This window comes from Thalassoglobus neptunius (assembly GCF_007859735.1).
Taxonomy (GTDB): Bacteria; Planctomycetota; Planctomycetia; order Planctomycetales; family Planctomycetaceae; genus Thalassoglobus; species Thalassoglobus neptunius.
In genome coordinates this window covers 1-57,671 of sequence record NZ_SIHI01000005.1, presented here as the reverse complement: position 1 = coordinate 57,671, position 57,671 = coordinate 1, and the positions used below count along the sequence as shown (strand labels likewise).

The following is a 57,671-nucleotide window of genomic DNA, read 5'->3' as shown; positions in this document are numbered from 1 at the left end:
TCGAATGGATCGAAAAGAATCTCGAAAGCCCGCTGAAGCCAGTCACCGATGCTCGGAACTCGTCCGAGTTGTCACACTCTGATCGAAAGTCAGAAGCGGTCCCAAGCTGACCTCGCCACGATCAAGAAATCCGCAATCAATATCAAAGCAGCCTGCCGATTCAATTCGACAGGCTGCTTTCGTTTGTCGTCTTATTTCTTTGCTGCGAACGAGAGCATTGCTCTCAATGAACTCGCACTGCTGACTATTTTCCGGACGCTTCGCTGTCAAACAGCGGAAAGGTCGCGGAAGGGACGTGTGCGTCCTTCAGGATGGCGGACATCTCCTTGACAACATCGGGCTCTTGTGAGGAAAGGTCGATCTCCTCGCCGAGGTCTTCGCTCAAATTGTAGAGTTCAATGTGAGCATCAGGATTGGCTTTCAGGTTGTTGCGAACAGCTTTCCAGTCACCCTTTCGTGCTGCCTGACTTCGACCGCGTTCACTGAACTCCCAATAAAGGTACTCGTGCGGTTGTTGCTTGTCCGGGTTCCCCATCAATTCTTCTTTGAGAGAGATTCCGTCAACGTCTGAGGGAACATCGACTCCGGCAAGGTCGCAGAACGTTGGAAGCATGTCCCAGTGAGCTGAGATCTGACTGGAAACTTTCCCAGCTGGAATCTTGCCTTTCCAAGATGCCAGAAGCGGCGCGCGAATTCCCCCTTCGTAGAGGTCACGTTTATGGCCTCGGAGCGGCCCGTTGGAATCGAAGAAGTCCGGCTTATGTCCACCTTCTTTGTGCGGCCCGTTGTCCGAACTCAGCATGATCAAAGTCTCTTCTTCCAGTCCGAGTTCACGAACCAGTTCCAACAGATCTCCCACTTGATCATCGAGCCGAGTCATCATTCCCGCAAATGCTGCAACGGGATTGGTCACTGTGGTCCCAGCATACTCTCCTTCGACTTCTTCAAACTCAGGGAAGACTTTTCGGAATGGATCGTGAGACTCAGCAGGGACATGCATCGCAGCATGTGGAATGGTCACGGGCACATACAGAAAGAAAGGTTCATCACGATGATCGCGGATGAACTTCAAGGTTTGCTCGACGATTAGATCGTGAGCGTAAGTCTTTCCGTCGAGCTCAACCATTTCGTTGTTCGACCAGAGATGTTCCGGATAGTAAGTGTGTGCTTCACGCTGGCAGTTGTAGCCATAGAACACATCAAAATGTTCTGTCGGATCAGACGTTGACCCCGGAGCCCCAAGCCCCCATTTCCCGAACATCCCGGTGACATAGCCTGCCTTTTTGAGGAGACGAGGGATTGTCACCGTATCGGCCGGCATGGGTGCCTGTCCTTCGGGCTTCACTTCGCGATTTCCACGAACAACACAATGGCCGGTGTGCTTTCCGGTCATCAGGCTGCAGCGGGTCGGCGCACAGACGGTGCTTCCGGAATAATGCTGGAGAAACTTCATCCCCGTCTCGGCGAGCGAATCCATATTCGGTGTTTGAAAATGCTCCTGCCCATAGCAGCTCAGGTCTCCGTAACCGGCATCATCGAGAAGAATGTAGATGATATTGGGCGGGTTCGATTCTTCTGCACCGGACGCAGAGGTTCGAAGTCCTCCGCAAAGAATAGCCAGGAACAAAATGAGAAAACGACAAGAGTCCATACTTCTCCCTTAAATGGTTTGGGTGAGGATTGAAAAGGAAACACCACAGGATACCACGATCGCTTCGTGTTTCTCTACTGTGCATTTGCTGCTTCTGAACGATCCCGCTTGGGAAACACGCGTGAGTTTCGCGTGAAATTGAACGAAAGAAGGTCACCACAACGCATCAAACATGACATATGTCGTGTTTTCTCGGTGAGAAGTCGATTGAAACCTCTCGACCGATCAAAACAATATGGCGTCTTGAAAGTTGACTTTGCGTTCCTGCGTCGCGAGTCTCAGCAAAACAAGCGTTTTCCCCTTCTGGCGTGTCCATCGGACTGAGCAAATCGCTCAACTGCATCAATCTGTGTGTTCGCCAACTCTCGAGAGTTTCTGAGAAAGCCCATGAGTCATCAACGTTTTGATATCGTCGTCATCGGGAGTGGCCCCGGAGGTGAGGGCGCAGCGATGCAAGCTTCCAAGTTGGGGAAGTCTGTCGCGGTCGTGGAACGCGATCCTCCCATCGGCGGAGGTTGTACTCATAAAGGGACGATCCCCAGCAAAGCACTTCGAAACGCAATTTTCCAAGCGACAACGGTTTTCAACAACAAACTGTTTCGAGATGCCGGGATCTCAACGATTCCGGACTTCCCGGATCTTCGGAGGACAGCCTCTTCCGTGATTGAGAAACAGGTTGATATGAGAACGTCGTTCTACGAACGCAACGACGTCGAAGTCATCCGCGGACATGCCAGTTTCTCAGACGCGAACACCGTCATCGTCACGGATGAACTCGGAGGAAAGAGGACTGTTTCCGCAGCGAACTTCGTGATCGCTTCTGGCTCGCGGCCGTATCGACCGCACGATATCGATTTCAATCACGGTCGCGTTTTTGACAGCGACACCATTCTGGGACTGACTCATACCCCAAAATCGATCACGATTTACGGAGCCGGGGTGATCGGATGCGAGTATGCCACGATGTTCCGAAACATCGGCTGCAAAGTGAATCTCGTGAACACTCGTGAGCAACTACTGGAGTTTCTCGATGACGAAATCTGCGACGCGCTCAGCTATCACCTGAGAGATCGGGGAGTCTTGATTCGCAATCGCGAAGACTATGAAAGCGTCGAAGCAGTCGACGATGGAGTCATCCTCCACTTGAAGTCGGGGAAGCAAATCAAGACAGATATACTTTTCTGGGCGGCCGGGCGGACGGGCAACTCGGATCATATGGGACTGGAAGAACTTGGCATTGAGGTCAATCGTCGCGGACAGGTTGGAATCAATGAACACTTTCAGACAAACGTCCCGAGCATCTATGCGGTCGGTGATGTGATCGGCCCTCCCTCTCTGGCAAGTGCCGCATACGTTCAAGGTCGATACGCCGCCCATCACATGATTCTTGGAACATGTGAAACCGCTTTGATTCAGGAAATCCCGACCGGAATTTATACCAGTCCGGAGATCAGTTCCTTAGGGAAGACGGAACGCGAACTCACCGAAACGGGTGTCCCCTACGAAGTGGGACATTCGATGTTCAAAAGCCTGGCCCGCGCTCAAATCACCGGGCAAACCGTCGGAATGCTCAAGATTCTGTTCCATCGTGAAACACTGGAGTTGCTCGGCATTCATTGTTTCGGTGCGAACGCTTCCGAGATCATTCACATTGGCCAAGCGATTATGTCGCAACCCGGAGAGCACAACACGCTGATGTATTTCGTGAATTCGACGTTCAATTATCCGACCATGGCCGAAGCTTACCGCGTGGCTGCCTTGAACGGTCTCAACAGACTCTTCTGATTGAGAGCAAGTTACTCTCCCCTGTGCACTCGCTTGAACTTCTTCATCAGGAAGAAGGCTGAGTTTGCTCGTGCGAGTGAGCGAAAACCAAAACAGAAAATGCTCCAAAAGTGATTAAGTCAGGATTTCAGAGATCACGTGGCCGTGGACATCGGTGATGCGTCGATCGAGGCCGTTGTAATACCACGTCAGTTGTTCGTGATCAAAACCGAGCAGATGCAGAACCGTGGCGTAAAAGTCCCAAACGGTTGTCGGATTGACTTCTGCTCGTCGACCGAATGGGTCCGTCGCTCCATAGCTCACGCCTCCTTGGACGCCTGCCCCCATCATCCAGCACGTGAATCCGTCGGGATTATGATCTCGACCGGCTGTCCCCTGTTGATGGGTTGGCATGCGGCCAAACTCGGTTGTCCATAGAATCAGCGTGTCGTCCAGCATCCCTCTCGTTTTGAGATCCGACAAAAGCGCCGCGGTCGGTTGATCGAAAACGGGACAGTGCCGCTCGTAGTCGGACTTGAGAGTTTTGTGAGCATCCCAGTTGAGCAGTCCGTCAACTCCAGAAGCCCGCGAAGCACAGTAGAGACTGACGTATCGCACTCCACGTTCGAGAAGCCGTCGCGTGAACAAACAGTTTTTAGCGTAGGCAGCTTTCAAGGAATTGCTGTCGCGAGTTCCGTAGAAGTCGTGTGTCGATTCTGACTCTTGTGAAAGCTCAGAAACTTCCGGGGCAGACATCTGCATCCGACCAGCCAGTTCGTACGCTGCGATTCGAGCTTGCAGTGCGGACTCGCCCGGACGGGACTCGGCGTAACTCTGATTGAGACGATCGAGCAAACTTCTGGATGCCGTTTCAGTCTGTTCGGAGACAAAATCGGGCCGCTCAAGATTTCGAATCGGCTGTTGATTGCTCATCACGATGGCTTGATGACGGGCCGGTAAAAACCCGTTCGACCAGTTCGCTTTCCCATTGGGAGGCTCGCCGCGGATATCCGGAATCGCGACATATGCTGGCAAATTTTCGTTCTCGCTACCGAGGGCATAACTCGTCCAGGCACCCGCTGCCGGAAACCCCTCAGTGGGATGTCCCGTATTCATAAAGATGCAACCGGGGCCGTGCGTGTTGCTCTTGCTGGTCATCGAATGGATAAACGCAATGTCATCGACATGTTGACTCATGTTTGGGAGAAGTGACGAAATTTCCTTTCCGGATTCACCTCCCGGAACAAACGGCCAGGGGCTCTGCATCAGGTTGCCATTCTTCCCCTGAAACGAGACATAGTTCTCTTCACCGGGGAGCGGCTTGCCGTGATACCGCGCCAACTCAGGTTTGTGTTCCCACAAATCCATATGCGACGCAGCACCGGGGCAAAAGATCTGTACGACTCGCTTCGCTTTGGGTTCGAAGTGAGTTTGCCCCTGACCAGCTTTCCAGTCTTGAGCACCGCAGATCGATGCATCTCTCAGAAGTTGCATCACTCCGATGCCCGCCAGTCCCGCAGAGACATTTCCGAGAAATGACCGGCGAGCGATCTCAATTTCGTTTTTGTTCTGTGATTCCATCGCCGACTTCTTCCTGTCCCACTTCACTTGATTACTTTGACAACTCGCCGATGACCAATTCCGTCGCTGCCTCTATTCGACATAAATCAGCGCTGACGTATTGAGCAAAACACGGCACAGCGCTTCCACCCCATGCTGTTGAGCGAAAAGTTCGCACTCTTCGAATTCGTCGGAAGAGGGGTCTCTTGCATAACAAAGCTGCCAGGCATGTCTGATCTGATCGTGAGGAACTTCGCCTGCCTCGCGTCTCAAGCGGTCAGCGAGTTCGTTCGCAATATCGAATGTAAAGCTGTGATTCAGCATCGTCAGTGCTTGCAGCGGAGTTGTGGTTTCCGATCGGCGAGGTGTTGAAAACGCACAATCGGGCTGATCGAATTCGGTCATTAGATCGACGACCGACGCACGTGCGTTTTGATGGTAAACCGCCCGCCGATAAGTCTCCGGACCGTGGACATCAAGCGGTTCGTAAGTGCAGACGTTGTCTTGCATGAAGTGATACAAGCGGAAACCGGGTCCGCCCATTTGCAGATTGAGAACGCCCGCAACGGAGAGCATGGTGTCGCGAATTTCTTCAGCGGAAAGCCGCCTTGGAGGAAATCGCCACAGCAGGCGAGCGTCTGCATCAACTCGCGCAGCTTCCGGATGATTGTCGCTGCTCTGTTGATAGGTCTTGGACAACATGATCATGCGATGCAGAGACTTGATCCGCCACTCTGATTCCAACAAGTGCGCCGCCAAAAAATCGAGAAGCTGCGGATGCGACGGCTCCGCTCCCATGTATCCGAAATCGCTCGGAGTCTCGACGATCCCCGTTCCGAAGTGATAATGCCAGATACGATTCACGAGAACTCGCTGCGGCAGTGCATTTTCGGGATGAACGATCCAGTCAGCCAATGCGGCTCGACGTTGATGTTCGGGACTTTCCGTTTCGAGTTCGTAATTCGGGACGAACTGATCGAGGACGTTCAAGCTCGCAGGCGTGACCAAATCTCCGGGGCGTTGCGGACTTCCTCCGAGGAACAGATGGAACGGCCCTTCCGCTAAATTTGCGTCTCTCACTCCGATAAAAATTGATGGCAACGGGGGAATCTCTCTGAGCTTCCGATTCACTTCCGCGAGTTCGCGATTCAACTTGGCAAGTTGCTGTTGATCCTCGGGCGTTGTTGACAGGCGACTCAATCGAGCGTTCCGAGCCGCTTCGTTCACAGGCTTTCTTTGGGATGAGTCAATCAGTTCTTCCCAATGTTCTCCATCAGTTGAGATCTCGATGACATAATCTGACAGGAAGACAAATTTGGGCTGTCCCGGTTCTGATTCATTGCGGGCACTTGAGAAGGTGATTTTCTGAATTCGCTCGGGTTTCGGAAACTCGATCGTGAGAGTTCCGGATGTTGCAAGAAAGCGTTCTCCAAGTTCCCCGTCAATTGCGAGATGCGGACCGTAAGCGCCGGGAAAATCTTCGATGTGTCGACTCGCTCCGGTCGCGACAGATCCGTTCGAAGCGAGAGCCACGTTTCGGGGAACGTCCGCCGTGTCCCAAACTTCGAATTCATCGATCGCAAACGAGTTTCTGTTTCCGGGATTGTTGTCCTGACCAAGAGATCTCAGTCGCAGAAACTTCGCTTCGACTGGAGGAAATTCATCGGTCGTCAGTCGGCGATCAATCGGCTCGCGATCCCACTCCTGTTCGTACTCTTCAAGCCGGGCGAGTCCGCGTTCTAAGACTTCGCGATTGATTGCATCTCGCTTACTGGTGAGTTCCTGCCGCTTCGCCTCGAGCGGTTGAACTTTGGCGTCATGTTCTGCCTTTGTCTGTTTGTGAACAACGACTTGACTGCCGTGTTTGATGCCCGACAACGTCGCATACAGCGAGTAATAATCCCGCTGGAGAATCGGGTCGAATTTGTGATCGTGGCAGCGAGCACAACCAATCGTCAGACCGAGAAACGCTTCGCTTGTCGCTCGGATCATTTCGTCGATTGTGTTCGCCCGAATCTGTGCAGCCTGGACAGCATCCTGATTCCCCACGTCATCATAAGGCCCAGCCACGAGGAACGCCGTTCCCACTGCCTGATCGGGACGGTCTTCTTCCAGCACATCACCGGCAAGATGTTCTCGAATCAGTTGATCAAACGGCTTGTCAGCATTGATCGACTCAATCACGTAATCGCGAAACGGCCAGAGGTTGTTGATCAGAACATTCCGCTCGAATCCGTTGCTTTCCCCAAACCGAACGACGTCTAACCAGTGGCGTCCCCAATGTTCTCCGTATCGCGGCGATGCCAGAAGTCGATCGACAACTTTTTCAAACGCATTCTCAGACGGATCATTCACGAACGCTTCGACTTCTTCCGGAGTCGGAGGCAAGCCAGTGAGATCGTAAGTCGCGCGACCAATGAGAACCCGACGATCTGCGATTGGATTGCGATGAAGCCCAGCCTCTTCGAGACGCTGTTCAATGAATGCGTCGATGACGTCACTCGCGGAAGAATTCGGTGACTGAACCGCCGGGAGTTCGAAGTCGGTTCGAAGCGGTTGAAATGCCCACCATGTGCCATCCGCTTTCGAACGTTCACGAACGATGATCTCTTCGGGCCACTCAGCTCCGTGCTCAATCCAAGTTTTCAGAACTGCGACTTGATCGGAATTGAGAACTGTCCCTTCCTTCGGCATCGATGGACGTTCCCCATCTTCTGAGGTGACGAGATCGAGAAGGTAGCTCGCTTGTGCATCTCCCGGAGTGACGTATCCATTCTCGAGAAGATCATCGATTGTCTCCAGTGAAACCTCGCCTTTTCGGTTTCCGGGAGAATGACAACGGACACAATGTTCCTCCAGGATTGGTTGAACTGTCGCTGCAAAATCGAATTGGGGCTCTTCGTCAGCTTCTTCGGCGAAACATGGCACACCGAGGACGAAAGCAATCACGGTAAGGAGAGACCACGCATACTGGCGCGGAAGAATGGGCAGGGGCTCTTCGAACATCTCGATCCTGGGGAGATCTGGGAGGGCAGGTCATCTTCGCAGGCCACCCGGTCGGGCGACTCACTCATCAACAGCTGTCGATTAGACCAAATTTCCGCTCGCTGTGCATCCGGAAGTTCGAAAAGAGAGATGGAACCGCTTTCTCACACCTCCTCATTCACCAGCAGGCGAGTCTCCGGCGGGAGTGTCTCCGACCTGTTCACAAAATTCCTGGAGAGCCTTCTTCTGGTCATCGTCGAGAAAATGCTGCATCGTTTCCTGCAGCCCGACAATCACATCGGGTCCGTAAAGATCGTTCCCGACAGCAATGATTTTCCCATTCTGACAGATCATCTGGAGCCCGTGCTCCATATCCCAGTCGACATCCCATCCCATGCAGATTGTGGCCATTCCCCCCACAGATTCATGGCTGAGATCCATTCCGTCAAACCGGACACAATCTGAGAGATCATCAATGGTTTCGGCGGACTCGGGGCAATCCGTTTCCCCTTCAAACCAGTTGGGAGCCCATTGCCTCAGAAAGTTGTAATACCGTACCAGCGTTTCGAAGACTTCTTTGCAGATGGCCTCTTCGTTTTCGACGAAGTGTTCGTACGCCGCGACCTGTTCGGCACTCGGCACAGAGTCGTCAGACTTTTCAGGCTCATCAGATTCTTCGCTCTGACCGATCCCAAGTTCGTAAACGCCCAATGACTGAAGGGCAGCATGAACGTCAAAGTTTCGACAGACCTGCGGAAGCGCCCCCGGTTGCGATTCCCACTTTTTGACCAGATCACGATCCTTGAGTTCGAGATCTTCCAGCTGCTTCTTACTGTCCGGGTGCCAGAGTGGCTGCATGAATTCGAACTTCCGAAACTTCATCAGTCGATCCCCGTATTGATCGGGAATCAGTTGCCCCAGAACCGGATGTTCAAGTTTCGATGCCATCATTCTTTCCCATTGAATTGACAGGAGGCTCACTCGCGGTCTCGTCAGAGTCCTGACGCTCGGACTTGCGTAGCTGAAGCTTTTGTTCTTCTCCTCGCAAGAGACGCAGAATATTCGAGCGGTGCTGAAAGATAATCAACGCCGGCACCACAACGCTAAAAACTCCCAGACTCCATGTGTTCGCTTTCCAAAGCGAATTCTGTCCGATCAAAAGTTGAGCAACTGCAAACACAGCGGCAGCGACAATCGAACTCAGCGACACAATTCGCGTCGCGAGAAACGCCAAGATAAAACCAACGAGGGCAATCAACATTCCCTGCGGTGCCAGCACTGTCACCGCTCCCAGTGCGGTCGCCACTCCCTTTCCGCCTCGGAATCGTATCCAGCAGGAATACATATGCCCGACGACAGCCATGACCGCGGCAAGAACTTTTTGATGAATCACATCCTCGGGAGCCATGACCATCAACACGGGAATCAACCCGACCGCCGTCATTCCTTTCCCGGCATCCAACAGAAGTGCGAAGGCTCCCCATTTCGCGCTCATTGTTCGAGCAACATTTGTCGCCCCGACGTTTCCGCTTCCGTGAGATCGCAAATCGATCTTTCCGAAGATCCGGGCAATCAACAAGCTGAACGGAATGGAACCGATGAGGTAAGCCAATCCTGCAGTGATGACAAATGCCTGTGACGGAGCCATATCGATCCCTTCCTACTTCGACAAAGCCGTCAAGCACTGAGTCACAGCCGCCACGTCCGAGAAGTCCGTAAACAGAAAATCCGGACCGGCTTCTTCGAGAACCTCATAGGAATAGATTCCCGTCGAGACCGCCACGACTCTTGCACCAATCGCACGACCGCACTTGATATCCGACGGAGTATCACCAATCACCCAAATCGATTCCCCCGGAACCGTTTGATTCAGATGTGCACACGCTGCCTCCATCGCCAGGCGAGCAACATCATCTCGATCGAAGTGATGGTCTCCGAATCCTCCGAATGCAAAGTGATGGTCAAGCTGATAGTGACGAAGCTTTAATTGCGCCCCAATCTGAAAATTTCCGGTCAGCAGACCGAGCGTCACATTTGGATTTGCCGCCAGTCCATCGAGCAGGCCCACAATTCCCGGAAGGACAACTCCATCCAGTTTGCCCAACGATTGCAGTAAGTGTCGAAAATAAGCTTCCTGAAAAGTCGACCAGTTCGTCTCCGACGATTCAATCTTATGGTGCGCGAATAAGTCCGTCGTAATCGCGCGATCGGTCCTTCCCGCAGCGAGGATGTTTTCATAAGGACCAGTGACACCAAACACCTCCAGCAGTGCCTGCTCCATCGCATGCTGACCCGCATCCCCGGAATTCAACAACGTTCCATCAATATCAAACAGGAGCACGTTCGACATGTTTTCAAATATCCTTCGCCCGAACCGGGGAATCTGGGAAACACTGAGAAAGTCTCAGAAAGAAAAGCTTTGGGAATCCACCACTTTTCGTAACCATCGTGTGTTGATATCGATCGTGGAAGCTTCGGCGTGCCGCTTAGTCCTGATCACTCAAAACTCCGCATTGCTGGAAACTGGAGCGTGAGAATAGTAGCCTGCAAGCTTCCAAGCGCGAATCAACATCCACCGATGTCGCAAAAATTGAACGATGATGAAATCACTGGTCCCCCGCGAAAGTCTCCGGGTTCATGCTTTACTCCTGTCGATGAATTAAGGACTGCCATGAAAAATGTGTTCGTCCTGCTCGCAATTTTCGTCGTGAACGCGTTCTCACTTTCGGCCGGTATGGCGAATGACAAGCCGAATATCCTCTTCGTTTTCGCGGACGATCAGTGCTACCAGACGATCCGTTCATTGGGAAATGAAGAAGTCCTGACGCCCAATCTCGATCGACTTGTCCGGGAAGGAACCACATTTTCTCATTGCTACAACATGGGCGGCTGGAACGGCGCGATTTGCGTGGCTTCACGCACAATGATCAACACAGGCCGGTATCTCTGGCACGCAAACGAACTCGACGACTCTCTCGCTGAAGAAGTCGAAGCGGGCCGCTTCTGGTCAGAATACATGAAGTCTGCCGGGTACCGCACATATATGACCGGGAAATGGCACGTCCGCTTTCCTGCCGATCAAACATTTGACGTCACCGGTCACATTCGGGGAGGAATGCCCTCCCAGACGGACGAAGGCTACAACCGCCCGATCGAAGGACAGACCGATGTCTGGAGTCCGTACGACACGAAATTCGGCGGGTTCTGGGAAGGCGGCACACACTGGAGCGAAGTTGTCGGAAACGAAGCTGTCGGATTTCTTTCAGAAGCAGCCGGGATCGACGACCCGTTCTTCATGTACATCGCATTCAACGCACCTCACGATCCTCGACAGTCTCCCAAGGAGTATGTCGATTTATACCCTGAAGCAAACATCAAAGTTCCCGTCAACTTCCTTCCTGAGTATCCGTACAAAGACGACATGGGGTGCAGCGCCAAACTTCGTGATGAAAAACTGGCCCCGTTTCCACGAACAGAATTCTCTGTCCGCGTGAACCGACAGGAATACTACGCCATTATCACACACATGGATGCTCAGATCGGTCGCATTCTCGACGCGCTCGACGCCACCGGAAAACGTGACAACACCTGGATTTTCTTCACTGCTGATCACGGACTTTCGGTCGGACATCACGGTCTGATCGGAAAGCAAAGCCAGTACGATCACAGTGTCCGCGTGCCGTTCATGGTCGTCGGCCCGGGTGTCGAAGCAGGACGGTCCATTTCTGCACCGATCTACTTGCAGGACGTCATGCCGACAACACTTGAACTGGCTGGCATCGAAAAACCGGAACACGTCGATTTTCACAGCCTGCTTCCATTGCTTGAAAGCGACGTCCCCCAAACGAACTACCCCGCCATTTACGGGGGATACATTGACCTGCAAAGAATGGTCACGCAGAACGGTTACAAGCTGATCCTGTACCCCAAGATTGGAAGAGCGAGACTCTACAATCTGGTCTCGGACCCTTGGGAAATGAACGACCTTTTCGAAGAAGAGGGAACTCAGGCAATCTCTCGCAAACTCTTCGACTCGCTGCTGAAACTCCAGAAAGAAAATGGTGACAAACTCGATCTCGTCTCTGCATTCCCCAATCTCGCGGGAACGTGACGTGTTCGAGCAGTCGCGTGAATTTTTTTTCTAGAGGGATCCAATGGCTCGAAAGTATGTTGTCCGATACGGGACAATGAGGTTTCTGGGAGAGTTCTCAGCGAAAGGTCCACAATCCTTTTCCCGCGGAGACGAGGTCGTCGTCCGAAGTCATCGCGGAACGGAATGGGGCTCGGTGCTGTGTGAAGCAACCGACCGCACACGGGAGTATCTCGGCAAAGATGATGCGAGCGGACGAATTCTCCGTCTCGCCAATCAGGAGGACGAAAAGACCCGCACAGAGTGCTGGCAGCGTGAGCAGGAAGCTTTCGAAACAGGCAAAGACCTGATCTCCGAACGAAAAATGTCGATGCAACTTGTTGACATCGAACGCCTTTTCGGGGGAGAACGGGTCATCTTCTATTTTCTCTCAGAGACGCGTGTCGACTTCCGCGAACTCGTCAAGTCGCTCGCCCATAAGTTCAACACCCGTATAGAAATGCGTCAAATCGGAATCCGCGACGAAGCCAAGCTTCTCGCGGATTACGGAGACTGCGGAAAACCTGTCTGCTGCAACACCCATCTTTCTGAAATGCCCCCGGTGTCGATGAAGATGGCGAAAGTCCAAAAAGCGTCTCTCGACCCGACCAAAATCTCTGGTCGTTGCGGGCGGCTGAAATGCTGCCTCAGATACGAATATGACACCTACGAAGCGTACCGAAAGGAGCTTCCCAAAATTGGCAAATTCGTATTGACCAAACAAGGGCAGGGGAAGGTCATCGCTCAGGAAATTCTTGCGCAGAAGGTTCTCGTTGCCTTCGAAGATCGTCGCCGCCTGATGATTGACGCGAAAGATATTCTCACGGTGATCAGCGGCAAACCCGGCTCCTCTGAAACGTCCACCGAGAACTCCAAAAAGTCTCGCCAGAATTCGAACGAAGAAAAATGAATCGTTGAGCAGACCTTTCCATAGGTCTCGACTTCGTTATATATTTGATCTGAGTGCAGGCGTTTCCCTTCATCAATTTATCAATTCGTCCCTTGGATTTGACTGCCGAATCCATGCCAGACGGTATAGCTCTGCGGAGTGGATTAATGTCTTCAGTGAGTCCTACCTCTGAACGTATCAGGAAGTTTGATCCTGAAGCGTATCGGTTCGTGTATGAGGCTCTCCATTTCACTCAACAGAAACTTGATCGTGCACACGCTGGCGAAGAATCTGAAGAAGCACACATCACCGGACAGGAACTCGCCCACGGAGCCCGCGAACTGGGGATCGAACGTTACGGACTGTTGGCGAAAACAGTCTTCCGCCAGTGGGGAATCCGCAGCACCGCCGACTTCGGACGAGTCGTCTTTGAACTGATCGAACGTGGCGAGATGCGCAAAACCGATCGAGATCAACTCAGCGACTTCTTCGATGTCTTTGATTTCGACGAAGCTCTTGATCACGACTATCAGATTCAGGTTCCCACCAGTGGTTAAGCGTCTCTTCTCAAGAGAATGCGAACTGACGGAGCAACCACGTGAGCGCGTCTGAAAGTGTTCAAAAGGCAAAGAAGCCGGTGTCTCTGCTTATCGCAGTTGTCATCGGGGCCGTGTGGCTCAGCCTTCTGCTTTGGCTGACAGTCCAATACGCAAACCCGGTGATTTTGAATCGATCACAGATTCTGCGCTCACAGGCAGTTCTCGACGGTCGCTTTCCGACCCTTGAAAACGAATTCATTGCCGTCGAAGACGAAGAATCGCAAGAGAAGAGCCAACCAGTTCGTTTCACGAACTTCTCTGAACTGACTGTACAACCCGATCAGGAGTATCTCGTTCCTGTCATCATTGACGGGGACAAAATCACAGTCACGCCTTCTCCGATTAAAGACATCCCGCTGATTTACCCAGCAACGGATGAGGCCCGCAAACAACTCGCAGAGATTGCCCCATCTGCCGCCAAAAAATAGCCATCTCAGGCCATCAATCGCGAGTTGACGAAACCTGCGTGCTCGCCCACTGAGCGAGTGCTTCTCGCTGAATTTTGACGTTGTGTCGAGTATCGACCGGAAGACTTCTGTGAAAGAGAATGTCTTTAATCTCCTGAGTCAGAGAACTGGCTGCCCCCAATTCCAACAGCTCCCGTCGCATTCTTTCCTGTTCTTCTCCACTCTCCGGAAATTGCCCTGCTTCCGGTTCGACGACCAATACCGGCTTCTGATTCGGAGCATTTCCCAATCCGACCAAAGCCGACCGGTAGACACCTGAATGCTGATTGAAAATCGCCTCGCAGCAGACAGAGAACATTCGCTGTCCCTGATGCACGACAATGTGAGCTTTGCGTCCGCAAAACCATAGTCGCTGTTCCGAATCGAGGTATCCCACATCTCCAATCCGATGCCAGAATCGATCGCCATCCGCGATTTTCGCCAGGCGAGTAGCATCGGGGCGTTGAAAGTACTCGCGTGTCACGCTGGGACTTCGAACGATAATCTCCCCGATTTCATTCTCCGGGAGAATCGTGGCTGCGTCGATCGACTCAAGTGGACCGTCATGGATCTTGATGATTCGAACATCAACACTTGGGAAGGTCGTTCCGACACAAGTTCCGGCTCCCTTTCGTGTCGCTTCTGCAGTTGTTTCGAGAACGGTTCGAGCACCAATCGAAGCAACCGGCAAACTTTCCGTCGCACCGTAAGGAGTATGCAGGTCCGCATCCGCTTTTGTGAGCACTTTTCGCATGCGCTCAAGAACATGCAGGGGGACCGGTCCTCCCGCCGAAAGGGCTCGATTCAGCGACGGAAATGTCTCTTCGTGTTCGACACAGAAACGAGCTACTCGATTCCAGAAAGCCGGCGAACCGAAGGCTTGAGTCACTCCATATTGGCGGATCGCAGCCACAATCTTCGTCGGATCGACGGTCGCTGGCTTCGTTGGATCCATGTCGGGAATGATGGTCGTCACACCCATCGCTGCATTGAATAACCCGAAGAGAGGAAACCCGGGCAGATCAACCTCTTGGGGTTGGATCTGATAGAACTCCTGGATCAGTTTGACCTGCGCATCGAACATTCCGTGTTCATACGCAACCCCTTTGGGCGGTCCGGTACTTCCGCTTGTGAAAATGACCGCAGCGAGATCTGTCGGCGCAGATTGGTGCGGAGTGAAGCCTTCTCGACTCGTCCTGGAGAGTGACTTCAGTGTCCCTTTCATCCCGGGCAGCCAGAGACGACTGAGGATGTTGAACTTGGCGTTCTGAAATCGACGTAGATTCAGCATGCGGACCAGATGGACGATTGGCACTGCCACAAATCCATCGGGCTGAACCTCTTCCAGACAACGAAAAATATTCGTTCGTCCCATTCCCGGATCGATCAGAACGATCACCGCGCCCGCTTTGAATAAAGCAAAGGTCAGTGTGATGAAGTCGATTCCAAACGGGACAAACAGAACAAGCTTCATCCCCGGTTGAAAACCACGTTCAATCAACCCGGCCGCAATGCGATCAGAGCGTTCATCGAGTTCCGCAAGAGTCACCCTACGATCGATGATCTCGCCGTTTTCGTGAACCCTGACTGGTTCAGCGACAGCGAGTTGATCCGGAAACAGCTTCGCTCTCTCGGTCAGACGCGCTGCGATATTGGCAGACCCATCCGTTCCAGACGGAGCACCTGTGCTGTCATGCGTTGATGGCATGGCTTCGACTCTGTCACTCATCAATCGTGACGTCGCTCATTAACAGACAGGCCATGGAATAGAGCATATTTTGACTGTCACACATCTCACGATATTCGTTCGACATGGATTCCAGAGCTTCATCGCTCCAGTTCAATATTACCTTAGCAGTGGCTCCACGTCCTTGTGTCTCCATAACGACTCCTGTCCATCCTGAAATATCCAGTTCTGGATACTCCGGCATCGACACGCCATCATTCACACGGACGCGTTGTCCTGCAGTCGGCTTTGAAGATCGACGCTTGGCCATCAATCATCTTTCTCGACAGAATTCCCACACAGCGGAAGGTTAGTCTTTTTAGATCGAAAGCGTCAAACCGGTTGTCTTCTCGTTCATTGAATTTCATGGATTCGAAGACAATTGTTTCCGGTCACCATCTTTCGACCGGACCAGAAGGAACTTGAATGTTCATTTCTGGCAACACTCCGGTTCTGGAACCGAACACCGGTCCATCGCGGCGAATCTCTTCAACAGCTTGATGAATCTCTGATTGACTTCGTGCAGTTTGAAACTGATGACGCAGAGCTTTGCGAACTCTCATTCCTTTGAGATACCAGTGTCCCATCTTACGGAACATTAAGATCGCTCTTTCTGGTCCAACCATTTCCTCCAGATAACCGAATTGCCGCAGCATCAATTCAAGACGGTCATCGAAATTTCCGGGAGGCTGAAATTGCCCCGTTGTCTCCCATTCACAAAGTTGCCGGAAGATCCACGGGTTCGCCAAAGCCCCACGACCAATGGAAATCCCCTGACATCCCGTTTCTTGAAACATGCGCTCAGCGTCCGCGACATTCCGAATATCACCGTTTCCGATGACTGGAATGGATTCCACCGCTTCAACCACTTGTCGTATTCCATCGAGGTCGACATCTCCGGAAAACCCCTGCTCACGAGTACGCCCGTGAATCGCAACAGCGACGACTCCAACCTGTTCGAACTCACGGGCAAAGCGAGGCGCCGTGAGCTGAGTCGAATCCCATCCCAGTCGCATCTTCACAGACACGGGAAGTTTGACAGCTTCGACAACTCGTTGAACAAGACCAATCGTCTGATCGGCCGAACACATCATCGCTGACCCAGCTCCACCTTTTGTGATTCGATCGACCGGACAGCCCATATTGATGTCGATGGAATCGACTCCGAACTCTTCCAGAAACTGTGCCGCATCGTGCATCTCATCCGGATTCGGACCGAAAATCTGAACGGAGTAGGGGGAATCGACTTCGCAAGTCTGAATCAACTGAAGCGACTTCGCACTCTTTTCAAGCAATCCACGAGCACTCACGAGATCGGTGGTGCACAAACCGACCCCACCAATCTCGCGACAGATTCGACGAAACGGAAGATTCGTAAAACCAGCGAGTGGAGACAGCAGGTACCGCGACGGCAAGACAAGATCGCCATATTTCAACGTGCTTGCCTTTGGCAGTTCCGATATCGACATTGAGTGCGTACTCATAAGCGTGTTCAGTGATCTCCTCTGCGAATGGGTTCGCGAATTCCGTTTTCGGCCCACTTGTATTTGACTGACGAGAGAACCTGCCCATTCAAAAACCGAGGTTCTGTCGGGCAGGCCAGATTGTTTCTCTTCAGTTGAATCGATTTGCCTCGCGACTGCAATTCATCGCTGTCTCGCTTCGATTCAACCTTGTTCATCAGGTTTCGTCATCAGGAATGTTGAGTTCCTCTTTCACAGCTGCAAACTGTTCGAGTGCGAATTCCAGATCTTCCCGCGTGTGCGATGCGGAGATCTGAGTTCTGATCCGAGCGAGCCCTTGAGGAACCACAGGATACGAGAATCCGATGACGTACAACCCGCTCTCCAGCAACGCATCCGCCATCTTCGCAGCGAGCGTCGCATCGCCAATCATAATCGGAATGATTGGATGCTCTCCCGGCAACACTTTCAACCCGATCTTCGTAATCCCCTCGCGGAAGAAACGAGTGTTTTCCTGAATCGACTGCAAGAGGCCCGGTTCCTCTTTCAAGATCTGCAACGCCCGGAGAGCAGTCGCCGCAATCGGAGGGGCAAGCGAATTCGAGAAGAGGTAAGGACGCGATCGCTGACGCAGCCAGTCCACAATCTCCTTGCGTCCCGATGTATATCCGCCACTCGCTCCACCGAGTGCTTTTCCTAATGTTCCGGTCAGAATGTCGATGCGTTCGGTCACGCCAAAGTGTTCGGGAGTTCCGCGACCAGTCTTCCCGACGAGCCCCACAGCATGCGAATCGTCAACCATGACCAATGCATTGTATTTCTCCGCGAGGTCACAGATCTCTGGCAGGTTCGCGAGTGAACCATCCATCGAGAAAACCCCATCCGTCGCGATCATTCGGAACCGGCATCCTTCTGCCTGTTGAAGCTGGCTCTCCAAATCCTGCATGTCGTTGTTCTGATAGCGAAATCTCTTCGCTTTACAGAGACGAACACCATCAATGATGCTGGCGTGATTCAATGCGTCCGAAAGAATTGCATCTTCAGGCCCCAGCAGTGTTTCGAAGAGACCGCCGTTGGCATCGAAACACGAGGAATACAGGATCGTCTCTTCCGTCCCGAGAAAGGTCGACAGAGCCCGCTCGAGATCGGCATGCACTCCCTGTGTCCCGCAGATGAATCGAACCGATGCTGTTCCGAGCCCCCACTTTTCGAGCCCTTCGTGAGCCGCTTCAACCATCAAAGGATGATCCGCCAGCCCGAGGTAATTGTTCGCGCAAAGATTGAGAACTTCCCGACCGTTAACGGTAATCCGGTTACATTGCGGGGATTCAATCACTCGCTCGTGCTTATGGAGTCCCTCCGCTTTGACCTTCGCCAACTGCTCAGACAGGAATTCCTGAAACATTCCATACATCAATCACTCCTCAGCAGTGGGACACTGCTCGCATCAGACTTCGTTTACCGAAAGCGCAACTAGTAAACTGTTTTCAATCGATTCTTTTAGAACATCCCGCCGAACGCAGTTTGGCTGCAAATTCCTTTTTTTCCAAGGCAAAGGCCGGGATTCGTTCACAAGGGAACGATGGGATCGATCCTTGGGTGCGATGATAGGCGAATCAACCTAAGCTGAAGGAAGTCATTTCCATTTTTAAACACGGATCTTGTCAGCGCACGTGGTTACTCAATCCCCAGAATCCGAGTCCTCTCCGGTGGTCACACCTGACTTAGAAAAGATGGAATATCAGACTTCTGACGGAAAACCGAATGTAGCCGTGTTGACGGATCGGACGCCAGACGCGCTGAAGCTTTCCGGACGAGCTGTCCTTTTGACGTCCGCGATTTCGGCCCTCTTTCTGATTCTCAACTACACGCCGCTCTGGCACACAGACCTCTGGGGACACCTCGGCTACGGCCGATGGATCGCCGAACACGGACAACTGCCCGAAACAGAACCCTTGATGCCACTGGCGGAAGGGGTCCGGATCATCGACACCGCCTGGTTCGGCCAGTATTTGGGATTTCGAGTGTTCGATCGGTGGGGACCGTCGGGGATACAGTTTCTTTACGGGCTCTGCATCGCTGGCTGCGCAGCCCTTGTATCGGGATCACTCTATCGACGCACCGGGCAAGTCTGGATTGCGTTGTTCTCGGTGTTTCTGTTGCTCTGGATTGAGTATCAACAAATCATCATCGTTCGGCCTCAATTGGGCGGAATGTTTTGCTTCGCTCTCGTTTTTGTGCTGGCGACAACGTCCCGCTGGAGAAAGTGGACACCCGCACTCATCGCGGGTGTGTTCGTCATTTGGGCCAACGTTCACGGTTCGTTTCTCGTCGGTCTCGCAATGCTTGGAGCACTGACGGTCGGAAGGTTCGTCGACGTCTTGAAGACATCACGATCCTTCAAGCTCGCGTTTTCTGAGTCGCGTGTCCGTCAGCTTCTTTACGCATTCGAGTTCTCTGCGGTCGCGTGCCTCGTGAATCCATATGGCATTGGAATCTATGGAGAAGTGCTCGCCATCTCGAGCAATGCGAACCTCGAAAGCCTCATCGAATGGGAGCCACTAACCTTTCGCATGAAGCAAGGTCAAGCGGCCGCATGTCTTGCAACGTTGCTGATCTTTGCGTATCGCATGACGCCTCGTCGCATCACAGTGGGCGAGATACTTTTGTTATTCGGTCTGGGCGGAGCCACGCTTTGGATCTCGCGATTCATCGTCTGGTGGGGAATCATTGCTGCCTACTATTTCGGACTCCATGCTTCGGCAATCTGGCGAGTCTGGATAAACGGAAGACCGCAGCCCGCCAAGCGAAGCGGAGGATACGCCGTCGCATGCCTCGGACTGATTTGGATTGGATTCGCTTACACTCCTTTTGGAGGCATCGTGATTCACGGTCCGCCCAAGGATCCGGAACGCGTCGAAGCCGATTTTCGAAAACAGGTTTCGAAGACAACGCCCATCGATGCTGCCGAATATTTGCGCGAGCATCCACCTGTCGGTCAGATCTTTAACATCTATGAGTGGGGAGACTATCTCCTCTGGGCTGGACCGAAGGACCTTCAAGTCTTCGTGGCTTCACACGCCCATCTCATCCCCGAAGAGATCTGGCAGGATTACCTCGAAATCTCCCGTGCGGGTGCGAACTGGAGCACGAAACTCGATCGCTATGGCGTCAACACCATTGTGCTTTACCGAAGCAAACAGGCTGCGTTAATCCAACGGCTTGAAGCAGCCAGCGAGAAATGGAAACAGGTTTACATCGACGATCGAGCCGTCATCTTCGAGCGACTCAAACCGATCACCGATCAAACTGCCCCGAACGATCAAGCTGTGACGAAGCACTCTGAATTTGCATCCGACCTGCCGGAGCTGAAATCATGAATAGAAAACGCTCTGACACTCGTTTGATCGCAATTCAAGCTTTCGTACTCATCGCCTTCGGCACCGCCTATGTCATCAGCGGAAGCCCGAATCGAAAGATCGTCCACGAACAGATTCTGAAACAAACTTCGTCCGTCGACGTCCCGATCGAACGGGAATTCCCGAATCGAATTTCTCCGCTTTATGATCGGCCAGATTGGGTCAGCGACGAAGAACTCGCGAGTGTGCTCGAACGAATTGTTCCGAGATTCGGTCGAGAACAGATGAAGCCCAACTTCATTGAACACGCCCTGCGGACATGGTCCGTGCGAGCGGAGTTTCAAGATCCTGAGGCCCTCTCCGGACAAGACATGCTGTTGTTCCTGACCGATCACAACGCCTTTCTCGAATCCTGGGGCAAATCGATTCGGCCGCTTCTTGAAGAGAAACCTTCCGGTGTTCGAATCCGCTGGGGCGCCGACAAATGTGCTTCGTATCACCATGACCACCTTCTCGCGAGCCTCACTGAAGCGGGTGTTTCGATCGATACGCCGGTGTACGGTCCTTCCCGTCGAGGAGATACGATTCGAGATGTCATCCAGGAAGCGCTCTACGACTTTCGACTGGATGAACGAGAAGTGGAATGGACATCCATGGCGTTTGGGCTTTGGATTCCCCCCGTTCGATCGTGGGAGGGAGGAGACGGTCGCGAGTATTCATTCGATCTAATCGCGAAGCGGTTGATGCGAGGCCACAAGCGATACGGCGTCTGTAGCGGAACTCATCGCGTCTATTCGCTGGTGCTCTTGTTGCGGATCGATGAAGAAACCGAGATTCTTTCAGAGCCAACCCGGAACGATGTCTGGCAGTTTCTCTCACGGACTCGGGACATGCTCATCGCATCGCAGTTCGAAGATGGAAGCTGGCCGTCGAACTGGCCCGATGGAGAAACTGCCGTTGTTGATCCGCTCGACGAACCGATCTATCAGAAAATCATCTCAACCGGGCATCACCTCGAGTGGCAATCGATCGCTCCCAAAGAGCTTCTTCTTTCTGATGATCAGCTTCAACGTGCCGTCGACTGGATCATCCGAACAACACTCGACATGTCGGACGAACAGATCGCAACTCGGTACACGTTCTTTACACATGTCGGTTCGGCACTGGCCAATTGGAGGAACGTGCCACCCGACGAATTCTGGAAAGAATGGGAAATCGAACACCCCTACGTCCCTGAGGCATCCGCAACTGAGCCGCTTCAAGAAAGCGATTCCTCAGGAATCCTGAATTGATGCAGTGGCCAAAAGATGCCGTAATTCGTTGACAAGCTTCTCAACCTGTTTGAATTCAGGAGCATCTCCAATCTTCGCCGCTCGAGCGAGTTCTTCGGGAAGATTTCCGAAGAGGTGGCGTTCGAGTTCACTGGCAAGCCATTCCGCACGCTGCTGTGCGAACTGTGTATGCAGCCGTCGAAACTTGGATTCCAGATAACCGGCGCTTGTGGATGCTCCTTCCGTGATGACTTTATCGCCGACCGCAGTCACCACCGTTCCGCCCACAGCGTCGGTCGCCAGATGAAACATCCCTTGCATCGCTGTGTCGGCCACTGCGGGATATAAGACGTCTCCGACAGGTCCGACCCCCGTCATGAACAGCCCGACACTGACAGCAGGCCGAGCGGCCGCGGCCAATGTATCGATGCGTCGAAAGAGCTTGTACGACTCCGGACTCTCTTCGCGAAACCCACTCAGTTGCCGATTGATCATCTCATCAAGAATACGTTCGAAGTCGAGTTCCTGATGATCGAGGCGGAACTTCTCAATCAACTCGGCGCGAGATTTCCCTCCCAGAATTTCTTTCAGCTTGGGACTGAGCCTCGGATTGTCGAGCTCTTCCAGCCACGAAAGTCGCTCAAGCGTATTCTCAAGTGCCTGAAGAATAACCTCCCATTCTCGGGCACGGTATTCTTCGATCGGTGTAACAGTGTTGCCCTTGCTCTCCATCAAGAGTTTGACGGGATACGACACAGCCGTCCCGACCGCATGATAGAAACCGTGGACGCTGCGAGACCATCCTTCCCGTTGGCGACCCCACCACTCTCGAATCTTTCGAATCATCACCGCGTTCGGGAGCCCCGGCCATCGGTCGACTTCGACGAGACGTTGTGCTGACATCAAATTGAGAGCTTCGCCGAACTCTGCTCCGCGCCGTCGTATCTCACTCAGCCACGAGGGAATTCCGACTTCCGGGCTGCAGAGATGATCAATGGCTCCTTCGAGCGTCTGAAGTTTGATCTCCGAGAATCGAAGCTCGGAGAGATCTCGCAGTAAGTTTCTCTCGGTCAAATCCGTTTGGAAATTGCCTTCCTCCTGCGGCCAGTTCTGTTCATAAAACGGAAGCGCGTTCGATTCCGCTGCCCGTCGGTCATTGGGCGCGATATAAACAGAATGCGGATTCAATCCGGTTTCCGCTTCAAACGTCTTCAACCAGAGCGGCCAGTATTCACCGTCTTCAGGCAACAGCACCTGATTGAAAATCACGATGACGAGTTTCCCCTCGTCGGATGCTTTGCGGAAGAATTCCTTCACTGCGGAGTCGTTGTATTTCTGTTGAGTCAGCACAGCGAGCAAAACATCCGAGCTGAGGCGAATATTATCAGCCCGCTCCCAGTTGACCTCAGCGACACTATCCACATCCGGTGTGTCGAGCACGACCAGATTGTCCGGAAGACTTTCACTCTCACGCCAGTAGAGAAGATGTTGAGGATTCTCAGCCAACGGAGCATCGGCATCGACCCACTCAGAGACTTGGAACCCGGGAAACAGCTTCGATATATTGTGAGTTGACGAAAACCCGCTGGGCAGAATGGCTGTCGGATGTTTGGTCCCCGACGCCAAGGGACTCGTTGCGCTCAATCGATTCCCGGCCACATGATTGAACACAACACTCTTGCCGATATTCGTCCCCCCGACGACCGCGACGATCAGAAAAGCTTCCTGACCGAGTTGCGGAAGAAGCTTCTGATGCAGCAACTCGTACCAGTCACGACGATCCAAAGGCGTGAGTTCAAACGAACCAATCTGCCTATCAAGCAGTGAAACTGCATTGCTCACCTGAGCAATCAGGTCCGCACAAATGTCCAGTTGGGATGCCATGTTCTGGGATTCAGCCGATTCGATAACGGACGGAAGTAGAGAGTTGCACTTTACTTGAAAACACTTTGTACATCGTAGAGCAACTTGAGCTTCGCAGGAAATCTCAAATTGTTCGATGGAATCTTTGTCCGAAGACCGAAAATCGGAAAAGTGGCGAGCTGCAACGCATCACTTCTTGCCGGTGCGTCCCTTCCGGAATTCCTTCGGCGTTGTCCCCACCTCGCGTTTGAAGGCGACGGAAAGATATTCGACATGATCAAACCCGACCGCATGGGCGATTTCGCTCAGAGTTCGATCGGTCTCCAACAGCAATCGTTTCACGCGGTCGATTCGGAGCCTCATGATTTCCTGATGGGGAGTCCTGCAGAGAATTTTCACGAAACGCCCTTCAAGTGCCCGTCGCGAAAGCGGAACTTCCTTGAGAACGTCAGCCACCTGAATCCCCGAAGTTGCGTTCTCTCGAATGAATCGAACTGCCGCAGCGATCTCATGATCTTCAATCGCAAGCACGTCACTCGACTGTCGAATTTCGATTCCCAACGGTTCGATAAATCGAGGGTCGGAATCGACGCAGTCTCCGGACATCATGCGATTCAACAATTCCGCAGCTTCATAGCCAGTCTGACGAGCATCCGGTGCGACGCTGGACAACGGGGGATCTGAAAGTTCGCACAAGAGGTGATCATTATCGACTCCGACAACGGCGACTTCTTCGGGAACAGCAACGTCCAACTCGCGGCAGACATCGAGCAGTTGCTGCGCTTTCACATCGTAGCAACACATAATCCCGACCGGACGCGGAAGCTTTTTCAACCATTTGATCAGGCGTTGCTTCTCACGATTCCAGGAGTATCTCGGATCGTATTGGGCGATGGATCGATGAACTGAACAGCTCAGTTTCGATCGCTGAATTGCCTCGACAAAATGCGTCTCACGAAGTGTCGACCACTGAAAACCGGGATCTCCACAGAACCCGAAGTGCTGAAACCCTCGATCAAGAAGATGCTCCGCAGCGAGTTCGGCGATCGATTGGTCATTCGTCTCCACCCAGGGAATCTCCGGAACGAGTCGAGCTGCGCTGACGTCCACAACCGGAAGCCGCCGCTTTCTGACCGCCGCCGCAATGGCCTGTGTTTCGATGCGGGCAATGATTCCATCTCCCTTCCATCGGGAAAGCCAGTTCGGAGGCTCCGCCCCGCGCATCTGTTCCGGAAGATAGATCGACCATGCGTCATGCTGCCGAATCCATTCGACAATTCCCTCTAGGAGCCCGCGTGCATATGCGTTCGAGGTTTCAATCAAAAGAGCAACTGCTCGACGATCGTTCATTTTCTCTCGGAGAAATAGTTCAACAAAACGAGTGAAGTGACGGAAAACAGTGACTTCGAAAATGTTGTCGCGACCAATATTCTTTCGATTTCCGCAAACACTCTTCTTACGGTCAGGAGAATGAGACAGGCGCTTTCACGCCAAACACAAACTCTCATTTTCTAGGAAATCAACGCATCGAAACCTCTTCGCCCCGTCAGAATTCTGCATCAAAATCATTCTGTACGATCTTGACGAAAGAGCAGTAAATGCGACATCGCTTCAAGTCGGGTGGCCCTATCTTAGGCGACGTAAAATATCTCAACAATCCTGCGCGGAATCTCATGGACGAACTTGGATGGATTGCCACAATAGGATGAAGTGAACGTTCGCGCCGAACTGAGTGAACGATTTCCCTTCGCCGACTTTCGGGACGGAGCTTTGATGCGTCCGTGAATGAACGAGAACGAATAGAAAGAAGACTCCATGAGTAAAACCGTCAATGTTGCCATGATTGGTTTGGGATTTGGTGCCGAATTCATCCCGATCTATCAGGCTCACCCGAATACAAATGTCATGGCGATCTGCCGTCGAAACGAGGCTGAGCTTCAAAAATCGGGGGAGCAGTTCGGAATCCCCAAGCGATACTCCAACTATGACGATGTTCTGGCCGATCCGGAAATCGACTTTGTTCACATCAACAGCCCGATTCCCGACCACGCATGGATGTCGCTGAAAGCTCTCGATGCCGGGAAGCACGTGATGTGCACGGTGCCAATGGCGACCACCATCGACGAGTGTCGACAGATCGTGGAAAAGGTCAAAGAGACCGGCTTGAAGTACATGATGGCCGAAACCGTCGTCTACAGCCGCGAATTCCTCTTCATCAAGAAGATGTTTGAAGATGGAGACCTCGGGAAGATTCAGCATCTCGCTGCATCGCATCCGCAGGACATGGACGGCTGGCCGAGTTATTGGGAAGAGATGATTCCCATGCACTACGCGACCCACGTCGTCAGCCCTTGTCTCGGGTTGGTGAACGGATTAGCGGAGTATGTCAGTTGCTTCGGTTCCGGAACCATCCGCGATGACATCGCCCAGAAATCCGGAAACTCTTTCGCCGTCGAAACTTGTCACATCAAAATCAAAGACACAGACCTGACCGCTCACATCTGGCGGTTCCTGTACGATGTCGCCCGACAGTATCGCGAGAGTTTTGACGTCTACGGAACCAAGAAGAGTTTCGAGTGGACGCTCATCGAGAACGAACCGCACGTTCTGCACACAGCCAAAAAACCGGAACCCGAGATTCCGGAGAAGATCGAGGTTCCGGACTTTGCCGAACTCCTTCCGGAAGAGATTCGCCGATTTACTCTCCCTGAGGAAATTCACGACGCTGGACACCTCTCCTTCGTGCAAGGCGGCGGGCACGGCGGATCACATCCGCATCTCGTTCACGAATTCACGAGCGCACTGCTGGAAGACCGAGATCCTTGGCCGAACGCAGTGACAAGTGCCAACTGGACATGTGTCGGAATTTGCGCACACGAGTCCGCAACGCAGGGCGGAAAAATTGTTCCGCTTCCGGAGTTCACTCTCGGCCAGTAAGCCTTCTTTCGAAACGCCAGTGCTGTCGAGTCGATCTTCAGCATTGGCGTCTTGCTACGCTCACTTTCACATTGGAAACTCTCATGCGCGATCGCTTCATTCTCATTTCAAGTCTGATGATGCTTTGTCTTCTGACTGGACCATCAGCGCTGGGCAAGGATCTTGAACTTCTCTTCCTTGGCGACAATGGAGCACATCGTCCTGCCGATCGATTCGCGCAACTTGCTCCCGTGCTGAGTGAACGCGGAATCGAACTCAAGTACACAGACGATGTCCAGAATCTGAACGAAGCGACGCTCAATCAGTTCGACGGTCTCATCGTTTACGCTAACATCGACAGAATCGAAAAGGCTCAGGCGGATGCCTTGCTGAAATATGTCGCTGATGGAAACGCTTTCATTCCCCTCCATTGTGCGACGTACTGTTTTCGAAATGATCCCCGGATCGTGGCTTTAATGGGCGGGCAATTCCTGAAGCATGGGGGCGAAGAATTCTCAACAGTCATTGTCGAACCCGACATTCCTCTCATGAAGGGATTCTCCGGATTCGAAAGTTGGGATGAGACCTATGTTCATCATCTGCACAACACCGAAAACCGAAATGTTGTTGAAGTCCGACGCCAGGGAATGCAGGCAGACGGAAAGACAGAAGAACCCTGGACATGGACCCGAACACACGGTGACGGACGAGTCTTCTACACAGCCTGGGGACATGACAATCGGACCTGGAGTCACCCGGGATTTCACAATCTCGTCGAACGTGGCATTCGATGGGCCTGCGGCGACGATCCACAACTCGCTGGTCCTTTCACCGACACGGAGCGTTTTGATGTCCCGGAAATGACACGTCTCCCCGAAGACCTTGCTCCCTTCGATTACATCGAAGTCGGAGCCAAAATCCCCAACTATGTTCCATCCGACAAATGGGGAACTCTCGGCGAAGCTCTGACGACTATGCAGGCTCCTTTGCCAGCAGAAGAGTCCATCAAACATTACGTCGCACCGGAAGGGTTTCATCTGGAACTCTTTGCCTCAGAACAATTCGGAAGCGATGACGCGAGCAAGAAAAACTATGCCGGTTTGGTCGGAAAACCGATTGCGATGAATTGGGACGAGCGCGGCCGTTTGTGGGTCTGCGAAACGATCGACTATCCCAATGAGCTGATGCCTGAAAACAAGGGCCGTGACCGAATCCGAATTTGCGAAGACACCGATCAGGATGGCCGGGCTGACAAGTTCACCATCTTCGCTGAGAACCTGAGCATTCCGACCTCAATCACCTTTCACAACGGTGGAGCGATTGTTCAGAACGGAACAGAAACACTTTGGCTGAAAGACACCGATGGAGATGACATCGCGGATCAGCGCGATGTCATTATCTCGAACTGGGCGCTCGTGGATACGCACGGAGGCGTCAGCCAGCTTCGATACGGAATCGACAACTGGTTCTGGGGCATGCAGGGATACAACAATTCCGAACCTGTCATCGAAGCGACCGGAGAGAAACAACCGGGGTTTCGCATGGGATTCTGGAGATTTCGCCTCGACGATTCCGAACCGCCGAAGGTGACGGACCTCGAGTTCATTCGCTCCACAGACAACAACACATGGGGACTCGGCATCAGTGAAGAGGGACTTGTTTTCGGTTCGACAGCGAATCGCAATCCGAGTGTCTTCATGCCGATTCCCAACAGGTATTACGAACGTGTTCGAGGCTGGGGACCGCAACAGCTTCGAACCATCGCAGACACGTATCTCTTCAATCCAATTACTGATCGCATTCGTCAGGTGGATCAGCATGGAGGATACACAGCCGCTGCCGGTCACGCTTTGTACACCGGCCGAAATTACCCTCAACAATGGTGGAACCGAACGGCTTTCGTGTGCGGACCGACCGGCAAACTGATCGGAACGTTCGTCCTCAAACCGGATGGAGCCGGGTACACATCCACGAGTCCATTGAACCTTGTCGCCAGCGATGATGAATGGTCCGCTCCGATTGCAGCAGAAGTTGGCCCTGACGGAAATGTGTGGTTCCTCGACTGGTACAACTACATCGTGCAACACAACCCAACTCCTCAGGGTTTTGAAACAGGAAAAGGACGTGCTTACGAAAGTGATCTGCGAGACAAAAAACATGGACGAATTTACCGCGTCGTTCACGAGGACACGCCAACGACTGCATTCTCGGTTCTGGATCGCACCGATGGCCCCGGTCTCATCGATGCACTTCGCAACACTTCCTATCTCGTCCGACTTCATGCCCAAAGATTGCTCATCGAGGAAAACCGAACTGATCTCATTCCCGAACTCGTGAAGATCGTCGACTCTCCTCAACTCGACGAAATCGGCCTCGATCCTGCGGCAATGCATGCCATTGGTGTCTTGCAGGGACTCGGCTACTTCACGCCGGACAATTCCGAATCACTCTCATTGCTGGAGCGAGGACTAAATCATCCCGCAGCGGGTGTTCGCCGACTCTCATTGCAATCGCTGCCCGTTACGGAACAATCGGTCAACTTGATCGAATCCAGCGGGGTGCTTGCCGATGCCAACGCACAAGTTCGACTCGCAGCACTGCTCGCTCTCTCCGATCAGGGAACTCAGGACCGGGCCGGAAAACTCGTCGCCGAACGTCTCTTGCTGGGCGAGGACGTGAACGATCAATGGCTTGCGGACGCCATGACGAGCGCCGCCGCCGTTCATGCTGTTCCGTTTTTCGAGCGAACTGCCGAAGTCGGTGCTCAGATTTCGAACGACTCCCCTGAGTCGCTGGCGAAACGGCAAGAAGTTTTGAGCATCGTCTCCGAGCACTTTTCTCGTGGACGCCCAAGCCCGGAAGACCTCGAAGCAGTTCTGCTGGCAGCTGCCAATCTCAACCCCGAGCTTTCCTCAGCTGTGCTCACCGGACTGACTGAAGGATGGCCCTCCGATTACACGATTGAACCGACCGAACAGCTTGAGCAGTCACTCGTCACGCTGGTCCAGTCGCTTCCGAATGACGTCAAAGGGCGTGTCATTCGACTTGCTAATCTACTTGGCAGCGATGCCCTCTCAAACTACGCAGACGAGATCGTCCAGTCGCTGTTGTCCACAATTCGTGACGATCAGCAGTCGGTGACGAATCGCCTTTCCGCGATCAACGAGTTGGTCGTCTTTCAGAACAAGAGCGATCAAGTTGTGACCCAGCTTCTCGATTTGATCACTCCGCAATCGCCTCCCGAATTCTCGACGGGAATCATGAATGCCTTGATGAACAGCACTGCTGAGACCATCGGGCATCAGCTTGCGGAGAAACTGAGAGCATTCACTCCTTCAATTCGCGAAGCAGCCATTCGTGTTCTTCTCGCACGTCCGGAAACGACAACCGCCTTTCTCGACGGAGTGGAAGCGGGACAGATTCCGTTCTCCGACCTTTCACTCGATCAGAAGCGTGCGTTAACGGAACACCCTTCGCGCCCCATTCGCCGCCGGGCAAGAGAAATCATGCAGGCAGGCGGAGGTCTCCCGAACGCAGATCGTCAGAAAGTCATTGAAGAACTCCTTTCCGTCACACACATGCAAGGCGATGTGGAACTCGGGAAAGCCGTCTTCACAAAGCATTGTGCGAAGTGCCACAAGCACGGTGATCTTGGTGAAGAGATCGGCCCGAACCTGACAGGCATGGTGGTCCATCCGAAAGAAGAGCTACTCGTTCACATCCTCGACCCAAGTCGCAGCGTGGAAGGCAACTTCCGACTGTACACGGTCGTCACCATCGAAGGACGCATCTTCTCCGGAATGATGGCTGCCGAATCCCGAACGTCGATTGAGCTGATCGATACAGAAGCCAAACGCAGAACGCTTCCTCGCGAAGACATCGAAGAACTTCTTGCGTCTCCGAAATCTCTGATGCCCGAGGGATTTGAGAAACAGATGACGCCAGAAGAGTTGGGCAATCTGCTGGAGTTTCTGACGAACAAGGGAAAATACATTCCGATCGATTTGCGAAAAATCGCGACCATCGCGAGTACGACTCCCATGTTTTACGGAGTCTCTCCGGTCGAACGTCTTGTCTTCTCTGACTGGAAACCAAAAGTCTTCAACTCCGTTCCGTTTCTACTCGTCGACCCCAAAGGAACCGAAGTTCCCAACGTCGTGATGCTCAACGGCCCACTGGGGGAAATCCCTCCAAAGATGCCGAAACAGGTCGAGTTCCCGGTTCACAGCCCGGTGAAATCAATCCATGTTCTCGGAGGAATCGGCGGATGGAGTTTCCCCGCTCATCAAGAGCAAACGACTTCTGTGCTGATGAAGCTGACCTATTCCGACGGATCGACTGAGGACATTGAGTTGAAAAATGGGGTTCACTTCGCCGACTATGTTCGGAGAATCGATGTTGAACAATCTGAATTTGCTTACAATCTGGATGGACGACAGGTCCGCTACTTCCAGATTGAACCAGCACGTACGGATCTTGCCGTCGAGAGAATCGAATTGATCAAGGGAGAGGATGGAACTGCCCCCATCTTCATGGCCATTACGGTCGAAACGCCCTGATCTTTCCGTTCACTCGACTGAACCGATGTGACACCACGGAGGAAAGAACTTGAGCTTCTGTCGAGTGATAACAACCTGCCTTGCGATCGGACTGGCGACAATCCCTTCCACCTCCTCGATAGCGGGGAAATCCAACAGCCTGATGGATCTTTCTGCCAACGGACAGCTGTTGGTCTGCAGCAATCGTGATTCGGGAACATTGACCGTTGTCGACTTGAACGACCAGACGGTCCTTCACGAAGTCCCCGTTGGACGTCATCCCGAAGGGGCGACGTTCGTGGGAGACAGCGACATCGTTGCCGTTGCGGTTTACGCCGAAGATCAGATCGTCTTTGTCGACACGAAGTCAGGAGAGATCACCGGAACTGTCGACGTTTTCGATGAGCCGTATTCGGTGGTCTCCAACTCCGAGGGGACGCGTTTGTGGGTCACGCTGGAATACCCCGGCGAAGTGATCGAAATCGATCCCGATTCAAAAACGGTCACGCGTTCACTTCGCGCAGGATCATTTCTGCGCGGGCTGGCTGTTGTCGAAGATCAACGACTGCTGGTCACCGAATACTACACAGGAGTCGTGAAGTCGATCGACCTGGAATCCTGGAGTGTCGCAGAGGAATGGGAAGGATCTCCGCAAGACAATCTGGCGAGACAAATCACCGTTCATCCCGACTGGCCCAAAGCCTATTTGCCACTTCAACGGTCCGTGACGAATGTTGCTCACGGTTCAGGGTCCATCTTCCCTTACCTTGGAATCGTCAACCTTCCCGGAGCAAGCGATCAGGATCGCAAACGAATTCAGATGGATTCCTTCCGGGGAACCTATGTCGTCGCCAATCCCTGGGAAGTCGCGATCTCTCCCGATAGGAAAAGGCTTTACATCGTGTTCAGCGGGACGGACGACATGTTCGCCTGCGACGTTCTTGACGACAATTACTTCGAAATCGAATTCGCCGGACTGATTAAAACAGGAGCCAATCCGCGAGCTGTCAAAGTGTCCGAAGACTCGCAGTCATTCTACGTTTACAACGCTCTCGACTTCACCGTCGACGTTTACGACGCTCGGAAACTCACTCGCAAAGCGACAATCAAAGTCAGCGATTGGTCCGGCGACCCGGAGGTTCTTCTCGGGAAGAAGCTGTTCTACTCCGCCCATCCGCCAATGACGAGAAGACGCTGGATCTCCTGTTCGAGTTGTCATCCCGATGGCGATTCCGACGGCCGAACTTGGCAGCAACCGGAAGGACTCCGCAACACCCAATCCATTCGCGGGCTGATCGACACCCACCCGATTCACTGGTCGGCAGATCGTGACGAGGTCCATGATTTCGAACACACGATTCGCTCGCCACTCATGGGAGGACGCGGCCTCATCGCGGGTCGAGTGAACGACATGCTCGGAGAACCGAACGCGGGGCTTTCTCGTGAACTCGATGCTCTCGCTGCCTACACAAATTCTCATCCGTTCGAGCTCAGCCCGCATGCAAAAGGGGGACTCACTGAACAAGTCGAACGCGGTCGGAAGTTGTTCTTCTCGAAACAGGTCGGATGCGCCGAATGTCATTCCGGGGAGTTTTACACTGACCGTCAGATGCACGATATCGGGACCGGTCGCAACGATCCGACTGAGAAGATGGAGACTCGATACGACACTCCCACTTTGCTCGGAGTCTATCGGACCGCGCCCTATCTTCACGACGGAACCGCAGCCACTCTCAAAGACGTGCTGACGACAACGAATCCAGACGATCAACATGGACGAACGTCTGATCTCAACGACGAAGATATCAACGCAATCGTTGAGTTCCTCAAGGTTCTGCCTTACGAAACTCCCTGAACAGGGGAATCTCGAGAGGTCTTTTCATTGAACTAATGCCCCCACACGAGCAAACAAAAAGAAACAGAACGAGTAAAGCTGTTTCAACGTGTGCAACTGCCAGCGTCACTTGCTCTGACACATGTCTGAATCTGGCTCTTCGCAATCTGATCGTTTTCCAGAGGATGCTTTGAGTTTGTCTTCGCAGCTTCGCATGCGCAGACGGGGCGAAGATGATGTCAAACTGCCCAAACGACTTCCCCGCGAAGAGTATTCTGTTCTGATCCGCATCCTGAATGACTTCCTCACTCTCGGGGAGAGTATTGAGGAGATTCAACCGGTCGCGAAAGGATTCAGCGGAGCCACGATCGCGAGAGTGACCACCAACCTCGCAGACTATGCACTCCGCGGATGGCCGAAGGAGTCACTTTCTGCAGAGAGAATCCGAGAACTTCATGCTTATCTCGATCATCTCCACAAGCACGAACTTCCCGTCGCTGTCCCTGTCCGATCAACGTCGGGAGAAACACTGGTTCACGAGGAAGGGCGGTTCTGGCAGTGCGAACCCTGGTTGCCTGGCGCCCCTGTAACTCGCGACGACTTCTCTCTCTCGAGCTTCCAATCGATCATGAAGACGCTCGCCAGCATTCATCTGACGAGCGAATGCTTTCGCAGCCGCACTTCCGGGAAGCGATGGTTTTCAACAGCACGCGACGTCGTACCTGCGGTCATTGAACGGGCTCAACTCATACAATCTTGGCAGAGAACTTCAACAAAAGATCAGATCTCCAAGTGCAGGATGCTCCCCAACGAGCCGCGAGAAGTCTGCCTTGAAGTTCTGTCACGTTTTGGTGAATCATCGTCGGAAGTTCTGCACGAATTGCATTCACTTTCGGCCCTGCCGCTTGCCATCTTCCCATGTTGGCGAGACCTGCACGGTGAGCATGTCCTTCTTGAAAATCATCAAGTGACTGGTCTCATCGACGCCAGTGCCACCCGCACTGATCATCCCGCAACCGATCTATCGCGACTCTTCGGAAGCCTGTGGGGCGATGACTTTCACCGCTGGGAAACCGCTCTGGCACATTATCGGGAACAACGTCAACTGTCTGAAAATGATCTGAGCGTTCTCATTAGCCTCGATCGCAGCTCCGTCCTGTTGAGCGGTCTCACCTGGGTCGATCGGTGGTGTCGCGGTGAAGTGGCAGAATCCCGAGAAACTGAGGTCCTTGAGAGAATGCACACAATTGCGGCCCGTATGAAGGGACTGAATGCCCCGGAAAACCGGGAACGCTACTCAAGCTGGTCTTGAATCCGAATCAGAACCCCAGTGAATTCCAACTGCGAGGAATCGGGGCTTCGATGATCACATCGTCGTACCGAACGGGATGCTTCAGCTTCATGCGAAATGCGTGAAGAGCGATCGCATTGGGATCATTCATCGACGAGTTGGCGCCGTATTTCGTATCGGCGTAAACCGGGCAACCGATGTTCGCAAATTGGACGCGAATCTGATGCATACGGCCGGTTTCGAGATCAACTTCGACGAGGGCTCGTTTCTTTGAGGTCTCCAACACTCGATACCGCAATCTCGCGATCTTTGCTCCGGGGGAATCGGCATCGCGAATGACAACTCTCGACTCATTCGGAATGCGATAGATCCAGTTCTCGAGGCGACCGGAACTCTTCTCCGGAATGGATTCGAGAATCGCGAGATAGGTCTTCTCGACCGTGCGTTTCGCAAACTGCTCCGACAAACGGGCGGCACATTTAGAATTGCGTGAGAAGACCGTGACACCTGAGACAGGACGATCAAGGCGATGAGGAATTCCCAGATAGACGTTGCCCGGCTTGTTGTACTTCTTCTTCAAGTAGTCGCGGACCATATCGGGAAGGCTGACCACTCCCTCAGGCGCACCTTGAGCGATCAGACCGCTCGGCTTATTCACGCCGAGCAGCGGTCCATCTTCACAGATCACTTCCAGTTCAGGCATTCCACTTTCAAAAGGACGTTCCCACTTCAGACTGCTCGTCCGAATTCGCGAGGATCGCTTCGAGGCTGTTCTAATCTTCGCCGTCGTAAGTCAGCAGCGAGAAACACTCGTGCGGTGCGAGGATTTCGCGGCCATTCAGAAATGACAACTCGATAGCGAAGGCACATCCCACGACTTCGGCCCCAGCTTGTTCAATGAGCTTTACGCACGCGTTCATTGTTCCGCCAGTGGCGAGCAAATCGTCGACGAGCAAAACCTGCTCACCTTCCTGAAATGCGTCGGTATGAATTTCGAGCGTATCGACACCGTACTCGAGTTCGTAATGAAACGCCTGTGTGTCGAAAGGAAGTTTGCCCGGTTTACGAACGGGAACAAACGACGCGTTCAACTCGAGAGCAAGCGGAGCAGCGAAGATAAAACCTCGAGCTTCAGCAGCTGCGATCGCATCGATTTTCCTTCCTCGGTATTGATCCGCAATCTGCTTGATTGCTTCGCGGAAACTGTCTGGGCATGCCAGGAGCGGAGTAATATCTCGAAACATAATCCCTGGCTTTGGGAAGTCAGGGATGTTGCGGATCTTCTTTCTGAGGTCCATCTGCGTCTCTTTTTGAGTCGATTTCGGAAGATTTCGCATCCGCCGGACGTCTCACTGCATCATTCAGGTCCACACCAGTGGCCAGCAGATAAGACGCTTCCGCACGCTGGACAAGCGGCTGCACGTCAGGATGCTGATCGTACAGACTCTTGACGCTCAGCCAAATCTCCAGAGCCTGATCGACCTCACCTTTCTCAAAAAGAGTGTTCGCCCGTGTGAGCGCTTTCTCAACAAATTCAAACTGTTGTTGATGGGCTTCCGATTCCATCTCGATAATCATCTGATCCAAAACGCCAGCCAGCTCCGTATGTTCCGGATCTCCGGCGATCAAGGAGCGCAGAGAGACCAACATCTCCCGGGAATGTCCGAGTTGGCCTCGATTCCTCATTTCAAGCGCCTGACGAACGATCGCTTCCGGTTCAGATTCGGGGAGCTCGTCTCTTCCGAGGTCACGTCCGAGGAGTTTCTTCTTGAATTGGTAGACTTCGATCTGTTTCAGATAGCTGTCGACTTCTGGCTGCCATCGCTCGGGATCTGCCTCAAGCAATGGTTGGAAGAAATCTCTTCCAGCAACTTCCCAGGCTGGCCCGGCAGGTCGGGACATCAGTTCGACTCCGCGACCGAATCGGTCTTCGTCACTCAGCCTCTGGCTTTGAGTCCACGCATACCCGCCGATCAGCATCATCGCGAGTAAGGAGAGCAAGACCCACGGGTTGTCCAGAAACCGCTTGACGATCGAACCTTGCTGCTCCGATTCGAAGTGCGCTCGAAAAAGATCTCGGACGAGCGTCCCACCGATCGCTTCCTGTTGGGGATGACTGACCTGCGATGGATCAGCGACGGTCTCTTCTGTCACCGAATTCTGAAACTGCGAGAGTTGTTCATCGCGAAAGTCGACCTTCTTCGGCACTTCCTGAAGCCTCAGACTCAGAACGTAGGCATCGGGATAGCGATCTTCCGGCTTCTTCGCGAGACACTTGCAAACGATCTCATCCAGCCAGACCGGGACTTCGGGGACGACTCTTCGAACACTGTCAAACTGGGAATATCGATGCTTCTGGAGAATGTCGAGAACGGTCTTCCCCTGAAACGGAGGCCGACCGGTCAACATGACATATAGCACTGCCCCCAACGAATAAATGTCGCTCGCTTTCGTGGCTCGCTTTCCTTGAGCCTGTTCCGGAGACATGTACTCCGCGGTCCCCAAGACCCCGCCTGTGACCGTCAATCGACCGCTCGCAAAGACTTGTGCGACACCAAAATCCGTCAGCTTCACCTGCCCGTCATCATCGATCAACAGGTTCGACGGTTTGAGATCCCGGTGAATGATCCCGGCGTTGTGAGCGGCCTTCAATGCCGTGCAGATTTGAACGCCGATTTCCACAACTTGCCGCCAGGGAATTCGGCCATGACGCTCCAGAAGTTCTGTAACAGTCTCACCGTCCACGAACTCCATCGCGTAATAGTACGTTCCGTCAGTTTCTCCGCTTTCGTACAATTCGACGATTGATGAGCTGTTGAGCTTCCGCATCGCGGTGATTTCGCGATCGAACCGTGCAACGAATCCTGCTTCATGCGCCATCGAAGCGGGCAGAACTTTGACCGCTGCGAGTTCCTGTGTCGTCTTGTGACGTCCCAGGTAAACCGTCCCCATTCCGCCCGATCCGAGCTTCTTCTCGATGAAGTACGGCCCGATGACTGTTGGCAGATCCGATTGGTCAAGAGCATCGCTCGAGTTCGAACCTGATCCGGAAATTCCTGATGCGGTAGTGTCCACTGTTCTCGGGAACTCCTTGATCTATCAACGACTTGCAACAAAGTTCTGATCAACGCTCAACGCAACTCCGTCCGCCACTCGTCGAATTGTCTTACGAAACAGACATCAAATCAAAGACAATTTTTGGGCAAGACTTCGGTCAGTTCGAATGTTCCAGGTACTCGCTTTGAACGAAAGTGCTACAAACGAGGGTGAACTGTTCGCACCAATTCGAAGGCAATGTTTTCGAGCAAGTTGCCCTTTCCTGTGTACTCGTTTGAACTTCTTCATCAGGTTCAAGGCTGAGTTTGCTCGTGCGAGTGAGTGAACACCCAATCAGAAGATGTTTTAATCGTTGCTCTGTTTTCTGCTGACTATTGAGTTTATGGAGAAAAGATGACTTCAGCAATTCTTCTCGTCGCTCACGGGAGTCGACGTCCCGAGGCAAATGCCGACCTCTACAAGTTGGCGGAACTCTTCAAAACCGAAAAACCGGAGTCTCATGTTGAGATTGGATTTCTCGAACTCACCGAGCCAACGATTCCTCAAGGACTGTCAAAGTGCGCTGAGCACGGCGCGACTTCTATCGCAATTTTGCCATATTTTTTGTCTCAAGGCACCCACGTTGCTGAAGATCTCATCAGATTTCGAGATCAATTTCAGGAACAGTTTCCGCAAGTTGAATGCTACGTCTGCCCGCCAATCGGCCTGCATTCCAAACTGGTTGAACTCATGTTGCACCGACTCGATGAAGGAACTCGGTCACATCAACAACAGCAGAAAACGTCATGAACCGTTCGGTCACAACGAAGCGACAAAACACAGCGATGCCGGACAGCAAGACATCGCGAAACAGTCCATCACACAACGAACGCTTTCCGTTCTCTGCGTCGAAGGAAACGGGCACGATACGCCCCATTCACCTTGCTTGCACAGAACGGATTTCGATTGCGGATTCCCGATCGCGGATCACCGAATACTTCACTCGCTGTACTTTGTGAAGTACCAGACCGCCACGACGACCGAAATCGCCAACGCTGCAAAGTCGGTGGGCGTTGCGTACTCCCATCGATTCAAAAGTGCTTGGAGAATGTTCATAGGAAACCAGAAATGAGTAGGGAAATGAGCCCAGTCTCAAAATCTACGACGAAATCTGATCTCTGTGCGTAAAAACACCAACACATCCGACCGATTCCGGAAGGGCAACCGGGACATCTGTCTCAACCGGAACCTGCAACGCCATCTCTTACAAAAGTTGCAATTATTGACTGGAAATCGCACGAACACGCAAAGACTTAACGCGTATCGGTTTCGTCCCGTATTGGGTCTCGTAGACCCCGAAAATGACTTCTCCGGGCTTGTAATTCTCTAACGGAAAGTCCACGACCTCAAACCGTCCGATTTCCAGAACGACGTGCTTGTCCTTCACCGTCAGGCGAAAAGGCTCCTCACGTTTCCAGTCGAAATCATCCAGTTCGGTCGTTTTCCCCTCGATTGCCTTCGCGCCTCGAAACTCACTGACGAACCACGGGCTGCCACTCACTTTCATGTTGACATTGCTCACGCCATATCCGTGTCCCTGATCCCACCCCATGAGGAAGAACCATCCCCCGTAGCCAGCGTGTTCCATAATCCCTTCGAGCTCAAACTCGTCCGCCCAGCAGACTCTCAAAGCTGCATCATGCCCATCCAGGCGTTGAACATATCCGTCGACAAGTCCGAACTTTCCATCCGTCGAAAAGTTTCCCAGAACAAATGGATGACCGGGCTGCGGGCCGGTGAGATCGAACTCTTCAAGCGTTGAAAGCTTGGAGAGTTTCGGCAGTGGCCGAGTCCCCTTCATTCGGGCTGACTTCAGATGCAGGACCGTCCATTCTTCCTCCGCGACAACTCCAGAATAGTCGTCCGGTTGAGCGAAACCGATTCGACCAATGAAGAGACAAACGGCAAACCCAAACACCAGCAAAACAACTTGTCTGCAACCCATGGCAGTTCTGCCCTCAGTCGAGCACGTGAGACAACCGTTCCCTGAAACCTCACTCGTGCATTGGATGAGTGATCGAGTCGAATTATGCCTGTTGAACTCCGATTCAATCAGAGGCAATCACTGAGCGCTACGAAATCAGCGTTCTCAATTCGTCCAGATACTTCGGAATCTCTTCACGGGGATTCCGTTCTTCGTACTCAAGAACAACATAGCCCCGGTATCCGTGATCTTTCAGAATACCGACGACGCGCCCCAGATCCGTGGGCTCTTTTCCCGATCCGTTCGGTGAAATCGCGACTTTAATTTGAGCATTCACAGCATAAGGAGCAATCTTCGCGAGATCGCCGTAAGGGTCCTCCGTGCGGAAATTCCCGCTGTCAAAGTTCACCCCAAAGAAGGGCGACGGTTGAACCTGTTTGACAATTTTCAGAAGTTGCTCGGGAGTTGCAGTGATCCCCCCATGATTCTCGAGTGCCAGCACCACACCTTTTTCCGCAGCGTAATGGACACATTCGTTGATGCCATCGACACATCTTTCGAGCGCTGACGACTCGTCGCCTCCAGAAGGAACTTTCCCAGCGAAGATTCGAATCACGGGCGCTCCCATGAACGCTGCGTAATCGATCCACTGTTTGGTCATCGCAATCTGAGCGTCCCGTTCCGGACCGGGCTTGAGACAGAAGTCATTTCCGATCGCAGTCCCGGAGATGTCCAACCCGAGACGAAACGTCTTTTCCTTGATCTCTGCCAGATATGCGTCTGTCACTTCGGCAGGGAAGTAATAGCTCGTCAATTCCGTTCCGTCGAGATTTTGACTCGCACAGAAATCGATGAAATCGATCAGCGTCATCGATGCGTTGGATTCACGAACCGACGGCCAGTTGCGAGGCAGTTCTCGATTGAACGAATACGCCGCCAGCGACAGCTTCATATAGGGTTGTCCGGTTCGGACGACTGGATTCGCCGCTTCCAACGGAAGCCCCAGATTGAGTGCGAGCCCTCCCATCGCAGCGGTTGTGAGAAACTCTCGACGCGACCATTCAAGTTGTGCCATCTCAGTCATTCCCGGTCAGATGTCTCGTATCGCAAGCATGATTCTTTTGTCTTTCAATCTCCAAGTTAGTCAAATAGGCGTCAACTTGACCAGTGACCACATCGTGATGAACACGTCGAGATCGCAAAAGGATTTCCATCCTGCTGACCCCGATACTGTCACCTGTGATGATGAGTTGCTAAATTCCTGTTTTCAGTGATTCACCTCGGATGGCTCGTCCGTACCCATAACTACTCGTTTGGAATTGTTAATATGTCTGACGTTCACGATCTCACCCGTGCACTCCAAAAGAAGAACGAATCAAAAATCGTTCTCCTCGTCGCTGACGGACTTGGTGGACTTCCCCAAAAGCCAGGGGACCTGACGGAACTCGAAACGGCAAAGACACCCAATCTGGACGCTCTCGCACAGCGGGGAACGAGCGGGCTCAGCACACCTGTTCTTCCCGGAATCACTTCAGGAAGTGGCCCCGGTCACCTCGGCCTGTTCGGGTACGATCCTCTTCAGTACCAGATTGGTCGTGGAGTTCTCGAAGCTCTCGGAATTGACTTCGAACTCGGTCCTGACGATGTCGCCATTCGAGGAAACTTCTGCACACTCGACGAACATGGCAACATCACCGATCGCCGGGCTGGCCGCATCGGAAACGACATCGCAGCTCCTCTTTGCGAGAAACTCAATAAAATCAAAATTCCGGGAATCGAAGTCTTCGTCCAGCATGTCAAGGAATACCGACTGGTCGTCGTCTTTCGTGGTCCCGGATTAGGTGGCGATGTTCACGACACCGATCCTCAAAAAACCGGAGTCCCTCCGCTCGTCCCCGAAGCCAAAGCACCGGGATCAGAAAAAACGATCGAAGTCGCTCACCAGTTCCTGCAACAAGCGCGTGACATCCTCAAAAACGACAGCCCAGCCAACTTCCTGACACTTCGAGGAATAGCCAAACGGCCACCGATTCCAACTTTCGAAGAAGTCTACGGAACCCGTGCTGGAGCGATTGCGGTCTATCCGATGTATCGCGGACTGGCCCGACTCGTCGGGATGGACGTCCTCGATGCGGGTCAAACACTGAGCGATCAATGCGACCGCCTCAAGGCAGCCTGGGACGACTACGACTTCTTCTTCATGCACTTCAAATACACCGATTCCACCGGCGAAGACGGCAACTTTGAAGCGAAAGTGCAACGGACAGAAGAACTGGATGCAGCCATTCCCCGGATCATGGAACAAGACCCGACTGTTCTCATCGTCACCGGAGATCACTGCACGCCCAGCAAGATGAAGTCGCACAGCTGGCACCCGGTTCCAACCTTGATCACCGCAGAAAACTGCCGATTTGATGGACGACCGGGATTCAGCGAGAAAGACTGCCTGCTCGGTGGGCTCGGACAGTTCGAAGCCAAACACTTGATGCTCATGGCACTCGCTCACGCTGGTCGACTTGAAAAATTCGGCGCGTAACCCGGCTAATAAATCGTCGTGTCACGTCGAATTGAGAGAGTTCGAAGAAGTCGAAAAGATTTGCTGATCCAAACCAGTTGAATTCCGTTCACCTTCGAGGCGGCCTGTCGTTGAAGTGGTTCACAGGCCGCACATGCATGTCAATGGGAAGAGCTATGACCGAAACTCCTGCACCTGAAGCCAAAGCACCTAAAGCTCCTGTCGAGCTCCCGGATAAGGGAGTCATTCTGATCTCCTATCCCAAGATCGTTTTCATGTGGCCCTCGTGGATCCTGTCAATCATCTGCGGCATCTACATGGTGTTCACAAAGGATTTGACGGGCGCCGGTGCCATCAACATTGGGTGGGCGTTCCTGATTGTGCTGTCGTTGAACCTGGTTGTGCTCTCTTTTGACTTTCCACGAGCGACTTCATTCCTCGTTTTCGCGGTCCTCACCGCCTTCGTGCTGGGAGCAATGCTGCTTGTCTCGAAGATGCCGAATCTGATCCCGGCGGTCACGAATGTCATTCATTCGATCAAACCAGTCGCCAACGCACCGTTTTACTTCATCTTTGCGTCTGTGCTGACAGTGATTTATATCGCGGTGGCCATTTTGTCCCGGTTCGACTACTGGGAAGTTCGACCGAACGAACTTCTCCATCATCATGGCGTTCTGAGTGACCTCGAACGGTTCTCAGCACCGCACCTGCGAATCGAAAAAGAGATCAACGACATCTTTGAGTACATCCTTCTCGGGTCCGGTCGCCTGATTCTGCACCCCAGCCAGGAACGCCGACCTGTCGTGTTGGACAACGTCTTCTTCATCAGTTCCAAAGAAAAACGAATTACCAAACTCCTGAGCGCACTTCAGGTCCGCGTCCGCGACGACAGGTAGTTTTTCGGAGTCGATTATTCTCGACGCTGCAACGATTCAGAAACGTCGAACTCAACACTGGGCTGACATCTTCAGTCCAGTGTTTTTTTGTGCGCAGCGACATCAAAAGAAAGCTGAAACGCTCAGCCATCAAAGCATCCTTCGAGACATTCCGCTTGCATGGGCTCCGCTTCGAATGACCTGAGTACTGTCGTTACAGTCCTCGGAATGATTAAGAATTCGACAAATCAATGTGAATTGATGTTTGACTCACCTCTCAGAGAATGCTAGTTTTTGCAATTCTTGGGTATTCTCAAGCAAATCCCTTCAGCCTATCTCATTTCGTTTAGAACCATCGACATCACATTTCGAGTGTTCTAACGAATTAATTCGATCCAAAATGGCATTCGTGTTCTTGGCACTTCAGGGTGTGATTGAATATGATTTCAATGGGCCGATCACGAATAAAACACTTCCACGTGAGGTTCACTGAATTATGGCGCATGCGGAATTACGAGTAATTTCCGGTAAGCACTCTGGAAGTTCGATCCCTCTTCCATCTGGAAAATTTCTTGTCGGGCGTGAAGAAGACTGCCATCTCCGCCCCAACAGTGATCTAGTGAGCCGGCATCACTGCGTGTTCACTCTCGACGATTACGGGCTTCGTCTTCGCGATTTGGGAAGCACCAACGGATCGTTCGTCAACGGGGAAAAGATCCGAGGATCAGTCGTCCTTAACGCGGGCGATCAAGTTTCAATCGGTAAACTGGAATTTCAAGTCGTCATTGGTGACGCATTGCCAGACGACACGCAAACAAATCTCGCCAGCAAGATGAACACCGAGATCATCAATCCAGAACCCGCTGATCAGCCAGCCGAAAGCGCCTCGGACGATGACAGCGAACTGCTGAATGAACTTCTCGGGGAAGCTAGTCCGGAAGACGCAGCTTCAAACACAATCGTCTCCGACGCCGCTGCTCCATCATCTGACACGATGATCAACATTCCGACCCAGCCTCCCGCAGGGTTTGAAGGACAGATGCCTCCGCAAACCGGAGACACTCAGTACTTCGTTCCAGGCACAATGCCGCAAATACCACCGATGGGATACCCGCAGCAGATGGGATATCCTCAGCAGATGATGCCTTACGGGTATCCGGGTTATCCTCAAATGGGTTACCCGCAGCAACCGGTTGCCTACCCACCGGGATATCCACAGCAGTTTCCGCCGCAGGCCCCTCCTCAGGAGGCAGCCCCGGAAGCGGCTCCAGAAGAGCCAGCATCTGTCGAAGAACCGGCTGTCCGCTTGCCTGATCCCTCACAAACAGGTGTGAAAGCCCCCGAACCGCCAAAGCCTGATGCTGAGAAAAAAGAGAAGACTGCCGACGCGAAAGCCAAAGAAGAAGCTCCTTCTGCAGCGGCCGATGCCATTCAGCAGTACCTTCAGAGACGGCCTAAAGGGAATAGCTAAAGCACTTGCCGCTCAACTTGCTCCGACTCTTGCTCGAAGCACTTCCGCGGAGTTACTCCAGCGACCGACAACATCATCGTTGCGCGTATCACAGTGGCGCGTTCGTGCCACAGTGTGAAGTTCGCTGGGAAGGCCACATAAAGAACGCTGCAGGACCACTTCGGCATTCCAAGAACAGCTTTGGCACAAGACAGATTCAATCATTCCTGCTTAGAGACGACTGCTCTGCATTTGCTACTCTCGTTGAAGAAAGTGAGAGAACATCACGTCAACGAGCGACACACGATCACAGCTGCGAAATCTCGCTCGCTAGTTTGCTTCGACCGTAATCGTATTGGTCTCGTGATCGATGTTTGACACTTCACCGAAATTGATCCGCCCCGCGAATGCGTCGATGTCATCCACTTTGCTGACCTGAAAAATCACGCGGTCATCTTCGAATCTCGGACGGACTCGGAACGTGCCAGCTGCTTCACGAACCTCATGCAGCAACCGTCCAACCTCACGGCGCTGAAGCCCTTTCATCACGAGAGTCACCTCTTCATTTTTGATCTCAAGTCGATTCCGAAAATCCTCACCAACCGGGGGTTCGAACGGACTCACATTGGAAGATTGAGTCGTGTCGGAAGGACTCGCAGCTGTCGATGTCTCATTCGAGGTCGTGTTCTGGCCTCCCGAATTCGAGTTGCTGGAAGAGTCAACGAAAGGAGAGTCGTTGTTGCTGTCCGTGGATGTCGGCGCTGATTCAGGGACATCCGACGGAGCCCCGCCACGATTTCTCCCAGGGAAGGGGCGACCGGGATGATTCCCCGGACCGGGGAAGTTCGGGTTTGCGTGATCAGGAATGTGATGAGCGATTTGCTTCGGCCCGGGGTCAGGCTCTCCTCGAAACACTATCCTCCCTAACGCCAGGATAATTCCGAATCCGATTGGCAGGACCACCAGTGCAGCCAGACCGATGGCAGCCCATTTCACCGCTTTAAAACCCCATTCGCCTGTCACACCAAAGTGATCCTTGAATGAGATCAGAAGAACAATTCCCCCGAGGACGAAGAACAGCACCCCACCAAGTGACTGTGCTTCCGGGCCCATGGCATGCAAACCTTTGATTTGCAAACCGACGAGAGGCAAGACAAACGCCCCGACTCCCAACATCATCATCGTGAAGGCAAACTTCCGAAGCTGTTCCGGAGGAATAGACGACTTGGAATTCCGTCGCGATCGTTTCGGCTTACTGCGTTTTGTCTTTGATGAAGACTTCCTCGTTGGAGACGATCCGAACAAATCGGCGTCACCGTCACCTTCATCGTCATCAAGGTCCCACATCGAAGCCGTTGGAGTCGACGACGTTAACGGGGCGGAGGAGAGCTGATTCTGCGATGCTGGAAACAGCTCGCCGCACTTCGGGCAGCGAACCGTCTCGACCTGCATCGTCAGCTTCATTTTTGACTTGCATTCAGGACATTGAACACGCAATTCCGCCACTCGTCCCACTCCTCTTTGCACGGACGATGTTCAATTTCTTCCAACCCCGAGAGCAAGTTGCTCTTTCCTGTGCACTCGCTTGAACTTTTTCAGTCGGTAGAAGACTGAGTGCGCACGGGCGAATGAGTGCAAACCAAAAAAGAAAATGCTCTAGGGGCTGAAACAACTCTTCAAATCGTTCTTTACGAATGCGTACCTCGCACAAGACACCGTTGAGCCGATCAACTCCGCGGAATGAACGAGACGATGCAATGATTTCAGGTCTTTTCCGATTATGATCGCCTGAAACGCCTCCGACAAGAGGAACTCCAGCCTCGATCGCTTTTCAGATCCGAACGCGACGCTTGCTTGCGAATGCTTCGGTCCGCCTGAATATTCTTTTTCTTTCGACACGTTTCCCCGAGCGAATGACGAACCATTCGCCCGGTTGACCTTGGAAAACTACTCTCCCGGTTTGCGAACTCCCATCGTCAGGAGCAGGTTCGCCCACAACTCCTGATCAGCGGTTTGGATGGTCAAAACGTGATCTCGGCTCGCAACGGCATCGTAGAAGTCCCATTTCTGAATGGGCTCCAATTCAACCTCTGAGCCTGCATCTTTGAGAATCGTTCGATACTCATTCCAGATCGGCGGGTCCCCAGCGAGTTTGTATGGATCGTCGTCAGGAATTCCCATCGTGTTGGCTGCTTCGATCGGAACAGCTGACAGCAGTGCCTTGAGGACGTCAGTGCAGCTGACAATTCCCGGAGAGAGGTTCAGGCAAACGAGGTCTGCATTCGGTCCGAGTGTGTTATAAGCCGGGTAATTTCCATCAGCGATGAGGATCTTCGAGTGATGCCCCGCCCGACCAAGAACCTCATTGATCTGTGGGTGAATGAGAGTGTGCTTGAGCATACACTTGCTTTCCATTTTCGGACGTGATGGGGTGAGGTGATCAGCTGACTGCTGAGATTTTGCTCAGGCTAGAAGCGGTTGGTTCGCTTGTCCAGTCTTCTCGACGGAACCCGGAACAGAGCAAGCAAACCGGTCACGTCGACGAACAGTTCGTAAGGCTGACAGGCGACCGAATTCCATCGATGTCCTGTTCAGCAACGTTTCATCAGTCCGCCACGCTCATCAACTCAACAGCTTGTCGATCACATGTCCGTGGACGTCTGTCAGACGGAAAGGACGCCCCTGATAAGTGAACGTCAACTTTTCGTGATCGATTCCCAACAAGTGCAGCAGCGTCGCCTGCACGTCGTGAACATGGACAGGATCTTCGACGATGGAAAACCCGAGTTCATCGGTCTGTCCGATGGTCATTCCCGGCCGGATTCCTCCTCCCGCAAACCACATCGTGAACGCTTGCGGATGATGATCGCGCCCGTTCTCTCGACCGAGTGCTGCACTCGATTCGACCATGGGCGTTCGTCCAAACTCTCCTCCCCAAATCACAAGTGTGTCGTCGAGGAGTCCTCGCTGTTTGAGATCAATAAGCAACGCAGCAGCAGCTTTGTCCGTCGTTTGTGCCTGGTTCTTCACTCCACCTTCAACATTCGAATGATGATCCCAGCCAGCGTGATAAACCTGAATGAAGCGGACACCTCGCTCAGCAAGTCGCCGGGCCAGAAGACAGTTTCGTGCAAACTCGTTGGGACGTTTCGCATCCATCCCATAAAGTTCAAGAGTGGATTCCGTCTCTTGAGAGAAGTCCATCAGTTCCGGGGCAGCGGACTGCATTTTCCACGCGAGTTCATACGCTTCGATCCGTGTTCGGATTTCCGGGTCTCCCACCACATCGAGCTGTTTCGTATTGAGATCACGAATGAGATCGAGAGTGTCTCTCTGAGCGAGATTGTCGAATCCATTCGGATTGGAAACGTGCAGAATCGGATCTCCCTGTCCGCGAAACGGGACTCCCTGATGATTGCTCGGAAGAAATCCCGAACTCCACATTGACGCACCACCGCTGAGGCTGCCTCCACTTTTCAAAACGACAAAACCGGGCAAGTCATGGGCCTCACTCCCGATTCCGTAGCTGAGCCATGAACCAATCGAAGGACGTCCGGGAATCGGGCTCCCGGTATTCAGAAAAATCTGAGCGGGAGAATGGTTGAACTGATCAGTGTGGACCGAACGAACCACTGCGATATCGTCAACAACCTTCGCGAGATGCGGCAACATCTCGGAAAGTTCCGTCCCACTTTCGCCGTGTTTCTGGAACGAGAACCGTGGTCCTAAAACGGCAGCATCCGGCTGAATAAAGGCGTATCGCTGCCCTTTGATCACCGAAGGAGGAATCGGTTTCCCCTCCAGTTCCTTGAGCTTCGGTTTATAGTCGAACAGCTCCAACTGACTCGGAGCCCCCGCCATGAAGAGATAGATCACACGCTTCACACGCGGAGTCACGCCGACCGTCGCACTTCCGTTGGCGCAGGCATGGCTTGCAAGCAGGGAGCCGAGTGAGATCTTCCCCAGTCCGACTCCACAATCTGTGAAGAACTGCCGACGCGTCTGATTTTGAAGGTGTGGAAATGTCATGGTTTCGTCACTGCCTCATCCAAATTCATTAACACTCGTGCCACCATCACCCACGTTGCCTCATCGACGGAACTCTCACTCTCTCCGGTGATTTCCTCGACATTCAGTTCTTCTGAATCGAACCTCAACTTTTGACGTTCACGAAACTCAAGAATCGCACGGACTTCTTCTTCAGTTGGTGGACGCGTGAGAAACTTCCGAAACAGGATCGCAACAAGCTCGGCCGGTTCCTGTTCACTGACATTCAATGAACGAGCCGCTTTCTGAGCCACCTCGAGATACATCGCATCGTTCAGCATCGTCAGTGCTTGCAATGGGGTGTTACTGCGATCACGACGAACGATGCAGTTCTCCCCACTCGGAGCATCGAAGACTGTGAACGCTGCGAATGGCGCCGTTCGTTTCGAAAACGTATACAGCGATCGACGATACCGGTCCTCACCCGTTTCGACGGGCCAGTTTGGATTGCCGTAGGCAACTTTGACGACCGACTCCGGTTGCGGAGGATAAACACTCGGTCCGCCGACTTTCTCCACCAGAATTCCTGCCGCCTGAAGCATCGAATCCCGGATCACCTCCGCTCGCATTCGCTGTCGCGGACCCCTCGACAGCCAACTGTTCTTGGGATCACGTTGACGGATCTCTTCATCGACAATGGAACTCTGGCGATACGTCGCGCTGGTCACAATCAGTCGATGCAGTTCTTTACGAGACCAACCGAGAGCGTATTCGCCAGCACCTGATGAAGTGACAAAACGATTCGCCAGCCAATCAAGAAGGTCAGGATGCGTAGGCTGACTGGATTGTGTTCCGAAGTCTTCACTTGTGGTCACTAATCCCTGACCGAAGAAAGCCTGCCAGTGCCGGTTGACTGTCACACGCCCGACGAGTGGGTTCTCGCGGCTGACGAGCCACTGGGCAAACTCCAGACGGTTTTCGGGTGCGTCGCTTCCTTCTTTCATGAACAGCGACGGAAGATGCGGAGCCACTTCTTCCCGAGACTGGAGATATTCCCCTCGATGGTGCCGGAACGTGGGACGCGGATTGTCATCGGGCCGTTCAGTAAAGATCATCGTTGTCGTCGGATCTTTCAGTTGCGACCGAAGCTTGTCGATCGCTTTTCGTTCCTCCGCCAGCAATGGAGTTGTGTTCAGAAAGTGCTGCATGAACTCAGAACGAACTTCTTCTGGCAAACTCTCTTCGCCAGCGACGAGTTGGTCCGCAAGATGTGCAGGAAGATCCGTTGCGACGGACGGCCTTGGATCAGTTGTCGCACTGAAGCGAAAGCGCCCGAGACTGGCTGCGAAATGCCGTTCGAACAACATTTTGATCTTCAACTGCCCCTGTGATTCGAGCGGGGCTTTGAAGTTGATCACCAGTTCATGTCGTTGACCTTCTCCTGTCGATGTCGACCAGCCTGTCGATCCGTTTCCATCGAGCAAATTGCTCGCGTCGGCGGATCCACTACCGACACTGATCTTCCCGAAGCTGTGCGATGCCTGATGCAAGGGGAGGGCGGAACCGTCTCGTGAGGCAGTCAGTTCGCTCAGAAAGAAATCCCCCTTCCGACCTTCGTAAAATGCACGTCCGGGTCCGCGAGCTGGGAGGCGATCATCCGGCAACACTTCCAACTTGAGAGCGGTGATCGGTCCAGATTCATTCAATGTCGACAAGTCAAAGGTCAGCTCAAATTCATCCCGCTTCGTGATGTCGCCAGTCGAGAGAATTGAACCATCGGGAAGTTGTTCAAGGCGAGGGAGATTGGTCTTCATCGTCTCAGGGCGAAGGATTTTCCAATCACGAACGACTTCTGATTGCTCTTTGAGCCATTGTCCGAACTGCTGATTGAGATGCTCCTGCCGTCGCTGAGCTTCGGGCTCTTCTCCCTCACGAGGTGGGAATTTCGCTGCGAGTTGTGATTCCAGCTCAGCAATCTGATCGCGAATTCTCTCGTTCCTAGCTGCGACGTCTTCATCAGGAACAATCAGGTCGATTTCATCGGCATTGTTCAAGAGCCCCATCATGCCATAGTAATCGGTGTGGGTGATCGGATCGTATTTGTGCGTGTGGCATTGAGCGCAACCGATTGTCATCCCCAGCCACACCGTTCCCGTTGTCGCCACACGATCGACCATCGCGTAGTAACGATACTCCAACGGATCGATTCCCCCTTCTTCATTCAACATCGTATTTCGATGAAACCCGGTGGCGATCAGTTGATCCTGAGTCGGTTCGTCCAACATGTCACCGGCAAGTTGCTCGATGGTAAACTGATCGAAGGGAAGATCGGCGTTAATGGCATTGATCACCCAGTCTCGATACGGCCAAATCGACCGAGGACGATCTTTTTCGTACCCGTTTGTATCCGAGTATCTTGCCAGATCGAGCCAATGGCTTGCCCAGTGTTCCCCATATCGAGGGGAGTTCAACAACTTGTCGACGAGTCGTTCATAGGCATCCGCTTCCGTCGAATTGAAAAACTCGTCGACCTCTTCAATCGTGGGGGGAAGCCCAGTCAGGTCGATGTACACTCGACGAAGCAGTGAATAGCGATCCGCTTGCGGAGCCGGCTCAAGGCCATGCTCCTTCATCTGGCGGAGAACAAAATGATCGATCGGATTGACCGGCCACTCCGAAGGCTCAGTACGGGGTATCGCTGGCAGATCGGGCGTCTTGAAAGCCCAGTGTTCCTCGTAGACAGCACCTTCTTCAATCCACCGCTTCAAGACGTCAATTTCTTCGTCCGTCAGCTGAAGGTTGGAATCTGAAGGCGGCATCACAAGAAACTCATCGTCGCTTGTGATTCTTGTAATCACTTCGCTCTTTTCGAGATCTTCCGGAACGATCGCCCGATAACCTCCGCGATCTTGCGTCGCAGCGGATCGAAGATCGAGACGAAGATCCGCCTCTCGAGTGTTCTCATCCGGTCCATGACACTTGTAGCACTTCCCCGCCAGAATCGGACGAACGTCGCGTCCAAAGGAAACGCCATCCGCTCTCACAGCAGAAAGATTCCAGCCACTCACAACGAGGGCGACAAACAAGAGTTTGAGAAGAGGCAACTTCATGACATCCAGGTGGACGAGGGGGGCGGGACAACACTTGAACCTGTTCTTCTGACATGAGCACTCGTTTCGACTGTTGGAGGTCGTTTCCGTTCAGTCAATTCATGCGAGTTTGGGAAGAACTTCTCGGATCAGTGTTCACTTAAGAATAGTGAGCCCAAGCCCCCGGGTCAAATTTCGAGCCATCGCCAGTCGATTCCTCAACTCATTGCCGCTTCCGAATTTCCCGAATTTGACAAGCGCAGAGAAACATCGTCTGCGGTCTAAAATCCCATCATTCGAGAAGCAAGTTGAGTGGTCACCAATGTCACCAGAACCACTCCCACGAGATTCAAAAGAATTCCGTAGCGAACCATCGAAGTGATCGGAACTCTGCCGGAGCCAAACACAATCGCGTTCGGTGGCGTCGCGATCGGAAGCATGAAGGCGCAACTTGCCGAGATCGCGGCGGGAATCAACAGCAGTCGCGGATCAATCGTCAATTGTTCCGCCATCGCTGCGAGGGTTGGTTGAAGCGTATTAACGGTCGCGACGTTTGTTGTGAACTCCGTCAGGAACGTGACCATCAAACAGATGCCAGCGACGATGACTGTTGGAGATTTTCCTTGCAGCTGTTCAGCAAAGCGTTGGCCCAACCAGTCTCCCAACTGCGTCACTTCAAACCCCTCAGCCATCGCAAAGCCACTGCCAATCAGCAAAATCATTCCCCAGGGAAGCCCCGCTTCCGCAGCCGTCCATGTGAGCAGAGGTTGGCTGCCCCCTTTGGAATCGGGATCACCGGGAATCAGGAACAACAACATCGCCATCGCAATGGCAATCGAAGAATCCTGCACGTATGCGGGTAAGTAGCTGATGTCAGCGCCCCACATGGCAGCCAACTGAACGCAAAGCCCGGGCCAGTCCGGGAAGAGTTGATACGAGTCGAACATAATCGGTTTTCGCAGCACCCAGAGCAGGGCGGTCATCACGAAGACTCCGAAAACCCGCCGTTCGGTCCGACTCGCCCGTCCCAAACCAGCAAGCTGCTGGCGAAAGAATTCACGACCGTATTTCTCGGTATCCTTCAACGCTGGAAGTCCAAACGTCAGAACTCCTCCGGCAGCGAGAAGCATAAGAACGCTGAGCGGAACAAAGGATGCCATCCACTCCGCCATCGACAGACTCTCGTACCCCTTGGGAACGAATGACTGATCCCAGAATCCGAGGAAAGTCACATTGGTCGGTGTTCCAACAAATGTGGAGAGACCACCAATACTCGACGCATAAGCGATTCCCAGAAGCACCGGAACTGTCAGCTTGTCGGCGATCATCTTCGCGTGTTCGGGATCACTCGTTCGAAGAGCATCCTTGAGAGTCGTCAACATCGCCAGTGCGATTGGCAACATCATCATCGTTGTGGCTGTGTTCGAAATCCACATGGAGAGAATTGCGGAGGTCAACATAAATCCGAAGACCAACTGCCTCGGACTGCTTCCGACTCGACTGATAATGTGCAACGCGATTCGCCGATGCAGACCACACTGCTCGATCGCCACTGCAATCGCGAACCCTCCGAGATAGAGAAAGACATTGTGATCCGCATACTGAAGACTCACTTGTTTCGCGGTGAGAATCCCCAGAAAAGGATACGCGGCAATCGGGATCAGACTCGTCACTGCAATATGAATGGGCTGCGTCAACCACATTGTCGCCATGAGGACGGTGATCGCCGCCAGACGATGAGCTTCGGCAGTCATCCCGCTCGGAGTGGGCAAGCAGAGGATTCCGACAAACAGAAGAATCGCAATCGCAACCGAGATCCAATTTCGCCCCGTCCGATCCGGGGAAGGGGACTCTAATGATTCATTCATTGATGTCGGTTGCTTCTTGTCCAGAAGGATTGTTGAGGCTCTGCAGCTCTTGGTTCAGCCTTCGTGTATCACTTCATCAATGAACGAAATCGAAGACCGAAGCGACTGCGGTCACAGGATGAAGACTGAAAACTATCATCAAGAACTTCAGATTGGTACGACAAGATAAGCACTTCGAAGCGGATTTGGCCAACTCAAATTTGAATCGGCCGAGTTTCAATCTTCGGGATTCGGCGATTGTGTCGGTCCAGATGCGTGCCCATCAGTCGGAATGCGATAGACGCGAAAACTCTTGTTGCGGTAGTTCGCGTCGACATCAACCTTCCAGTACTTCCCGAAGATGATCTCATCAATCCCGGTTCGGTCATGAAGATCCTGAAGTTCATCCGCCGTGATGAGCATGTCTTTCGTCGCAGCCTTCTTCCAGTTTGCAATCATCCACAGCCGCCGGTTCCATTCAAGAAGAGATTCTGCATCCTGCGGACAGTCTTTGTAGTTCACATATTCCGGACGGTTCGCAAACCATTTGACCGCCCACTGATTCTCCAGACTGTACACAAGCGAGTCTTCAGGAGTGTGCTCATCAATCCACCGGGCCACGTCAATCCAGTTCGCTCGCACCTCGGCTGACATCCCACTCGGATTCCGATCTGAACCCGGCATCCAGACCGCCACAGAAACCAGAACACTCGCGATGCAGACGCAAAGTGCGTTCGCCCAAACGTTCGAACGAAATCGGTCCGAAGTCTCTCTTCTCACTAACTCAGCAATTGAGAAACTGATGGAAACGGGAATCAGAATGTCAGCGAGCCGAAACGGATAGAACTTCAAAAGCGCGATCCGCCACTCGTACCCCGGCATCGACTTGACTGGCCTCGGCCCCCAGGCAATCGCAACTCCGATGAGTGCAAACGCGAGCGCCCAGAACCCAATGAACCGCCACCAGCGAATCGCTTCATCGCGAGTCGGTTGCAGAACAATGAACACCGCCCAGGCGAGGACAAGCATCGTGAAATAGCGATGCGAAGATTTCGGGAACGTCATCGGATCGAGATGATGAGCTAGCCGATGAGCAACTTGCAGATGAGTCGCCATCAGAGAATCGTTCGGATCCGTTTGAAGAACGATCGACGCCGCTGACCACAAACCCGGCAAAGCAGCGACCACAAAAACAATCGCTGCCAGAAACCATCGCGACACCGGGATTGGGGAATTGCGAATCTGACTCCGTCCGAACAAGACAACCCAACACAACGTCGCCGCCGCTGCCGAGAGTGTTCCCCAGACTCCGACGACGGGATGAAACGAAATCGCGAGCCCCGCTAACAATGCACTCGCGACAATTCGCAAAGACATCGCACTCGCCATCGCTCCAAACAGAAATCCATAAGCGATGACCTTGGACTCCATTCCTCCCACCAGCCACTCCCCGGACCAGTTTCCGAGGCTATGAAACGTCAGAAAGACCCCGAGCGACAGCACGCTCGCAATCCCGGACCCAGTGACTCGCTTTCCAAGAAGCGTCCATCCGACCGCCAGAGGGAGATAGCCCACAACCCGAACGACAATAGCTGCCTGCTCCAATGTGAGCAGCTGCGAAAGCCACCCAAACACCCAATAGAAAACCAGATGAGGATTGGAGGAATCCAGAAAAAAGTCGCCGGCACACCACTCAGGCTGCCAAAAGTGCTTCGCCTTACTCAGATAGTGCGGCTCATTCACTCCCGGAATTGGAACTCGGAGAAACGAGACGCACAGCAAAACACCGTAGATAACCGCCCCGGTCAGCCAATCCGCCCAGGCAAGCGCACGTTGCTCCGAATTACTTCGAGCAGTGGTTTCGACACTCGGCATTGCAAACCTCATCGAAACTTCAGGCCATGCAGACTTCGCTGGGAAACGGAATCAAACCACTCCTGCCGTCTGATCTCTGTGAGAAGCCCACTTCCGCACGACGATGGACGGGCGCATCGCGCGTTCACATTCCCCTCAGCCTCGCTACTTTGACTTCTTCTTCGCACTCTTCTTAGGAGCTTTTTTCGCAGACTTCTTCGCTGCACTCTTTGTGGCAACCTTTTTGGTGGCTGTTTTCTTTTTTGGAGCAGACTTAGCGGCAGTGCTTGCAGCCTTCTTGGCTGTCTTTTTAGCTGCCTTCTTCTTGGGGGCGGACTTCTTCTTGGTTTTCCCTTTTCCGAAGACCTGATCCCAGTTTTCCCAGTATTCCGGTGTTGCTCCAGTACGTACGATTGGGCCACTCATTTCGTTTTCCCCTGTTTCAATCCTGAATCAAACTCAGGTGCCAAAGCACCCGAATGATGCTGACATCATTGTCTTGAGACGTGTTGTATGGGCGATGTCACTGTTGTCAAGACGTTGCGGACTTGTGAGTCGAAACTCAATTCACTCAACTACAGCCATGAATGACTACGATTTTCATCGAGAAGAGAACTTCAACAACCTTTGGAGCAAGGTCGAGATTGTCCGGCCTGTGCCCTATTCGCTTTTCACATTCGGTGCCAGCGACCTTGAATACTATCTTGTCACAGATGGCGAGGAAGCCGACGGACTCGTGGAGGTTCGCCGAGGATGTGTGAGAGTCACGCGTCCTCTCATTATCTCTCCGCACAATGCGCCTCCCGAGTTTCGCAATTTTTTCGAGAGCGAACAATTCGGCGGGATGATTGACTTTCTCATGTCCCGCTCGGCTGCATTCTCAAATTTGAAACTCGAGAACACGCAACAGCAACCCGAACTGCTCAGCGACAATATCGAAGAAGTTGTCGCGAAATTGAACCGTCGTCTCGACACCGAAGAAGAAGACCGCGTGGCTATTCTGACAGCTCCTCACGGTCTCGGCGGAGCAGCTGTGTTCAAGTACACCGTCACCCGGATCATGGACAGCGCACCCGGAAACATTCAGGAGCTTCGCGAACGCGGCTTTCTTCCCGAGTAAATCGGCTTGATGGTTCTCGTGCAACGCCAGCGCTTCTGACGAGTCTTCAACAACTCGAAGAAGCAATCACGCGAAGAATCCGTTCAAGCTCGAGGAAGAACGGAGGACGTTAGTACTTCTTCCGCATCGCTTCCTGCATCGTTCTCCGAGCCTGATTGCTTTTCAGCTTGTCGCGTTGATCGTACTTCTTGCGACCGCGCGCAGCTCCGATCGTCACCTTTACAAGCCCGCGTGTGAAGTACATCGAAAGCGGAATCAACGTCATTCCGTCATGCCCGGCCGATTCCGCGAATTTTCGGAACTCCCGCCTCTTCAAGAGCAGCTTCCGTTCTCGTCTTCGTTCGTGATTCAGATATGTCGCTTGGGGATACTCAGCGATGTCACAATTGATGAGCCACAGTTCCCCATTTTGAATCCGAGCGAAACCTTCATCAATCGTCACTTTATTATCACGAATACTCTTCACTTCACTGCCTGTCAGGACAATGCCGCACTCGAGTTCTTCGACAATTTCATAGTCATGACGCGCACGACGATTTCGGCAGATCGTGCGAGAATTTGGATCGACCGCTGGAGTCTTTTTCTTCTTTGATTTCTTGCTGGCCATGACGTTCCTTCTGAGTCAATCCCCAATAGTAGAACGACACGCCGAACTCGTGAAGCCTCCTCAAACCGGTTTTCAACCATCATCCAGAGACTTGGGCTTCAATACCTTCCATTCGACACCGTTTGAATCAGATTTCCGACTCACGCGGAGCATCGTAGAAAACACCCAATTCCTCGCGGTTGCGGTATTTCCCAAGGAACAGCGACCGGAAGACCACTTTTGTTAAGTGCCACGATGAGTAGAGTCGGAATTTTCTCGACGACGTCAACACGGGCTGTCGAGTCAGAACAAAAGGCCCCTTTTTCTTCATCGAGCGTGTGAAGGGACGTTCTTCTGACGACAGATAGGTTGGATCAAACCCACCGATCTCTTGAAAGACGTCTCGTCTCGCGAAGAGGCAACATCCGCATCCGTACCCAAAGATACGCTGCCAGACGAAGAGAAAGCTCTTCGACATGACACGCTGAAGCCAGGTGATACGCCGATCAAACTCAACTGCGGTTCCGCCAGCGATCGCTCCGCCCTCAACCGCTGCGAGAATGCCTTTCAGACAATCCGCGTTCATCAACGTGTCGGCATCGACAAAAATCAGAATCTCTCCGGAAGCCACTTCGGCCCCCGCGTTTCGGACAGCTGCAATATTGTGAAGCTGAACATCGATCACCTGAGCGCCGCAGTCTTTTGCGATGCCCGCCGTTTCGTCGGTCGACCCGTCATTGACGACAATCACTTCCAACGAAATCGAGCAGGGGACGACGGACTGGGCGATTGCAAAGATGGCTGACGCGATCAGCAGTTCCTCATTCCGTGCAGGAATCACAAAAGAAACTCGCGGCCGCGTCGAGTCCATCGCCATCATTTTCAAACTGTCATGAAAGTCCGCCCCAGAGAAACTCAGAGGCTATCCGGAAACTGAGGTTTTGTGAAAGTCTGGTTTTGTTCACACTTTGCGGTTCATCAACGCAAAGGAGTGCACGGTGTCCGAGGCGATTCGAAAAGCGTACCCAAGTGACCTGACTGACC

The 57,671-nt window shown here is 52.9% G+C and carries 45 protein-coding genes (1 of these 45 running past the window's edge); 18 read left to right on the top strand and 27 right to left on the bottom strand.

From position 1 onward, the window contains the following. Positions 1-110 carry the 3' end of a glycosyltransferase family 2 protein gene (locus KOR42_RS13800; RefSeq protein ID WP_146510424.1) on the top strand. The gene continues 1,000 nt to the left of window position 1, outside the view, so only the last 110 of its 1,110 coding nucleotides appear in the window; its start codon lies beyond the left edge, outside the window; its stop codon occupies positions 108-110. Between the two features lie 134 nt (positions 111-244). Here the strand turns inward: KOR42_RS13800 and KOR42_RS13795 are convergent, their stop codons facing one another. Then, the gene (locus KOR42_RS13795; protein ID WP_146510423.1) at positions 245-1,651 is read right to left on the bottom strand and encodes an arylsulfatase; all 1,407 of its coding nucleotides are present in this window, start codon (positions 1,649-1,651) and stop codon (positions 245-247) included. 387 nt (positions 1,652-2,038) lie between these two features. Here KOR42_RS13795 and sthA point away from each other — a divergent pair, with 387 nt between their 5' ends. Further along, a complete protein-coding gene (gene sthA, locus KOR42_RS13790; protein ID WP_146510422.1) occupies positions 2,039-3,436 on the top strand; it encodes a Si-specific NAD(P)(+) transhydrogenase in 1,398 nt (465 codons plus the stop codon). A 114-nt stretch (positions 3,437-3,550) separates the two neighbouring features. Here sthA and KOR42_RS13785 read toward each other — a convergent pair whose 3' ends face one another. The 5 genes from KOR42_RS13785 to KOR42_RS13765 all read right to left on the bottom strand — a co-directional run bounded on the left by KOR42_RS13785 (position 3,551) and on the right by KOR42_RS13765 (position 10,310). Beyond that, positions 3,551-4,996 carry a DUF1501 domain-containing protein gene (locus KOR42_RS13785; protein ID WP_146510421.1) on the bottom strand — a complete coding sequence of 482 codons (1,446 nt, stop codon included), beginning with the start codon at positions 4,994-4,996 and terminating at the stop codon, positions 3,551-3,553. A 72-nt stretch (positions 4,997-5,068) separates the two neighbouring features. After that, the gene (locus tag KOR42_RS13780) at positions 5,069-7,981 is read right to left on the bottom strand and encodes a DUF1553 domain-containing protein (protein WP_146510420.1); all 2,913 of its coding nucleotides are present in this window, start codon (positions 7,979-7,981) and stop codon (positions 5,069-5,071) included. Positions 7,982-8,134: 153 nt separating this feature from the next. Continuing rightward, a complete protein-coding gene (locus tag KOR42_RS13775) occupies positions 8,135-8,908 on the bottom strand; it encodes a DUF6985 domain-containing protein (RefSeq protein WP_146510419.1) in 774 nt (257 codons plus the stop codon). After that, positions 8,892-9,608 (bottom strand): glycerol-3-phosphate 1-O-acyltransferase PlsY, encoded by a 717-nt coding sequence (gene plsY / locus KOR42_RS13770; RefSeq protein WP_146510418.1) that lies wholly within the window; start codon positions 9,606-9,608, stop codon positions 8,892-8,894. Before plsY ends, KOR42_RS13775 begins: the two co-directional genes overlap by 17 nt. Positions 9,609-9,620: 12 nt before the next feature. Next, entirely contained in the window at positions 9,621-10,310 is a 690-nt protein-coding gene (locus KOR42_RS13765) for an HAD family hydrolase (RefSeq protein ID WP_146510417.1), read from the bottom strand. Here KOR42_RS13765 and KOR42_RS27400 point away from each other — a divergent pair. The 5 genes from KOR42_RS27400 to KOR42_RS13740 all read left to right on the top strand — a co-directional run bounded on the left by KOR42_RS27400 (position 10,309) and on the right by KOR42_RS13740 (position 14,005). Beyond that, complete coding sequence (locus KOR42_RS27400) at positions 10,309-10,494, top strand: hypothetical protein (RefSeq protein WP_146510416.1); 186 nt, start codon at positions 10,309-10,311, stop codon at positions 10,492-10,494. The genes KOR42_RS13765 and KOR42_RS27400 overlap by 2 nt on opposite strands. A 137-nt stretch (positions 10,495-10,631) precedes the next feature. Then, the gene (locus KOR42_RS13755; RefSeq protein ID WP_146510415.1) at positions 10,632-12,071 is read left to right on the top strand and encodes a sulfatase-like hydrolase/transferase; all 1,440 of its coding nucleotides are present in this window, start codon (positions 10,632-10,634) and stop codon (positions 12,069-12,071) included. 43 nt (positions 12,072-12,114) lie between these two features. Continuing rightward, complete coding sequence (locus tag KOR42_RS13750) at positions 12,115-12,999, top strand: PSP1 domain-containing protein (RefSeq protein ID WP_146510414.1); 885 nt, start codon at positions 12,115-12,117, stop codon at positions 12,997-12,999. Positions 13,000-13,145: 146 nt separating this feature from the next. After that, positions 13,146-13,535, top strand: a complete 390-nt coding sequence (locus KOR42_RS13745; RefSeq protein ID WP_146510413.1) for a Minf_1886 family protein — start codon at positions 13,146-13,148, stop codon at positions 13,533-13,535. Between the two features lie 41 nt (positions 13,536-13,576). Next, positions 13,577-14,005, top strand: a complete 429-nt coding sequence (locus KOR42_RS13740; protein ID WP_146510412.1) for a hypothetical protein — start codon at positions 13,577-13,579, stop codon at positions 14,003-14,005. A 13-nt stretch (positions 14,006-14,018) separates the two neighbouring features. Here the strand turns inward: KOR42_RS13740 and KOR42_RS13735 are convergent, their stop codons facing one another. From KOR42_RS13735 to KOR42_RS13715, 5 genes are all read right to left on the bottom strand, one after another. After that, positions 14,019-15,731: a fatty acid CoA ligase family protein gene (locus tag KOR42_RS13735; protein ID WP_146510411.1), complete on the bottom strand. Its 1,713-nt coding sequence runs from the start codon at positions 15,729-15,731 to the stop codon at positions 14,019-14,021. Positions 15,732-15,744: 13 nt separating this feature from the next. Further along, positions 15,745-16,020, bottom strand: a complete 276-nt coding sequence (locus tag KOR42_RS13730) for a hypothetical protein (RefSeq protein ID WP_146510410.1) — start codon at positions 16,018-16,020, stop codon at positions 15,745-15,747. Positions 16,021-16,141: 121 nt separating this feature from the next. Then, positions 16,142-17,233, bottom strand: coding sequence for a tRNA dihydrouridine synthase DusB (dusB, locus tag KOR42_RS13725; RefSeq protein ID WP_146510409.1), 1,092 nt, complete (start codon positions 17,231-17,233; stop codon positions 16,142-16,144). A gap of 8 nt (positions 17,234-17,241) precedes the next feature. After that, a complete protein-coding gene (locus KOR42_RS13720) occupies positions 17,242-17,430 on the bottom strand; it encodes a hypothetical protein (protein ID WP_146510408.1) in 189 nt (62 codons plus the stop codon). Beyond that, positions 17,430-18,626 (bottom strand): glycine C-acetyltransferase, encoded by a 1,197-nt coding sequence (locus tag KOR42_RS13715; protein WP_146510407.1) that lies wholly within the window; start codon positions 18,624-18,626, stop codon positions 17,430-17,432. Before KOR42_RS13715 ends, KOR42_RS13720 begins: the two co-directional genes overlap by 1 nt. 319 nt (positions 18,627-18,945) lie before the next feature. On the opposite strand from KOR42_RS13715, the gene KOR42_RS13710 reads away from it, so the two are divergent. Both KOR42_RS13710 and KOR42_RS13705 read left to right on the top strand, forming a co-directional pair. Beyond that, positions 18,946-20,592 carry a hypothetical protein gene (locus KOR42_RS13710; protein WP_146510406.1) on the top strand — a complete coding sequence of 549 codons (1,647 nt, stop codon included), beginning with the start codon at positions 18,946-18,948 and terminating at the stop codon, positions 20,590-20,592. Further along, a complete protein-coding gene (locus tag KOR42_RS13705; protein ID WP_231740922.1) occupies positions 20,589-21,863 on the top strand; it encodes a hypothetical protein in 1,275 nt (424 codons plus the stop codon). The genes KOR42_RS13710 and KOR42_RS13705 overlap by 4 nt, the downstream gene beginning before the upstream one ends. On the opposite strand, the gene KOR42_RS13700 is transcribed toward KOR42_RS13705, so the two are convergent. Together KOR42_RS13700 and KOR42_RS13695 are read right to left on the bottom strand one after the other, a co-directional pair. Further along, positions 21,846-23,726: a GTPase gene (locus KOR42_RS13700; protein WP_146510404.1), complete on the bottom strand. Its 1,881-nt coding sequence runs from the start codon at positions 23,724-23,726 to the stop codon at positions 21,846-21,848. The genes KOR42_RS13705 and KOR42_RS13700 overlap by 18 nt on opposite strands. Positions 23,727-23,894: 168 nt before the next feature. After that, positions 23,895-25,055 carry a XylR family transcriptional regulator gene (locus KOR42_RS13695; protein WP_146510403.1) on the bottom strand — a complete coding sequence of 387 codons (1,161 nt, stop codon included), beginning with the start codon at positions 25,053-25,055 and terminating at the stop codon, positions 23,895-23,897. Between the two features lie 465 nt (positions 25,056-25,520). On the opposite strand from KOR42_RS13695, the gene KOR42_RS13690 reads away from it, so the two are divergent. The 4 genes from KOR42_RS13690 (at position 25,521) to KOR42_RS13675 (ending at position 34,305) form a co-directional block, all read left to right on the top strand. After that, positions 25,521-26,642: a Gfo/Idh/MocA family protein gene (locus KOR42_RS13690; protein ID WP_146510402.1), complete on the top strand. Its 1,122-nt coding sequence runs from the start codon at positions 25,521-25,523 to the stop codon at positions 26,640-26,642. Positions 26,643-26,758: 116 nt separating this feature from the next. Next, complete coding sequence (locus KOR42_RS13685) at positions 26,759-31,180, top strand: PVC-type heme-binding CxxCH protein (RefSeq protein ID WP_449353756.1); 4,422 nt, start codon at positions 26,759-26,761, stop codon at positions 31,178-31,180. 49 nt (positions 31,181-31,229) lie between these two features. Further along, on the top strand, positions 31,230-33,014 hold the full coding sequence (locus KOR42_RS13680) for a c-type cytochrome (RefSeq protein ID WP_146510400.1): 1,785 nt from the start codon (positions 31,230-31,232) through the stop codon (positions 33,012-33,014). Between the two features lie 175 nt (positions 33,015-33,189). Beyond that, positions 33,190-34,305 carry a phosphotransferase enzyme family protein gene (locus KOR42_RS13675; protein WP_197441171.1) on the top strand — a complete coding sequence of 372 codons (1,116 nt, stop codon included), beginning with the start codon at positions 33,190-33,192 and terminating at the stop codon, positions 34,303-34,305. Positions 34,306-34,312: 7 nt separating this feature from the next. Here the strand turns inward: KOR42_RS13675 and KOR42_RS13670 are convergent, their stop codons facing one another. The 3 genes from KOR42_RS13670 to KOR42_RS13660 all read right to left on the bottom strand — a co-directional run bounded on the left by KOR42_RS13670 (position 34,313) and on the right by KOR42_RS13660 (position 37,359). Further along, positions 34,313-34,987 (bottom strand): RluA family pseudouridine synthase, encoded by a 675-nt coding sequence (locus KOR42_RS13670; protein ID WP_146510398.1) that lies wholly within the window; start codon positions 34,985-34,987, stop codon positions 34,313-34,315. A gap of 70 nt (positions 34,988-35,057) precedes the next feature. Continuing rightward, positions 35,058-35,582, bottom strand: coding sequence for an adenine phosphoribosyltransferase (locus KOR42_RS13665; RefSeq protein ID WP_146510397.1), 525 nt, complete (start codon positions 35,580-35,582; stop codon positions 35,058-35,060). Further along, positions 35,548-37,359 (bottom strand): serine/threonine protein kinase, encoded by a 1,812-nt coding sequence (locus KOR42_RS13660; RefSeq protein WP_146510396.1) that lies wholly within the window; start codon positions 37,357-37,359, stop codon positions 35,548-35,550. Before KOR42_RS13660 ends, KOR42_RS13665 begins: the two co-directional genes overlap by 35 nt. A 375-nt stretch (positions 37,360-37,734) precedes the next feature. On the opposite strand from KOR42_RS13660, the gene KOR42_RS13655 reads away from it, so the two are divergent. Then, positions 37,735-38,130, top strand: a complete 396-nt coding sequence (locus KOR42_RS13655; RefSeq protein ID WP_146510395.1) for a sirohydrochlorin chelatase — start codon at positions 37,735-37,737, stop codon at positions 38,128-38,130. A 469-nt stretch (positions 38,131-38,599) separates the two neighbouring features. Here the strand turns inward: KOR42_RS13655 and KOR42_RS13650 are convergent, their stop codons facing one another. Then, entirely contained in the window at positions 38,600-39,325 is a 726-nt protein-coding gene (locus tag KOR42_RS13650; protein ID WP_146510394.1) for a hypothetical protein, read from the bottom strand. A 127-nt stretch (positions 39,326-39,452) separates the two neighbouring features. Further along, positions 39,453-40,379, bottom strand: coding sequence for a sugar phosphate isomerase/epimerase family protein (locus KOR42_RS13645; protein WP_197441170.1), 927 nt, complete (start codon positions 40,377-40,379; stop codon positions 39,453-39,455). A 252-nt stretch (positions 40,380-40,631) separates the two neighbouring features. On the opposite strand from KOR42_RS13645, the gene KOR42_RS13640 reads away from it, so the two are divergent. The 3 genes from KOR42_RS13640 to KOR42_RS13630 all read left to right on the top strand — a co-directional run bounded on the left by KOR42_RS13640 (position 40,632) and on the right by KOR42_RS13630 (position 44,165). Beyond that, positions 40,632-41,840, top strand: coding sequence for a 2,3-bisphosphoglycerate-independent phosphoglycerate mutase (locus KOR42_RS13640; protein WP_146510392.1), 1,209 nt, complete (start codon positions 40,632-40,634; stop codon positions 41,838-41,840). 155 nt (positions 41,841-41,995) lie between these two features. Continuing rightward, complete coding sequence (locus KOR42_RS13635) at positions 41,996-42,715, top strand: hypothetical protein (RefSeq protein WP_146510391.1); 720 nt, start codon at positions 41,996-41,998, stop codon at positions 42,713-42,715. A gap of 475 nt (positions 42,716-43,190) precedes the next feature. After that, a complete protein-coding gene (locus KOR42_RS13630) occupies positions 43,191-44,165 on the top strand; it encodes an FHA domain-containing protein (RefSeq protein WP_146510390.1) in 975 nt (324 codons plus the stop codon). A gap of 309 nt (positions 44,166-44,474) precedes the next feature. On the opposite strand, the gene KOR42_RS13625 is transcribed toward KOR42_RS13630, so the two are convergent. From KOR42_RS13625 to KOR42_RS26660, 7 genes are all read right to left on the bottom strand, one after another. After that, complete coding sequence (locus tag KOR42_RS13625; RefSeq protein ID WP_197441169.1) at positions 44,475-45,650, bottom strand: hypothetical protein; 1,176 nt, start codon at positions 45,648-45,650, stop codon at positions 44,475-44,477. Positions 45,651-46,091: 441 nt separating this feature from the next. Continuing rightward, complete coding sequence (locus KOR42_RS13620) at positions 46,092-46,544, bottom strand: RbsD/FucU family protein (RefSeq protein WP_146510388.1); 453 nt, start codon at positions 46,542-46,544, stop codon at positions 46,092-46,094. Positions 46,545-46,766: 222 nt separating this feature from the next. Then, complete coding sequence (locus tag KOR42_RS13615) at positions 46,767-48,173, bottom strand: DUF1501 domain-containing protein (protein ID WP_146510387.1); 1,407 nt, start codon at positions 48,171-48,173, stop codon at positions 46,767-46,769. After that, a complete protein-coding gene (locus tag KOR42_RS13610; protein ID WP_146510386.1) occupies positions 48,170-51,241 on the bottom strand; it encodes a PSD1 and planctomycete cytochrome C domain-containing protein in 3,072 nt (1,023 codons plus the stop codon). The genes KOR42_RS13615 and KOR42_RS13610 overlap by 4 nt, the downstream gene beginning before the upstream one ends. 260 nt (positions 51,242-51,501) lie before the next feature. Beyond that, on the bottom strand, positions 51,502-53,088 hold the full coding sequence (locus tag KOR42_RS13605; RefSeq protein WP_146510385.1) for an SLC13 family permease: 1,587 nt from the start codon (positions 53,086-53,088) through the stop codon (positions 51,502-51,504). Positions 53,089-53,304: 216 nt separating this feature from the next. Next, positions 53,305-54,942, bottom strand: coding sequence for a DUF6798 domain-containing protein (locus KOR42_RS13600; protein WP_146510384.1), 1,638 nt, complete (start codon positions 54,940-54,942; stop codon positions 53,305-53,307). Between the two features lie 144 nt (positions 54,943-55,086). Then, positions 55,087-55,347 (bottom strand): RNA polymerase subunit sigma, encoded by a 261-nt coding sequence (locus KOR42_RS26660; RefSeq protein WP_197441168.1) that lies wholly within the window; start codon positions 55,345-55,347, stop codon positions 55,087-55,089. Between the two features lie 157 nt (positions 55,348-55,504). Between KOR42_RS26660 and KOR42_RS13590 the strand changes: the two genes are divergently transcribed. Then, positions 55,505-56,041: a hypothetical protein gene (locus KOR42_RS13590; RefSeq protein WP_146510382.1), complete on the top strand. Its 537-nt coding sequence runs from the start codon at positions 55,505-55,507 to the stop codon at positions 56,039-56,041. A gap of 109 nt (positions 56,042-56,150) precedes the next feature. Here the strand turns inward: KOR42_RS13590 and smpB are convergent, their stop codons facing one another. Then, positions 56,151-56,648: an SsrA-binding protein SmpB gene (smpB, locus tag KOR42_RS13585; protein ID WP_146510381.1), complete on the bottom strand. Its 498-nt coding sequence runs from the start codon at positions 56,646-56,648 to the stop codon at positions 56,151-56,153. Between the two features lie 127 nt (positions 56,649-56,775). Beyond that, positions 56,776-57,498, bottom strand: coding sequence for a glycosyltransferase (locus KOR42_RS13580; protein WP_197441167.1), 723 nt, complete (start codon positions 57,496-57,498; stop codon positions 56,776-56,778). Between the last annotated feature and the right edge of the window lie 173 nt (positions 57,499-57,671).

Excerpts from the sequence above, each read along its gene's own strand:
- KOR42_RS13780 (WP_146510420.1), bottom strand. The coding sequence starts at position 7,981 with ATGTTCGAAGAGCCCCTGCCCATTCTTCCGCGCCAGTATGCGTGGTCT.
- KOR42_RS13710 (WP_146510406.1), top strand. The coding sequence starts at position 18,946 with ATGGAATATCAGACTTCTGACGGAAAACCGAATGTAGCCGTGTTGACG.
- KOR42_RS13600 (WP_146510384.1), bottom strand. The coding sequence starts at position 54,942 with ATGCCGAGTGTCGAAACCACTGCTCGAAGTAATTCGGAGCAACGTGCG.
- KOR42_RS13715 (WP_146510407.1), bottom strand. The coding sequence starts at position 18,626 with ATGTATGGAATGTTTCAGGAATTCCTGTCTGAGCAGTTGGCGAAGGTC.
- KOR42_RS27400 (WP_146510416.1), top strand. The coding sequence starts at position 10,309 with ATGTTTTCAAATATCCTTCGCCCGAACCGGGGAATCTGGGAAACACTG.
- KOR42_RS13765 (WP_146510417.1), bottom strand. The coding sequence starts at position 10,310 with ATGTCGAACGTGCTCCTGTTTGATATTGATGGAACGTTGTTGAATTCC.
- KOR42_RS13690 (WP_146510402.1), top strand. The coding sequence starts at position 25,521 with ATGAGTAAAACCGTCAATGTTGCCATGATTGGTTTGGGATTTGGTGCC.
- smpB (WP_146510381.1), bottom strand. The coding sequence starts at position 56,648 with ATGGCCAGCAAGAAATCAAAGAAGAAAAAGACTCCAGCGGTCGATCCA.
- KOR42_RS13745 (WP_146510413.1), top strand. The coding sequence starts at position 13,146 with ATGTCTTCAGTGAGTCCTACCTCTGAACGTATCAGGAAGTTTGATCCT.
- dusB (WP_146510409.1), bottom strand. The coding sequence starts at position 17,233 with ATGAGTACGCACTCAATGTCGATATCGGAACTGCCAAAGGCAAGCACG.
- KOR42_RS13580 (WP_197441167.1), bottom strand. The coding sequence starts at position 57,498 with ATGGACTCGACGCGGCCGCGAGTTTCTTTTGTGATTCCTGCACGGAAT.
- plsY (WP_146510418.1), bottom strand. The coding sequence starts at position 9,608 with ATGGCTCCGTCACAGGCATTTGTCATCACTGCAGGATTGGCTTACCTC.
- KOR42_RS13630 (WP_146510390.1), top strand. The coding sequence starts at position 43,191 with ATGGCGCATGCGGAATTACGAGTAATTTCCGGTAAGCACTCTGGAAGT.
- KOR42_RS13720 (WP_146510408.1), bottom strand. The coding sequence starts at position 17,430 with ATGAACAAGGTTGAATCGAAGCGAGACAGCGATGAATTGCAGTCGCGA.
- KOR42_RS13650 (WP_146510394.1), bottom strand. The coding sequence starts at position 39,325 with ATGGGTTGCAGACAAGTTGTTTTGCTGGTGTTTGGGTTTGCCGTTTGT.
- KOR42_RS13750 (WP_146510414.1), top strand. The coding sequence starts at position 12,115 with ATGGCTCGAAAGTATGTTGTCCGATACGGGACAATGAGGTTTCTGGGA.
- KOR42_RS13705 (WP_231740922.1), top strand. The coding sequence starts at position 20,589 with ATGAATAGAAAACGCTCTGACACTCGTTTGATCGCAATTCAAGCTTTC.
- KOR42_RS13755 (WP_146510415.1), top strand. The coding sequence starts at position 10,632 with ATGAAAAATGTGTTCGTCCTGCTCGCAATTTTCGTCGTGAACGCGTTC.
- sthA (WP_146510422.1), top strand. The coding sequence starts at position 2,039 with ATGAGTCATCAACGTTTTGATATCGTCGTCATCGGGAGTGGCCCCGGA.
- KOR42_RS13615 (WP_146510387.1), bottom strand. The coding sequence starts at position 48,173 with ATGACATTTCCACACCTTCAAAATCAGACGCGTCGGCAGTTCTTCACA.
- KOR42_RS13695 (WP_146510403.1), bottom strand. The coding sequence starts at position 25,055 with ATGAACGATCGTCGAGCAGTTGCTCTTTTGATTGAAACCTCGAACGCA.
- KOR42_RS26660 (WP_197441168.1), bottom strand. The coding sequence starts at position 55,347 with ATGAGTGGCCCAATCGTACGTACTGGAGCAACACCGGAATACTGGGAA.
- KOR42_RS13795 (WP_146510423.1), bottom strand. The coding sequence starts at position 1,651 with ATGGACTCTTGTCGTTTTCTCATTTTGTTCCTGGCTATTCTTTGCGGA.
- KOR42_RS13685 (WP_449353756.1), top strand. The coding sequence starts at position 26,759 with ATGATGCTTTGTCTTCTGACTGGACCATCAGCGCTGGGCAAGGATCTT.
- KOR42_RS13670 (WP_146510398.1), bottom strand. The coding sequence starts at position 34,987 with ATGCCTGAACTGGAAGTGATCTGTGAAGATGGACCGCTGCTCGGCGTG.
- KOR42_RS13730 (WP_146510410.1), bottom strand. The coding sequence starts at position 16,020 with ATGGCCAAGCGTCGATCTTCAAAGCCGACTGCAGGACAACGCGTCCGT.
- KOR42_RS13620 (WP_146510388.1), bottom strand. The coding sequence starts at position 46,544 with ATGCTCAAGCACACTCTCATTCACCCACAGATCAATGAGGTTCTTGGT.
- KOR42_RS13655 (WP_146510395.1), top strand. The coding sequence starts at position 37,735 with ATGACTTCAGCAATTCTTCTCGTCGCTCACGGGAGTCGACGTCCCGAG.
- KOR42_RS13590 (WP_146510382.1), top strand. The coding sequence starts at position 55,505 with ATGAATGACTACGATTTTCATCGAGAAGAGAACTTCAACAACCTTTGG.
- KOR42_RS13700 (WP_146510404.1), bottom strand. The coding sequence starts at position 23,726 with ATGGCATCCCAACTGGACATTTGTGCGGACCTGATTGCTCAGGTGAGC.
- KOR42_RS13665 (WP_146510397.1), bottom strand. The coding sequence starts at position 35,582 with ATGGACCTCAGAAAGAAGATCCGCAACATCCCTGACTTCCCAAAGCCA.
- KOR42_RS13605 (WP_146510385.1), bottom strand. The coding sequence starts at position 53,088 with ATGAATGAATCATTAGAGTCCCCTTCCCCGGATCGGACGGGGCGAAAT.
- KOR42_RS13635 (WP_146510391.1), top strand. The coding sequence starts at position 41,996 with ATGACCGAAACTCCTGCACCTGAAGCCAAAGCACCTAAAGCTCCTGTC.
- KOR42_RS13610 (WP_146510386.1), bottom strand. The coding sequence starts at position 51,241 with ATGAAGTTGCCTCTTCTCAAACTCTTGTTTGTCGCCCTCGTTGTGAGT.
- KOR42_RS13785 (WP_146510421.1), bottom strand. The coding sequence starts at position 4,996 with ATGGAATCACAGAACAAAAACGAAATTGAGATCGCTCGCCGGTCATTT.
- KOR42_RS13645 (WP_197441170.1), bottom strand. The coding sequence starts at position 40,379 with ATGGCACAACTTGAATGGTCGCGTCGAGAGTTTCTCACAACCGCTGCG.
- KOR42_RS13640 (WP_146510392.1), top strand. The coding sequence starts at position 40,632 with ATGTCTGACGTTCACGATCTCACCCGTGCACTCCAAAAGAAGAACGAA.
- KOR42_RS13775 (WP_146510419.1), bottom strand. The coding sequence starts at position 8,908 with ATGGCATCGAAACTTGAACATCCGGTTCTGGGGCAACTGATTCCCGAT.
- KOR42_RS13735 (WP_146510411.1), bottom strand. The coding sequence starts at position 15,731 with ATGCCATCAACGCATGACAGCACAGGTGCTCCGTCTGGAACGGATGGG.